Annotated in this window: 56 protein-coding genes, 4 tRNA genes and 1 riboswitch (2 of these 61 only partly in view); of the genes, 30 read left to right on the top strand and 30 right to left on the bottom strand. The window is 69.7% G+C overall.

From position 1 onward, the window contains the following. A protein-coding gene (locus L2Z93_RS00820) for a nucleoside deaminase (RefSeq protein ID WP_090587084.1) crosses the window boundary here: on the bottom strand, positions 1-328 show its 5' portion. The gene continues 128 nt to the left of window position 1, outside the view; 328 of the gene's 456 nt are visible here — the first part of the coding sequence; it begins with the start codon at positions 326-328; its stop codon lies off the left edge, out of view. A 10-nt stretch (positions 329-338) separates the two neighbouring features. Continuing rightward, positions 339-818, bottom strand: a complete 480-nt coding sequence (locus L2Z93_RS00815) for a tRNA adenosine deaminase-associated protein (protein ID WP_090587089.1) — start codon at positions 816-818, stop codon at positions 339-341. A gap of 112 nt (positions 819-930) precedes the next feature. Between L2Z93_RS00815 and L2Z93_RS00810 the strand changes: the two genes are divergently transcribed. Continuing rightward, positions 931-1,875 carry a prephenate dehydrogenase gene (locus L2Z93_RS00810; protein ID WP_234786048.1) on the top strand — a complete coding sequence of 315 codons (945 nt, stop codon included), beginning with the start codon at positions 931-933 and terminating at the stop codon, positions 1,873-1,875. On the opposite strand, the gene L2Z93_RS00805 is transcribed toward L2Z93_RS00810, so the two are convergent. Then, complete coding sequence (locus tag L2Z93_RS00805; protein WP_090587094.1) at positions 1,838-2,437, bottom strand: putative glycolipid-binding domain-containing protein; 600 nt, start codon at positions 2,435-2,437, stop codon at positions 1,838-1,840. The two genes, L2Z93_RS00810 and L2Z93_RS00805, sit on opposite strands and share 38 nt — an antisense overlap. A gap of 96 nt (positions 2,438-2,533) precedes the next feature. On the opposite strand from L2Z93_RS00805, the gene L2Z93_RS00800 reads away from it, so the two are divergent. Further along, positions 2,534-2,857 (top strand): LapA family protein, encoded by a 324-nt coding sequence (locus L2Z93_RS00800; RefSeq protein ID WP_306439065.1) that lies wholly within the window; start codon positions 2,534-2,536, stop codon positions 2,855-2,857. A 9-nt stretch (positions 2,858-2,866) separates the two neighbouring features. On the opposite strand, the gene L2Z93_RS00795 is transcribed toward L2Z93_RS00800, so the two are convergent. Continuing rightward, on the bottom strand, positions 2,867-3,484 hold the full coding sequence (locus L2Z93_RS00795; RefSeq protein ID WP_162561878.1) for a TetR/AcrR family transcriptional regulator: 618 nt from the start codon (positions 3,482-3,484) through the stop codon (positions 2,867-2,869). A gap of 60 nt (positions 3,485-3,544) precedes the next feature. Here L2Z93_RS00795 and L2Z93_RS00790 point away from each other — a divergent pair, with 60 nt between their 5' ends. Genes L2Z93_RS00790 through L2Z93_RS00780 form a run of 3 tightly spaced genes read left to right on the top strand, consistent with a single transcriptional unit; the run spans position 3,545 to position 7,275 of the window. After that, positions 3,545-3,973 (top strand): DUF4873 domain-containing protein, encoded by a 429-nt coding sequence (locus tag L2Z93_RS00790; RefSeq protein ID WP_109395651.1) that lies wholly within the window; start codon positions 3,545-3,547, stop codon positions 3,971-3,973. A gap of 9 nt (positions 3,974-3,982) precedes the next feature. After that, positions 3,983-5,617, top strand: coding sequence for an FAD-dependent oxidoreductase (locus L2Z93_RS00785; RefSeq protein WP_090587104.1), 1,635 nt, complete (start codon positions 3,983-3,985; stop codon positions 5,615-5,617). Beyond that, positions 5,614-7,275 carry a GMC oxidoreductase gene (locus tag L2Z93_RS00780; protein WP_090587107.1) on the top strand — a complete coding sequence of 554 codons (1,662 nt, stop codon included), beginning with the start codon at positions 5,614-5,616 and terminating at the stop codon, positions 7,273-7,275. The genes L2Z93_RS00785 and L2Z93_RS00780 overlap by 4 nt, the downstream gene beginning before the upstream one ends. A 115-nt stretch (positions 7,276-7,390) precedes the next feature. Here L2Z93_RS00780 and L2Z93_RS00775 read toward each other — a convergent pair whose 3' ends face one another. From L2Z93_RS00775 to L2Z93_RS00750, 6 genes are read right to left on the bottom strand one after another with little or no spacing between them, the layout of a single operon-like run. Beyond that, positions 7,391-7,999, bottom strand: coding sequence for a histidine phosphatase family protein (locus L2Z93_RS00775; protein ID WP_090587109.1), 609 nt, complete (start codon positions 7,997-7,999; stop codon positions 7,391-7,393). 22 nt (positions 8,000-8,021) lie between these two features. Then, a complete protein-coding gene (locus L2Z93_RS00770) occupies positions 8,022-10,010 on the bottom strand; it encodes an ArnT family glycosyltransferase (RefSeq protein WP_090587112.1) in 1,989 nt (662 codons plus the stop codon). After that, positions 10,007-11,314, bottom strand: a complete 1,308-nt coding sequence (locus tag L2Z93_RS00765; RefSeq protein ID WP_090587115.1) for a bifunctional glycosyltransferase family 2/GtrA family protein — start codon at positions 11,312-11,314, stop codon at positions 10,007-10,009. Before L2Z93_RS00765 ends, L2Z93_RS00770 begins: the two co-directional genes overlap by 4 nt. Before the next feature lie 55 nt (positions 11,315-11,369). Further along, positions 11,370-13,265: an ArnT family glycosyltransferase gene (locus tag L2Z93_RS00760; protein WP_370745915.1), complete on the bottom strand. Its 1,896-nt coding sequence runs from the start codon at positions 13,263-13,265 to the stop codon at positions 11,370-11,372. 53 nt (positions 13,266-13,318) lie between these two features. After that, positions 13,319-14,881, bottom strand: a complete 1,563-nt coding sequence (locus L2Z93_RS00755) for a sensor histidine kinase (protein ID WP_090587121.1) — start codon at positions 14,879-14,881, stop codon at positions 13,319-13,321. Further along, positions 14,859-15,563: a response regulator transcription factor gene (locus tag L2Z93_RS00750; protein ID WP_090587124.1), complete on the bottom strand. Its 705-nt coding sequence runs from the start codon at positions 15,561-15,563 to the stop codon at positions 14,859-14,861. Before L2Z93_RS00750 ends, L2Z93_RS00755 begins: the two co-directional genes overlap by 23 nt. Positions 15,564-15,707: 144 nt before the next feature. On the opposite strand from L2Z93_RS00750, the gene L2Z93_RS00745 reads away from it, so the two are divergent. From L2Z93_RS00745 to L2Z93_RS00690, 12 genes are all read left to right on the top strand, one after another. Continuing rightward, complete coding sequence (locus L2Z93_RS00745; RefSeq protein WP_090587127.1) at positions 15,708-16,103, top strand: DUF1622 domain-containing protein; 396 nt, start codon at positions 15,708-15,710, stop codon at positions 16,101-16,103. Between the two features lie 40 nt (positions 16,104-16,143). Further along, positions 16,144-17,139 (top strand): phosphotransferase family protein, encoded by a 996-nt coding sequence (locus tag L2Z93_RS00740; protein ID WP_090587315.1) that lies wholly within the window; start codon positions 16,144-16,146, stop codon positions 17,137-17,139. Positions 17,140-17,150: 11 nt separating this feature from the next. Continuing rightward, positions 17,151-17,912: an SDR family NAD(P)-dependent oxidoreductase gene (locus L2Z93_RS00735; RefSeq protein ID WP_090587129.1), complete on the top strand. Its 762-nt coding sequence runs from the start codon at positions 17,151-17,153 to the stop codon at positions 17,910-17,912. 606 nt (positions 17,913-18,518) lie between these two features. Next, complete coding sequence (locus L2Z93_RS00730; protein ID WP_090587131.1) at positions 18,519-19,151, top strand: class I SAM-dependent methyltransferase; 633 nt, start codon at positions 18,519-18,521, stop codon at positions 19,149-19,151. Between the two features lie 59 nt (positions 19,152-19,210). Beyond that, a complete protein-coding gene (locus L2Z93_RS00725) occupies positions 19,211-19,639 on the top strand; it encodes a hypothetical protein (protein WP_090587134.1) in 429 nt (142 codons plus the stop codon). Between the two features lie 101 nt (positions 19,640-19,740). After that, on the top strand, positions 19,741-21,114 hold the full coding sequence (gene gabT / locus L2Z93_RS00720; RefSeq protein ID WP_090587136.1) for a 4-aminobutyrate--2-oxoglutarate transaminase: 1,374 nt from the start codon (positions 19,741-19,743) through the stop codon (positions 21,112-21,114). Between the two features lie 21 nt (positions 21,115-21,135). Then, positions 21,136-22,329, top strand: coding sequence for an acyl-CoA dehydrogenase family protein (locus L2Z93_RS00715; protein ID WP_090587137.1), 1,194 nt, complete (start codon positions 21,136-21,138; stop codon positions 22,327-22,329). After that, on the top strand, positions 22,329-23,432 hold the full coding sequence (locus tag L2Z93_RS00710; RefSeq protein ID WP_090587140.1) for a CaiB/BaiF CoA transferase family protein: 1,104 nt from the start codon (positions 22,329-22,331) through the stop codon (positions 23,430-23,432). Before L2Z93_RS00715 ends, L2Z93_RS00710 begins: the two co-directional genes overlap by 1 nt. Further along, positions 23,429-24,940 carry a PucR family transcriptional regulator gene (locus L2Z93_RS00705; RefSeq protein ID WP_090587142.1) on the top strand — a complete coding sequence of 504 codons (1,512 nt, stop codon included), beginning with the start codon at positions 23,429-23,431 and terminating at the stop codon, positions 24,938-24,940. The genes L2Z93_RS00710 and L2Z93_RS00705 overlap by 4 nt, the downstream gene beginning before the upstream one ends. A gap of 518 nt (positions 24,941-25,458) precedes the next feature. Further along, positions 25,459-25,554, top strand: a riboswitch (TPP riboswitch). Beyond that, positions 25,547-26,611: an ABC transporter substrate-binding protein gene (locus tag L2Z93_RS00700; protein ID WP_090587144.1), complete on the top strand. Its 1,065-nt coding sequence runs from the start codon at positions 25,547-25,549 to the stop codon at positions 26,609-26,611. It overlaps the preceding riboswitch by 8 nt. A gap of 2 nt (positions 26,612-26,613) precedes the next feature. Continuing rightward, entirely contained in the window at positions 26,614-27,390 is a 777-nt protein-coding gene (locus tag L2Z93_RS00695; RefSeq protein ID WP_193438887.1) for an ABC transporter permease, read from the top strand. After that, positions 27,380-28,144, top strand: a complete 765-nt coding sequence (locus L2Z93_RS00690; RefSeq protein ID WP_090587146.1) for an ABC transporter ATP-binding protein — start codon at positions 27,380-27,382, stop codon at positions 28,142-28,144. The genes L2Z93_RS00695 and L2Z93_RS00690 overlap by 11 nt, the downstream gene beginning before the upstream one ends. Positions 28,145-28,187: 43 nt before the next feature. Here the strand turns inward: L2Z93_RS00690 and L2Z93_RS00685 are convergent. Then, positions 28,188-28,307, bottom strand: a tRNA-Arg gene (locus L2Z93_RS00685). Here L2Z93_RS00685 and L2Z93_RS00680 point away from each other — a divergent pair. Both L2Z93_RS00680 and L2Z93_RS00675 read left to right on the top strand, forming a co-directional pair. Continuing rightward, on the top strand, positions 28,287-28,589 hold the full coding sequence (locus tag L2Z93_RS00680) for a hypothetical protein (RefSeq protein WP_090587149.1): 303 nt from the start codon (positions 28,287-28,289) through the stop codon (positions 28,587-28,589). The genes L2Z93_RS00685 and L2Z93_RS00680 overlap by 21 nt on opposite strands. 17 nt (positions 28,590-28,606) lie before the next feature. Beyond that, positions 28,607-28,885, top strand: coding sequence for a ribbon-helix-helix protein, CopG family (locus L2Z93_RS00675; protein ID WP_090587151.1), 279 nt, complete (start codon positions 28,607-28,609; stop codon positions 28,883-28,885). Here L2Z93_RS00675 and L2Z93_RS00670 read toward each other — a convergent pair. From L2Z93_RS00670 to L2Z93_RS00660, 3 genes are all read right to left on the bottom strand, one after another. Further along, positions 28,882-29,400, bottom strand: a complete 519-nt coding sequence (locus L2Z93_RS00670; RefSeq protein ID WP_090587154.1) for a hypothetical protein — start codon at positions 29,398-29,400, stop codon at positions 28,882-28,884. The two genes, L2Z93_RS00675 and L2Z93_RS00670, sit on opposite strands and share 4 nt — an antisense overlap. Before the next feature lie 94 nt (positions 29,401-29,494). After that, positions 29,495-29,567 (bottom strand) — tRNA-Arg (locus L2Z93_RS00665). Between the two features lie 16 nt (positions 29,568-29,583). Next, positions 29,584-29,675, bottom strand: a tRNA-Ser gene (locus tag L2Z93_RS00660). Between the two features lie 98 nt (positions 29,676-29,773). Between L2Z93_RS00660 and L2Z93_RS00655 the strand changes: the two genes are divergently transcribed. Continuing rightward, entirely contained in the window at positions 29,774-30,835 is a 1,062-nt protein-coding gene (locus tag L2Z93_RS00655; protein ID WP_090587156.1) for a pyridoxal phosphate-dependent aminotransferase, read from the top strand. Positions 30,836-31,163: 328 nt separating this feature from the next. Continuing rightward, positions 31,164-31,985, top strand: coding sequence for a crotonase/enoyl-CoA hydratase family protein (locus L2Z93_RS00650; RefSeq protein WP_090587158.1), 822 nt, complete (start codon positions 31,164-31,166; stop codon positions 31,983-31,985). A gap of 57 nt (positions 31,986-32,042) precedes the next feature. On the opposite strand, the gene L2Z93_RS00645 is transcribed toward L2Z93_RS00650, so the two are convergent. The 10 genes from L2Z93_RS00645 to L2Z93_RS00600 form a co-directional block, all read right to left on the bottom strand. After that, positions 32,043-32,789, bottom strand: coding sequence for a mannan-binding protein (locus L2Z93_RS00645; RefSeq protein ID WP_090587160.1), 747 nt, complete (start codon positions 32,787-32,789; stop codon positions 32,043-32,045). A 67-nt stretch (positions 32,790-32,856) separates the two neighbouring features. Continuing rightward, on the bottom strand, positions 32,857-33,594 hold the full coding sequence (locus L2Z93_RS00640; protein WP_090587163.1) for an Rv1363c family protein: 738 nt from the start codon (positions 33,592-33,594) through the stop codon (positions 32,857-32,859). A 38-nt stretch (positions 33,595-33,632) separates the two neighbouring features. Continuing rightward, positions 33,633-34,892, bottom strand: a complete 1,260-nt coding sequence (locus tag L2Z93_RS00635; RefSeq protein ID WP_090587165.1) for an MlaD family protein — start codon at positions 34,890-34,892, stop codon at positions 33,633-33,635. Next, positions 34,889-36,235 (bottom strand): MlaD family protein, encoded by a 1,347-nt coding sequence (locus tag L2Z93_RS00630; protein WP_275984364.1) that lies wholly within the window; start codon positions 36,233-36,235, stop codon positions 34,889-34,891. The genes L2Z93_RS00635 and L2Z93_RS00630 overlap by 4 nt, the downstream gene beginning before the upstream one ends. A gap of 59 nt (positions 36,236-36,294) precedes the next feature. Then, complete coding sequence (locus tag L2Z93_RS00625) at positions 36,295-37,407, bottom strand: MCE family protein (protein WP_090587170.1); 1,113 nt, start codon at positions 37,405-37,407, stop codon at positions 36,295-36,297. Then, complete coding sequence (locus L2Z93_RS00620) at positions 37,404-38,426, bottom strand: MCE family protein (protein ID WP_090587173.1); 1,023 nt, start codon at positions 38,424-38,426, stop codon at positions 37,404-37,406. The genes L2Z93_RS00625 and L2Z93_RS00620 overlap by 4 nt, the downstream gene beginning before the upstream one ends. Further along, positions 38,419-39,435, bottom strand: a complete 1,017-nt coding sequence (locus tag L2Z93_RS00615; RefSeq protein WP_090587320.1) for an MCE family protein — start codon at positions 39,433-39,435, stop codon at positions 38,419-38,421. Before L2Z93_RS00615 ends, L2Z93_RS00620 begins: the two co-directional genes overlap by 8 nt. 59 nt (positions 39,436-39,494) lie before the next feature. Further along, positions 39,495-41,162 (bottom strand): MlaD family protein, encoded by a 1,668-nt coding sequence (locus L2Z93_RS00610; protein WP_090587176.1) that lies wholly within the window; start codon positions 41,160-41,162, stop codon positions 39,495-39,497. Beyond that, complete coding sequence (locus L2Z93_RS00605) at positions 41,162-42,016, bottom strand: ABC transporter permease (protein ID WP_370745910.1); 855 nt, start codon at positions 42,014-42,016, stop codon at positions 41,162-41,164. Before L2Z93_RS00605 ends, L2Z93_RS00610 begins: the two co-directional genes overlap by 1 nt. A 1-nt stretch (position 42,017) precedes the next feature. Next, positions 42,018-42,875 (bottom strand): MlaE family ABC transporter permease, encoded by an 858-nt coding sequence (locus L2Z93_RS00600; protein WP_090587178.1) that lies wholly within the window; start codon positions 42,873-42,875, stop codon positions 42,018-42,020. Between the two features lie 746 nt (positions 42,876-43,621). Between L2Z93_RS00600 and L2Z93_RS00595 the strand changes: the two genes are divergently transcribed. Both L2Z93_RS00595 and L2Z93_RS00590 read left to right on the top strand, forming a co-directional pair. Continuing rightward, entirely contained in the window at positions 43,622-44,281 is a 660-nt protein-coding gene (locus L2Z93_RS00595; protein ID WP_162561879.1) for a hypothetical protein, read from the top strand. Continuing rightward, positions 44,278-45,105 carry an esterase/lipase family protein gene (locus L2Z93_RS00590; protein WP_090587184.1) on the top strand — a complete coding sequence of 276 codons (828 nt, stop codon included), beginning with the start codon at positions 44,278-44,280 and terminating at the stop codon, positions 45,103-45,105. Before L2Z93_RS00595 ends, L2Z93_RS00590 begins: the two co-directional genes overlap by 4 nt. A gap of 108 nt (positions 45,106-45,213) precedes the next feature. On the opposite strand, the gene L2Z93_RS00585 is transcribed toward L2Z93_RS00590, so the two are convergent. Together L2Z93_RS00585 and L2Z93_RS00580 are read right to left on the bottom strand one after the other, a co-directional pair. Continuing rightward, positions 45,214-45,303 (bottom strand) — tRNA-Ser (locus L2Z93_RS00585). 37 nt (positions 45,304-45,340) lie between these two features. Next, the gene (locus L2Z93_RS00580) at positions 45,341-45,853 is read right to left on the bottom strand and encodes a MarR family winged helix-turn-helix transcriptional regulator (RefSeq protein WP_090587186.1); all 513 of its coding nucleotides are present in this window, start codon (positions 45,851-45,853) and stop codon (positions 45,341-45,343) included. 99 nt (positions 45,854-45,952) lie between these two features. On the opposite strand from L2Z93_RS00580, the gene L2Z93_RS00575 reads away from it, so the two are divergent. Next, entirely contained in the window at positions 45,953-46,921 is a 969-nt protein-coding gene (locus L2Z93_RS00575) for an NAD(P)H-quinone oxidoreductase (protein WP_090587188.1), read from the top strand. A 128-nt stretch (positions 46,922-47,049) separates the two neighbouring features. Here the strand turns inward: L2Z93_RS00575 and L2Z93_RS00570 are convergent, their stop codons facing one another. Continuing rightward, entirely contained in the window at positions 47,050-48,246 is a 1,197-nt protein-coding gene (locus L2Z93_RS00570) for a cysteine desulfurase-like protein (protein ID WP_090587191.1), read from the bottom strand. Positions 48,247-48,389: 143 nt separating this feature from the next. Here L2Z93_RS00570 and L2Z93_RS00565 point away from each other — a divergent pair, with 143 nt between their 5' ends. From L2Z93_RS00565 to L2Z93_RS00545, 5 genes are all read left to right on the top strand, one after another. Next, positions 48,390-48,890, top strand: a complete 501-nt coding sequence (locus tag L2Z93_RS00565; protein WP_090587193.1) for a bacterial proteasome activator family protein — start codon at positions 48,390-48,392, stop codon at positions 48,888-48,890. A 7-nt stretch (positions 48,891-48,897) separates the two neighbouring features. After that, complete coding sequence (wzt, locus tag L2Z93_RS00560; RefSeq protein ID WP_090587196.1) at positions 48,898-49,695, top strand: galactan export ABC transporter ATP-binding subunit Wzt/RfbE; 798 nt, start codon at positions 48,898-48,900, stop codon at positions 49,693-49,695. Then, a complete protein-coding gene (gene glfT1, locus L2Z93_RS00555) occupies positions 49,692-50,597 on the top strand; it encodes a galactofuranosyltransferase GlfT1 (RefSeq protein ID WP_090587198.1) in 906 nt (301 codons plus the stop codon). Before wzt ends, glfT1 begins: the two co-directional genes overlap by 4 nt. Then, positions 50,594-51,424: a galactan export ABC transporter permease subunit Wzm/RfbD gene (gene wzm, locus L2Z93_RS00550; protein WP_090587201.1), complete on the top strand. Its 831-nt coding sequence runs from the start codon at positions 50,594-50,596 to the stop codon at positions 51,422-51,424. The genes glfT1 and wzm overlap by 4 nt, the downstream gene beginning before the upstream one ends. 93 nt (positions 51,425-51,517) lie before the next feature. Continuing rightward, positions 51,518-52,714: a PucR family transcriptional regulator gene (locus L2Z93_RS00545; RefSeq protein ID WP_090587204.1), complete on the top strand. Its 1,197-nt coding sequence runs from the start codon at positions 51,518-51,520 to the stop codon at positions 52,712-52,714. A 133-nt stretch (positions 52,715-52,847) separates the two neighbouring features. Here the strand turns inward: L2Z93_RS00545 and L2Z93_RS00540 are convergent, their stop codons facing one another. After that, a complete protein-coding gene (locus L2Z93_RS00540; protein WP_090587206.1) occupies positions 52,848-53,282 on the bottom strand; it encodes a hypothetical protein in 435 nt (144 codons plus the stop codon). A 199-nt stretch (positions 53,283-53,481) separates the two neighbouring features. Here L2Z93_RS00540 and L2Z93_RS00535 point away from each other — a divergent pair, with 199 nt between their 5' ends. Then, positions 53,482-54,678, top strand: coding sequence for a PucR family transcriptional regulator (locus L2Z93_RS00535; RefSeq protein WP_090587209.1), 1,197 nt, complete (start codon positions 53,482-53,484; stop codon positions 54,676-54,678). Positions 54,679-54,716: 38 nt separating this feature from the next. On the opposite strand, the gene L2Z93_RS00530 is transcribed toward L2Z93_RS00535, so the two are convergent. Both L2Z93_RS00530 and L2Z93_RS00525 read right to left on the bottom strand, forming a co-directional pair. Beyond that, on the bottom strand, positions 54,717-55,163 hold the full coding sequence (locus tag L2Z93_RS00530; protein ID WP_090587212.1) for a pyridoxamine 5'-phosphate oxidase family protein: 447 nt from the start codon (positions 55,161-55,163) through the stop codon (positions 54,717-54,719). A gap of 81 nt (positions 55,164-55,244) precedes the next feature. Beyond that, a protein-coding gene (locus L2Z93_RS00525) for an HD domain-containing protein (RefSeq protein ID WP_202971890.1) crosses the window boundary here: on the bottom strand, positions 55,245-55,431 show its 3' end. 494 nt of this gene lie beyond the right edge of the window; the window shows 187 of its 681 coding nt (coding positions 495-681); the start codon falls outside the window, past its right edge; its stop codon occupies positions 55,245-55,247.

Genomic DNA, 55,431 nt, shown 5'->3' with positions numbered 1-55,431 from the left:
CGGCGCCGGTCTTGGGTTCCCAGGCGCCGAACACCAGCCGCGACACCCGCGCGGCGACCAGCGCCCCGGCGCACATGACGCACGGTTCCACGGTGACCGCCAGCGTCGCGCCCTCCAGCCGCCAGCCGTCGCCCACCACCGCCGCGCCCGCCCGCAACGCCAGGATCTCGGCGTGCGCGGTGGGGTCGCCGAGGCGTTCCCGGGCATTGGCCGCCCGGGCCAGTTCCACCCCGTCGGCGCCGATCAGCACCGCCCCGATCGGCACGTCGTCGGCGCCGGCGGCCGCCGCGGCCGCAAGCGCCGCCCGGATCAGGGCCTCGTCGTCCACGTCGGGCGGGTCAGGAGTCCAGGATGGCGGCGAACTCGTCGTCGAAGCCCATCTCCTGCGCGATCCGCATCAACTGCTCGTCGGCGTACAGATCGGTGTCGGCGAGGATGACACCCAGCACCCCGGCGGGCAGCCCGAGGTCGGCCAGCACCCCCAGGTCGCCCTCGGCGAACGGCTCGGCGTCCTCCAACTCGTCGTCGTCGATATCGGCGTCGAGGCGTTCCAGCACCTCGGCGGCCAGGTCGTAGTCCAGCGCGGCGGTGGCGTCGGAGAGCAGCAGCCGGGCGCCGCCCGGGCCGGGCCGCACGATGACGAAGAACTCGTGATCGATGTCGACCAGCCCGAACACCGCGCCCGCGGCCCGGAGTTCGCGCAGCGCGGTCTCGAAGTCGGCCAGGCCGCCCAGCGCCCGATCGGCCACGGTGGTGCAGCGCCATTTGCCGTCGACCTGCACCACGGAGACCCCATGGCTGTCCGGCTGTGTACCCATGGGCGCCAACGGTAGTCCGCGGCCCGCCCCTTCACCAGACGGATCGGAATCTGCGGCCATTCCCCGGATGTGCCAACCTTGGGTCGTGTCGAACACCGCGAAACGGCCCCCGATCTGTGTCCTCGGCCTCGGCCTGATCGGCGGCTCGCTGTTGCGGGCCGCCGCGGCCGCCGGCTACCCGGTGTACGGCTACAACCGCAGCGTGGAGGGGGCCCGCGCGGCGACCGCCGACGGCTACGACGCCGGCACCGACCTGGCCGTGGCGCTGACCCGCGCCGCCGAGCAGGACGCGCTGATCGTGGTCGCGGTGCCGATGCCTGCGCTGGCTCACATCCTGGACCGGGTCGCCGAAATCGCGCCGGACTGCGCGCTGACCGATGTCACCAGTGTCAAGGGCGCCGTGCTCGACGCGGTGACCGACGCCGGCCTGCGGGCCCGGTTCGTCGGTGGGCATCCGATGACCGGCACCGCGCACTCGGGCTGGCAGGCCGGCAGTGTGTCGCTGTTCCAGGGCGCGCCGTGGGTGCTGGCCGTCGACGACGGAGTGGACCCGCAGGTGTGGATGACGGTGATGCGGCTGGCGCTGGACTGCGGCGCGGTGGTGGTGCCGGCCCGCTCCGACGAGCACGACGCGGCCGCCGCGGCGATCTCCCACCTGCCGCACCTGCTGGCCGAGGCGCTGTCGCAGACCGCGGCGGAGGTCCCGCTGGCGTTCGCGTTGGCCGCCGGATCGTTCCGGGACGGCACCCGGGTGGCGGGCACCGCGCCGGAACTGGTCCGCGCCATGTGCGAGGCGAACGCCACCGATCTGCTGACGGCGCTGGACCGCGCCCTGGATCTGCTGATCCGCGCCCGCCAGGGGCTGGCCACGCATCGCTCGGTGGCCGAGCTGGTCGAGGCGGGCCATGCCGCCCGGGTGCGCTACGACAGTTTCCCGCGGCCGGATCTGGTCAACGTGACCGTCGGCGAGCCGGGGTGGCGTGACGGCCTGGCCGCGGCCGGGCGGGCCGGGGCGGTGATCAGATCCGCTCTGCCAGGCCCGGATAGTCTTGGATGAAGCCGTCGCCGTCGACGGTGATCCGGGTGTCGCCCAGCGGCGACGACAGGTCGATGTTCCCGTCGCCGAGCGAGGTGTAGCTCAGCGTCGCCGGCTTGACCTCCATATCGGGCAGCCAGACGTACACGATCGGCAGGATCAGGGTGTCCTTGCGCTGGTGCAGCGCGGTCCGGCGGATCGGCAGCGCGTTGAAGAACGGGCTGAACACCACGTCGACGTCCAGCGCTCCGTCGTAGGCGAGCCGCGAGATCTGCCCGGCCGGGGTCTGCACCAGCCACATGTTCTCTTCGTCGCGGGCAATGGACAGCTGGCGTTCGCGTTCGGCCAGCGTCACCGTCATCGACAACCGTTTGGTCGCCCCGGATTCATCGGTGACCAGGTCATAGGACGCGGAGAACGCCGGCGCGGTGTCGGTCGCGGCGGACACGATCCGGCCGTAGGCCTTGAGCCGGCTGCCTGACAGCTGCACCCGCACCGACTCCATCCGCCGGTCGTTGTGGCCACGCCAGGTGAGGATCGCCGGCCAGTTGTCGTGGTGCTCGTCATTCGGGGCTGCGCTCACCGTTCTACCGTAAGGGAAGGACCACCTTCTTTGTGTGGGGTGCCCGATATTGCGTCGGCGACTTTTCCCTCCGCCGATCCGTGCACAATGGCTGCCATGAGCAGTGAGCAGCCCGACCCGGTCGCCGACGTGCACACTCCGGGGACGCCCCCGCCACCGCAGGAGACGAAGTTCACCCGGGCGGCCGCCCTGTGGGGCGCGCTGATCATGGGCTTCCTGATCCTGATCGTGTTGCTGATCTTCATCGCGCAGAACACCGAGCCGACGCCGTTCCACTTCCTCGGCTGGCGCTGGCAGCTGCCGCTGGGGGTGGCGACGCTGTTCGCGGCCATCGCCGGCGGGCTGATCACCGTCGCGGTCGGCGCGGTGCGGATCTTCCAGCTGCGCCGGGTCGCCAAGCGCAACCTCAAGCTGCACTAAACCGCCCGGTCAGCTCGGCACGTCGACCGCACCGTCGGCGATCATGGCGCGCAGCACCGGCACCAGGAAGTTGCGCGCGTAGTTCTCCGGGCCGTCGGGGGCGTCGATGCCGAGCACCCCGCCCGGCGTCAGCACCAGGGAGTGGATGGCACGGGCGATGTGCTCGGCAAACGCGGGCTGCATCGATTCCGGAAGGTTTTCGCCCCGCAGCAACGACTCGATGAAGTCGCGGGACCGGTCCATCGCGGGGCTGTGCGGTCCCATGAAGTAGGGCCGGATGACGTCCGGATTGGTGCGCAGGACGGTCTGCAGCGCGCGATGATCGCGGAGTTCGCGGTATCCGGCCGCGAATCCGCGCACCAACCGCACCTCGGGGTCGTCGAACGGTTCGACGGCCGCGGTCACCCGTTCGAAGTAGCGGGCCAACTCGCGTTCCACCGCGGCTTTGACGACCGCGTCGCGCCCCGGGAAATGCAGATACAACGTCGCGCGCCCGATCCGGCCGGCGCGGGCGATCTCGTCCATGGAGAGCTTGTGCAGGCCGGTGGCCTCGGCGACCCGGAGCACCGCGTCCAGGATCCGGGACGACGTGTTGCCGCCGCCCGGAACCGCTGCCTGCGCACTCATATCGGACATCCTAGCGAGGTAGACAATTAGGCGATTTCCGTCTAGCGTTCCACGCACTGTATCGCCCGTCACACCTGGAGGCCACGCGATGACCAGCCTGTCCACGCCCCCGAGCTACGAGGTCAAGCGCCAGCAGACTACCGGTTCACCGACGCCCACGACCGCGAGGAACAGGAGGACGACGAGGACTACCACGGTCCCGCCGTGCTCACCACCGCCGACGGCTCCGCGTTCCAGGTCGACATCCACGTCATCGGCGTCTACCAACCGACCGAGAACACCGTGCGCTGGTACGGCCGGGTGGCCCCGTCAAAGGCGCAGAAGCAGGCGCACCAGACGCTGAACCAGCCGGTGACCATCCAGGTCGACGGCAATGCCCCGGTGCCCGCGCTGCTCACCGACCACGACCCGTGGTGCGGTTCGCAGATCACCGGCGCCGGCGACGCCCCGTACGTCATTCCGCTGGTCGACGAGCTCGCCGACATCTAGGAGTTCCGAATGGCCTACGTCATCACCCAGAATTGCTGCAACGACGCCTCCTGCGTGGTGGTGTGCCCGGTCGGCTGCATCCACCCGCGCCCGGACGAGCCGGACTTCGGAACGGCAGAGATGCTCTACATCGACGCCAAGACCTGCATCGACTGCGGAGCCTGCGCGGACGCCTGCCCGGTGGACGCGATCTTGCCGGGCAATATCCGCACCGAGGAGACGGAGTTCTACCGGGCCGCCAGCGACGACTTCTTCGGCCACCACCCGCAGCAGCCGGACTGGGACCGCCGTTTACCGCTGCCGGTGCGCGGCGACGCCGGCGGCCTGCGGGTGGCGATCGTCGGGTCCGGGGCGGCCGGCTGGTACGCAGCCAAGGACCTGCTGCGCCACCCGGGCGTCGAGGTGCACATGTTCGACCGTGTTCCCGTCCCCGGCGGTCTGATCCGCCACGGTGTGGCGCCCGACCACCCGGACACCAAAAGCGTGATGCGCCAGTTCCGTTGGGGCCGCGAGCAGGAACAGCGTTTTTCGATGCACCTGGGCGTGGAGATCGGTGCGGACCTTACGCACGACGACCTGACACGCCACCACCACGCGGTCGTCTACGCGCACGGCGCGACCACCGAGCGACTGCTGGGAGTCCCCGGCGAACAGTTGCCGGGCGTGGTGGGCGCGCTGGGCTTCGTCGGCTGGTACAACGGCCACCCCGACAACGCCGACCTGGCGCCGGAGCTATCGGGTGAGCGGGTCGTCGTCATCGGCAACGGCAACGTCGCGCTGGACGTCGCCCGGGTGATCACCGGCGACCCGAACATGCTGGCGCACACCGACATCGCTGATCACGCACTCACCGCCCTGCGCTCCGGCGCGGTGCGTGAGGTGGTCGTGCTGGGCCGCGGCGGACCCGCTGCCGCCTCCTTCACCACCCCGGAATTGCACGGCTTGTCGCAGGTTCCCGGGCTGGATGTCATCGTCGACCCGGCGGATCTCGATGGCGCGCCCGAGACACCCAAGACCGAGCTGTTGCGTCTCATCGCCGAACGTGAGCCGACGCCCGGCAACAAGCGGATCGTGTTGCGGTTCAACGTGACCGCCGATGAGATCCTCGGCGAGGACCGGGTGACCGGCGTGCGGGTGCGCTGCGGCGACCGCGTCGAGGAGATCGACGCCTGCCTAGTGGTCCGCGCGGTCGGTTTCCTGGGCGCGCCGATGCCCGGGGTGCCGTTCGACGCCGAGCGGGCCATCATCCCCACCGTCGACGCCCGTGTCGTCGACGCCGACACGCCGCTGGCCGGGGTGTACGCCACCGGCTGGGCCCGGCGTGGCCCGCGCGGCGGCATCGGCAGCAACCGGACCTGCGCCGAGGAGACCGTGTTGGCGGTGCTCGACGACTACGCCGCCGGCCGGCTGCCCACCCCGACCGGGGGCGACATCGGCTATCTGCTGCGCGGCAAACGGGATCGTGTCGTCGACAAGGCGGGGTGGGCCGCGATCGATGAATCCGAGCGCGCCGCGGGCGCGCGGAGCGGACGCCCACGACGCAAACTCACCGACGCCCAGGAGATGCTCGGGGCGGCTAGCTCCGGCCGCCGACGGCTGCCGCTGTGGCCGCTGCGTCATCAGATGGTTCCGGCGAAACATTGACCGCGTTCGACTACGACGTCCTGGTCATCGGGTCCGGGTTCGGCGGCAGCGTCAGCGCGCTGCGGCTGACCGAGAAGGGCTACCGCGTCGGCGTCATCGAGGCCGGCAGGCGCTGGGACCCGCAAGACCTGCCGAAGTCCAACTGGAACGTCCGCAAGGCGATCTGGGCGCCGCGACTGGGCTGCGTCGGCCCGCAGCGCCTGACGGTGTTGGGCAAATGCCTGGTGGCCAGTGGCGCGGCGGTCGGCGGCGGGTCGATCATCTACGGCAACACCCTCTACGAGCCGCTGCCGGACTTCTACACCGACCGCGCCTGGGCGCATATCACCGACTGGCGCGCCGAGCTGGCCCCGTACTACGACCAGGCCAAGCGGATGCTGGGGGTGAACCCGAACCCGCGGATGACCCCCGCCGACGACGCGCTGCTCCAGGTGGCGACCGACCTCGGGGTGGCCGACACCTTCCACGCCACCAACGTCGGGGTGTTCTTCAACGAGGGCCGCGAGGGCCAGACCGTGCCGGACCCCTATTTCGGCGGGGCGGGACCGGCACGCGCCGGTTGCACGCACTGTGCCCTTTGCTTCACCGGTTGTCCCGGCAACGCCAAGAACACCACCACGCTGAACTACCTGTGGCTGGCCGAGCAGGCCGGCGCGCAGATCATTCCGATGACGACGGTGACCGCGGTGCGACCGCTGCCCGGCGGCGGCTACGGGGTGGACACCCGCCGCTCGACCGGCCCGCTGGCCCGCCGCCGGCGCACCCTGACCGCCGAGCAGGTGGTGTTCGCCGCGGCGGCGCTGGGCACCCAGAAACTGCTGCACACCATGCGCCGCGACGGGGTGCTGCCGCACCTGTCGCCGCGGCTGGGCGAACTGAGCCGCAGCAACTCCGAGGCCATCCTGGGCGCCCGCAGCCGGGACCGCACCGACATCTCCACCGGGGTGGCGATAACTTCCTCGATCCACCCGGAGCCCAACACCCACGTCGAGGTGTGCCGGTACGGCCCGGGGCAGAACGCGATCACCGTGCTGACGGTGCCGCTGGTCGACGGCGGACCGTACCGGCTGGCCCGGTTCGCGCTGGCCGCCATCCGGCACCCGCTGGTGTTCCTGCGCTCGCAGAACAACCACCGGGCGTCGGAGAAGACGGTCATCCTGCTGGTGATGCAGTCCCTGGACAACTCCCTGACCTCGTATCTGCGAGGCCGCCGGATGACCACGAAACAGGGTGTCGGGGAACCGAATCCGACCTGGATTCCGGTCGCGCATGATATCGCCCGCCGCTACGCCGACGCCATCGACGGCGATCCGGCCGGTGGGGTCAACGATGTGATGAACATTCCGGCGACCGCGCACTACATCGGCGGCGCGGTGATCGGAGCATCCGCAGCCGAGGGCGTCATCGACCCGTATCAGCGGGTGTACGGCCATCCCGGCCTGCACATCGCCGACGGGTCGGCGATCACGGCGAACCTGGGCGTCAACCCGTCGCTCACCATCACCGCGCAGGCCGAGCGGGCGATGTCGTTCTGGCCCAACAAGGGTGAGCCGGATCCCCGCCCCCCGCTCGGCGAATCCTACCGGCGCATCGATCCGGTGCCGCCGACGTCGCCCGCGGTGCCGGCCGGGGCGCCGGCCGCCCTGCGGCTGGTGTGACGGCGCCGAGCGGCCCGTGGTGTCCGCTCTGCGAGGAGGAGTCCTGGGCTTTTGCGCACATCGTCGGCCGCTCGTGCAGAAAGTGGCCGCTCGTGGCCACGGCCACGCAGAATCGCTAGCGGTTTTGGTTGCGGGGCAACAGATCCCAGACGTGCGCGGTTCCATTCACCTCGGCGACGCTGAACGCGCCGGAGCGTGAGCACAGCAGCCGGGTCACCGAGGCGTAGTCGATCTGGAAGGCGAGGATCCGCTCGGTGCCCAGCACGCGGTGCAGCAGCGCGTTGATGACGCCACCGTGGCTGACCACGGCGACGGTGTCGGTGTGGTCAGCCAAGCTGGTGAGGTCGGTGATCGCGTCGGCGATCCGGGACAGGAACACTGTCTCATCGACGCCAACGGGCAGCCGGCCGGCCGCGATCCGGGCCCACTGGTCCGGACGTTCGGTCCGAAGTTGTTCCAGCGGAAGGTATTCCGAATGCCCACGGTCGTACTCGGCGAGCCGCTCATCGACCTCAACGGACAGTCCGCGGCTTTCCGCCAGCGGCGCCGCGGTGGCCACCGCGCGGCGCTGCGGGCTGCTGAGCACCCGGGCGATCGGGAAGCGCTCCAGCGCCGTCGGCAGCCGATTCGCCTGCGCCACCCCGGTTTCGGACAGCTCCGGGTCGGCGCCCTGCCCGAGCTCACTGCGCTGCGGCAGGGCATGTCGGATCAGCAGCAGTTGCACCCCCCAACCCTAGCCGAGCGCGCTAGCGGGTCGGGCCCTGCAGGTCGTAGACGGACATCCCGTCGATCTGTTGCTCGGCGAAGGTGGCCTTCACCCACTCGGTGATCTTGCTCGCCGCATTGTCGCCGTCGGCCCCGAAGCCCGGGGGCGGGCCACCCGGGGCGCCGCCGAGCGAACCGGTGGAGCCGTCGCCCTGCTGCTGATCCTTGCGCCCGTCGTCGGGGCCCTTGCCGATCAGGAAGTAGCGCACTTCGCCGTCGGCGACGTAGCGCTGGAACTGCTCCAGCGTCGGGGCGTCATCGGCGCCCATGAAGCCGCCGATGGCCATCACCGCCGTGCCGGTGTTGAGCTCCATATCGCCGGCGGTCATCGAGCCGACGGTGGCCGCGGCCCACCGGTTGTCGGTGGCGCGCAGCATCGCCTCCACGGTGTCGGCCGTGCGGAACTGCCCCTCACCGGGGAACGGCCCGCCGCCGGGTCCGCCAGGACGCTCGTCGGCCCGCGCGGGACCCGACGCCGGCACCGGTCCGCCGTGCGTGACATGCGTGACGGTGGCCAGGGTGTAGGCGGCCGGCGCGGCCAGGCAGGTCAGCACGGCGGCGACGGCCAGCCCGCGGCCCCAACTGTTCGGGCGGACCAGGATGGCCAGCGCCACCGCGATGGCGGCGACCAGCACCGTCGGGCGCAGCCAGGGCTGCCAGTCCGGGGTGCGGGCCAGCAGCGCGAACGCCCACGCGCCGGTGCCGGCCACCATCACCGACAGCACCGCGCGGACCGCGGGTTCGGCTCGGCGGGACCACAGTTGGGTGGCCGACACCGCGAGCAGCCCGGCGATGCCGGGGGCCAGGGCGATGGCGTAGTACGGATGGAAGATGCCCTTCATCGCGCTGAACACCGCCGCGGTGAGCACCGTCCAGCCGCCCCACAGCAGCAGCGCGGCACGGGTCGGGTCGGTGCGCGGCGCTCGCCGGGTCAGCCACAGCCCGGCGACCAGCCCGATCAGCGCGGCCGGCAGCAACCAGGCGATCTCGCCGCCCATCGCGTCACTGAAGATGCGGCCCAGGCCGGGGCTGCCGCCGAACATATTGCGGCCCGCTCCCCCGCTGCCGTCCCCGGGGCCGGGCATCCCGGCGCCGGTGTGCGACGGGTTTCCCAGGCCGCCGAACACGCGGCCGAGTCCGTTGTAGCCGAGGGTCAGTTGCAGCAGGCTGTTGTCGGTCGACCCGCCGATGTAGGGCCGGGAGTCCGCGGGCCACAGGTCGACCAGCGCGACGTACCAGCCGGCGGAGACCACCATGGCCGCCAGCCCGGCGGCCAGCGCCCGCACCCTGCCCCAGAACGGGATCGGCGCGGCGACGAGCACCACCAGCGCCAGCGCGGGCGCGACCAGCACCGCCTGCAACAGTTTGGCCAGGAACGCGAAACCCAGTGCCACCCCGGAAAGCGCCACCCACAGGGTGGTCGCGCCATCCAGCGCGCGGATCACGCAGTAGGCCGCGGCGACCAGCAGCAGCACCAGCAGCGCGTCGGGGTTGTTGTAGCGGAACATCAGCGCCGCCACCGGGGTCAGGGCCAGGATCGCGCCGGCGAGCAGTCCGGCGACCGGGCCGCTGGTGCGCCGGACCGCGGCGTACATCAGCCACACCGAGCCGACGCCCATCAGGGCCTGCGGGGCCAGCATGCTCCACGAGTTGAAGCCGAAGATCCGCGCCGAGGCCACCATCACCCACAGCGCGGCCGGGGGTTTGTCGACGGTGATGGCGTTGCCGGAGTCCAGCGACCCGAACAGCCAGGCCTTGAGGTCCTGGGTCCCGGCCTGCACGGCGGCGGCGTAGAACTGGTTGGACCAGCCCAGGGAGTTCAACGACCACAGGTAGAGCACCGCGGTCCCGAGCAGCAGCGACGCCAGCGCCGGGGTCTGCCAACGCGGCCGCGCGTTGTGCTCGGTGGTTTCCGGATCCTGTTTCGGCGCAGGGCTATCCGAGTCTGCCCGTTCGTCGACGACGGTCACGCGTTCTCCTCCTCCGAGTGGTTGGCGTGGTTGCGGGCCGGGTGGAACACCCAGCCGCGCAGCAGCGCGAACCGGACCAGGGTGGCGATCAGGTTGGCGACGATCAGCACGCCGACTTCCACCGCTCGCGACGGATCGCTCAGCGCGTGCAGCACGGCCAGTGACCCGCTGGTCAGCCCCAGCCCGATCCCGAACACCACGAGCCCCTGCAGGTGGTGGCGGGCGATCCTGGTCCGCCCGCGCACCCCGAAGGTGAACCGGCGGTTGGCCGCGGTGTTGCCAATGGCGGTGATCAACAGGGCGACCAGGTTCGCGCCCTGCGGCCCGAGTCCGGATCGCAGCGCCAGGAACAGCAGCAGGTAGGCGACGGTGCTGGCCACCCCGACGGTGGCGAAGAAGACACCCTGACGCAGCAACGTCCCATGCCGGCCGCGTAGTCCGGCGTCGTCGGCGGGACCGAATTGGGCGGCGATCTCGGTGATCGGGATGTCCCCGACGGCGAATCCCTTGACCAGCCGGGCGACGCCCAACAGGTCGGCGATCGCGGTGCCCAGCAGGTCGACCCGGCTGTCCGGATCGTCGACCCAGTCCACCGGGACCTCGTGGATCCGCATGCCGCAGCGCTGCGCAAGCACCAGCAGTTCGGTGTCGAAGAACCACTCGTTGTCGCGCACCAGCGGCAGCAGCGCGTGCGCGGCCTCGGCCCGGATGGCCTTGAAGCCGCACTGGGCGTCGCTGAACTTCGCCGACAGCGTCGAGCGCAGGATCAGGTTGTAGCAGCGCGAGATGATTTCGCGTTTGGGCCCGCGCACCACCCGCGCGGACCGGGCGAGCCGGGTGCCGATGGCGATATCGGAGTGCCCGGAGATCAGCGGGGCCACCAGCGGCAGCAGTCCGGCCAGGTCGGTGGACAGGTCCACGTCCATGTAGGCCAGCACCGGGGCGTCGGAGTTCTCCCAGACCTGGTGCAGCGCACGGCCGCGGCCCTTCTGCTCCAGCCGCACCACCTGCACCTCGTCGATCTCGGCGGCCAGCGCGCGGGCGATCGCCGGGGTGTCGTCCGCGCTGGCGTTGTCGGCGATGGTGATCCGATAGCTGAAGCCGAACTGATCGCGCAGGTAGCTGTGCAGCCGCCGGATCGATCCGGCGAGCGCGACCTGCTCGTTGTACACCGGCACGACGACGTCGAGCACCGGGACGCCGCGCTGCGCGGCGATCCGGGCGGCGTTGGGCCGGGATGCGTTACGGCCGGCTGGTTTTTCGGCTGCGCCGCTGGTGCGCGCGCTGTCCAAGGTGGCGGTCATGAGTTCATCCTGTTTGTCAGACGTGGGCTGGCCGTGGGTGGTTGCTATGCGTGGGCTATGAGTCATGGGCCCGCAGGTCGTAGACGTCGACGCCGTCGACGGTGCGGGCCGGATAGTGCTCGGCGACCCATTCCGCGATGCGGGCGGCGGCGTCGCTGCCGCCGTGATCGCTCGGCCTGGACGTGAACCCGGAGCCGATGAAGTAGCCGATCCGGCCGTCGGCGACATAGCGCTGGAACTGCTCCAGCGTCGGGGCCGGGTCGGTGCCGTTGAAACCGCCGACGGCCAGCACCGGGGCGCCGGCGACCAGTTGGTAGCCGGCGGCGTTGTTGGATCCGATGGCCGCGGCCGCCCAGTCCCGGCCGGGCGCCGCGGCCGCCACCAGCGCGGTGAGCTCAGGGCCGGGTTCGCTGAGCGCCAGCAGTCCGCGGGCGAAGCCGCCACCACCGGCATGATCCGGCCGGTTCGACGAGCGAGGGCCGCTGGGGAAGGAGCCCGGCGGCGGGCCCCAGCCACGGTGCGCCCCGCCCGGCCCCGCCGACGGCAGCGCGCCCTGATGCGCGGTGGCGGCCGTGGCCACCGAGTAGCCGGCCGGCCCGGCCAGCGCCGCGACCAGCGCCAGCGCGACGACCAGGTTCCACCGCCGGCCGGTCCGCAACAGCAGCAGCAGCGCGGCGAGGGCCCCCGCGGCGGCTGCCGTCGGGCGCAGCCAGGACAGCCAGCCGTCGTATCCGGCGAGCAATCGCACGCTCATCCCCGCGGCGGCCAGGACGATCGCGGCCAGTGCGGCCGCGACGGGCAGTTCGCCGCGGCGGGGCCACAACACCGCGACGCCGGTGGCCAGACCGCCGCCGATCGCCGGGGCCAGCGCCACCGTGTAGTACGGGTGCACGATGCCCTGGGCGAAGCTGAACGTCAGCCCCACCACGGCCAGCCAGCCGCCCCACAGCAGCAGTGCGGCGCGGGTCCGGTCGGTGCGGGGCGCCCGCCGGGTCAGCCACAACCCGGCGACCAGCCCGATCAGCGCGGACGGCAGCAGCCAGCCGATCTGGTCGCCCATCTCGCCGGTGAGCAGCCGGGCCCATCCGGCGTCGTGATTGGGGTTGCCCAGCCCGCCGGTCTCCGCGCCGGTGATCCGGCCGACGCCGTTGTAGCCGAACGTCAGCTCCAGGATCGAATTGTGCTGGGAGCCACCGATGTACGGACGGTCCTCGACCGGCCAGCAAGTGACCAGCAGCAGGTACCAGCCGGCGGAGAGCGTCGCCGCGGCCCCGGCTGCCGCGGCGCGGCGCAACCGCGTCCGCCAAGGCAGGTCGGCGCAGCACCAGAACACCGCGGCCAGCACCGGGACCAGCAACAGTCCCTGGGCCATCTTGGCGAGGAACCCGACCCCGATCAGCGCGCCGGCCAGCGGGAACCACCAGGCGCGGGCGGCCGGGTCGAGCGCGCGCAGGGTGGCGTAGGCGGCGCCGACCATGGTGAGCACCAGCAGCGCGTCGGGGTTGTTGAACCGGAACATCAGCGCCGCGGCGGGGGTAAGCGCCAGCGCCGCGCCGGCAAGCAGCGCGGGCGCCGGTCCGCTGATCCGTCGCACCGCCGCCCACAGCAGCGCGACCGCGGCCACGCCCATCAGCGCCTGCGGGACCAGCATGCTCCACGAGTTGAAGCCGAACAGCCGCGCCGAGGCGGTCATCACCCACAGCGCGGCGGGCGTCTTGTCCACCGTGATGCCGTTGGCCGCGTCGGTGGATCCGAACAGCCAGGCGGTCAGGTTCTGCGTGCCGGCCTGCACGGCCGCCGCGTAATAGCCGTTCGCCCACCCAGAGGCGCCGAGATTCCACAGGTACAGCGCCGCCGTGCCGGCCAGCAGCACGATCAGCGCCGGGCGCTCCCAGCGCGGACGGCGCGGCGCCGGAGCGCACGGCGCGTCCGGTGGCAGCACCTCGGGGATGGCGGTCACCGATTCAGCGTGGCCCGCCAATGTGGGTGGTCGATGGACCCCGGCTATGCGTCCGCTGTGAACGGCAGGCGCACGGTGATCGCGGTGCGCCCGGGGCGGCTGTCCAGCGCGATGGTCCCGTGGTGCGCGCGCACCACGGCGGCGACGATCGCCAGGCCCAGCCCGGTGCCGCCGTCCTTGCGGGACCGCGACGAGTCGCCGCGGGCGAACCGCTCGAATACTTCGGGTTGCAGGTCGGCGGGGATGCCAGGCCCGTCGTCGACCACCGACAGCACCCCCTCGGACTCCAGCGACACCGTCACCGTCGTGCCGGGCGGGGTGTGCGTGCCGGCGTTGGCCAGCAGGTTGGCCAGCACCTGGTGCAGACGCAGCGCGTCGCCGGTGACGAGCACCGGTTCCTCGGGCAGGTCGAGGTTCCAGACGTGATCGGGGGCGGCGATGTGCGCGTCGGACACCGCGTCGACGGCCAGCGCCGACAGGTCCACCTGCTCGCGTTCCAGCGGCCGACCGGAATCCAGCCGGGCCAGCAACAGCAGGTCCTCCACCAGGTGCGTCATGCGTTCGGACTCGGAGTCCACCCGGGCGATCGCGTGCGCGACCTCCGGGGGCAGCTCATCGTGCTGGCGCCGCGCTAGTTCGGTGTAGCCGCGGATGGCGGTCAGCGGTGTGCGCAGTTCGTGGCTGGCGTCGGCGACGAACTGCCGGACCCTGGTCTCGCTGGCCTGTCGCGTGGACAGCGCGGTCGAGATGTGTTCGAGCATTCGGTTGACGGCCGAACCGACCTGTCCCACTTCGGTTTTCGGGTCCGCGTCCTGGTCGGCGACGCGGACCGGCAGGGTCACCTCGCCGCGGTCCAGCGGCAGCCCGGCGACCTGGCGGGCGGTGGCGGCCACCCGGGTCAGCGGAGCCATCGCCCGGCGGGCGATCAGCGCGCCCAGGAAGCTGGCGGTCAGCAGCGCGATGCCGGAGACCACCACGAAGATCCACAGCACCCGGAGCATGGTGGCGTCGAGGTCGGCGGTGGGCAGGCCGCTGACGGTGAGCCGGCCGAGCCGGTCGTTCTCGGCCATCACCCGGTACCCGCCGAGTCCGTCGAGGTCGACGGTGACCGGGTTGGCCCCGGGTTTCACCGCCAGCAGCTGCGCGACCGCGCCGTCGCTGATCGCCGCCCGGGTCCCGTCGGCGGTGAGCAGCCCGGCCGCCACCTGCTGCGAGCCGTTCTCCTGCTGCGACCCGTTCTCCTGCGCCGGGGCGTCCGGCGGCGCGTCCGGGGCCCGGACTTCGGAGCCGACGGCGACGGCGACCACCCCGATCGGCTGGCCGGGGGCGTCCAAGAACGCCGGCCCGGGTCCGGGCTGCTGGCCCATCTGGTGACGGATGTCCGGCCGCGGGGGCGGCAGCGCCGACAGCAGCGCCGAGCGCGCCGCGACGTCGCGGACCTGCCCGTCGAGCTGGTGGGTCAGGTAGCCGCGCAGCGCCAGTTCGGTGCCGACGCCGATGACCACGCAGACCAGCGCCAGCAGCAGCACCTGGGTGGCGAGCAGCCGGGTGCGCAGCGACCACGTGCCGGGCCGCCAGCGTCGATCATGAGGGAGGCTTGAGCACATATCCGGCCCCGCGCAGGGTGTGGATCATCGGTTCGCGGCCGTTGTCGATCTTCTTACGCAGATACGAGATGTACAGCTCGACGATGTTGGACCGCCCGCCGAAGTCGTAGCTCCACACCCGGTCCAGGATCTGCGCCTTGGACAGCACCCGGCGCGAATTGCGCATCATGAACCGCAGCAACTCGAATTCGGTTGAGGTCAAGGTGATCTGGTCGCCGGCTCGTGTCACCTCGTGGCTGTCCTCGTCGAGCACCAGGTCGCCGACGACGATCTGCGCCCCGCTGTCCTCGGCGCTGACGCCTGCGCGGCGCAGCAGCGCGCGCAGCCGCAGCACCACCTCTTCCAGGGAGAACGGTTTGGTGACGTAGTCGTCGCCGCCCGCGGTCAAGCCCGCGATCCGGTCCTCCAGCGCGTCCTTGGCGGTCAGCAGCAACACCGGCAGGCCGGGGTGCTGGGCCCGAAGCCGGCTGAGCACTTCCAGCCCACCCATATCGGGCAGCATCAGGTCGAGCACCACGGCGTCGGGCCGGACGGCGCGGGCCGCGCTGATCGCCGACTGCCCGTCGGCGGCGGTGGTGACATCCCAGCCTTCGTAGCGCAGCGCCATCGCGACCATCTCGGCCAGCACGGACTCGTCGTCGACGACGAGCACGCCGATCGGGGTCCCGTCGGCGCGGCGCATATCCACCCGTTCAGTTCTGGCCGGCATGGTCCTCCAGTATTCGCGCCGCGATGGGACAACCCTGTGTCGATGCTATGCGCTGGCTGTGAGACGCCCGCCGGCCTTTCGCCGTCCCGCGCGCACGGAGTTGATTACCGTGAGGCGATGCAGATCCAGCAGTGGGCCGAAATCTCCGCGCAGGCCATCGAACTCGCCGGCGTGGGGGTCATCGCCCTCGGCGCCGCGCTGGCCGCCGGATTGGCGATCGGCCGGATGGTCCGTCGCACCGGGGACGCCTACGTGATGTTTCGCCGGCAACTCGGCCGGGCGATCCTGCTCGGGCTGGAGTTCCTGGTCGCCGCCGACATCATTCGCACCGTGGCGGTGGAGCCGACCATGCAGAACGTCGGCGTGCTGGCCTGCATCGTGCTGATCCGGACGTTCCTGAGTTGGTCGTTGGAGCTGGAGATCTCCGGTCGTTGGCCGTGGCAGAAACCGGCCGAGGAGGACGGCGCGGCCGCGGGCGCCAACCCCGCCCCACCGCGACCAACCAACGGGTAGGTTGAGCGGCGTGGAGGAACTCGACAAGGTCGCCGACTGGATGACGCGCCAGGGCCTGGGCGACGGTTCGGTCACCGATGTCACCGAGATCACCGGCGGCACGCAGAACATCCTGATCCGCTTCCGCCGCGACGGCCGGGACTACGTCTTCCGCCGCGGGCCGCGACATCTGCGCCCGGTCAGCAACAAGGTCATCCTCCGGGAGACCCGGGTGCTGGCCGCCCTCGCCGGCAGCGACGTGCCGCACCCGCGGCTGATCGCCGCGTGCGACGACACCTCGGTGCTCGGCGACGCGGTTTTCTATCTGATGGAGCCGATCGACGGCTTCAACGCCGGCCAGGGGCTGCCGCCGCTGCACGCCGGGTCCCAGGAGATCCAGCACGGCATGGGGTTGTCGATGGCGTCGTCGCTGGCGAAGCTGCACGCCGTCGACTACCGGGCAGTGGGCCTCGATGGGTTCGGCAAGCCCGACGGCTTCCTGGAGCGGCAGGTGCCGCGCTGGAGCGCGGAGCTGGAATCCTATGCGGCACTGGACAATTACGATGGGCACAACATTCCCGGCGTCGACGAGTTGGCCGCCTGGCTGCGGGAACGGGTGCCCGCGCACTGGTCGCCGGGGATCATGCACGGCGACTATCACGCCGGCAACGTGATGTTCTCCCCCACCGGCCCCGAACTGGTCGCGATCGTGGACTGGGAGATGTGCACCATCGGCGATCCGCTGCTAGATCTGGGCTGGCTGCTCGCGACCTGGCCGATCCCGGGATCGGACACCGTGCTGGGCAATCCGCTGATGGCCGCGCCCGGGCTACCCAGCGCCGACGAACTCGTCGCCGAATACGCCGGCAACACCAGCCGGGATCTGTCGGAGTTGCAGTGGTACACCGCGATGGCCTGCTTCAAATCCGGGGTGATCCTGGAGGGCTCCAACGCCCGCGCCGCCGGCGGCCAGGCGTCCCGCGAGGTCGGCGACTACCTGCACCGCGCCGCGCTGCTGCTGTTCGAACGTGGCGTCCACGTCATCAACACCAACTGAAGGAGCCCGGTATGAGCGTGAAAGACCTGTTCGACCTCGACGACAAGGTCGTCCTGGTGACAGGCGCCTCGGCCGGGCTCGGCGTGGCGTTCGCCCGGGCGTTCGCCGAGGCCGGCGCCGACCTGGTGCTCGGCGCGCGCCGCGTCGACAAGCTCGCCGACACCGTCGAGCTGGTCGAGGCGTCCGGCCGTCGGGCCCTGGCCGTGCTCACCGACGTCGCCGATCCGGCGCAGTGCCAGGGGATGGTGGACGCGGCGATGGAGGTGTTCGGCCACGTCGACGTGTTGATCAACAACGCCGGCATCGGCACCGCGGTCCCCGCGACCCGCGAGACGGTGCAGGAGTTCGAGACCGTCATCGACATCAACCTCAACGGCTCGTACTGGATGGCGCAAGCCTGCGGACGGGTGATGCAGCCCGGTAGCTCGATCATCAACATCTCCTCGATCCTGGGCATCACCACCGCCGGGTTGCCGCAGGCCGCCTACGCGGCGTCCAAAGCCGGGATCATCGGGCTGACCCGGGACCTGGCCCAGCAGTGGGGTTCGCGCAAGGGCATTCGGGTGAACGCGCTGGCGCCGGGCTTCTTCAAGTCCGAGATGACCGACAACTACCTGCCGGGCTACCTGGATTCGCAGCTGCCGCGGGTGCTGCTCGGTCGCACCGGCGAACCGGCCGAGTTGGCGGCGACCGCGGTCTGGCTGGCGTCGGCGGCCGGCGGGTATGTCACCGGGCAGACCATTGCCGTCGACGGAGGTATCACCGTCACGTAGCCGGGTTCGACGAGCGAGGAACGAGGCCCGGCTCATAAGGGCAGTCGAGGCCGGGCGGGGCGCGGGCTGGCGAGCGGTGGCTGTCCGGCAGGGCGTCGGGGTCGATGAGCGCGCGGGCGGGTGGCTGTCCGAGCGGGAACCATCGAGTGAGAATCCAGGGATGTCTCTGAGACATGACGGCGGGGTGGCCCATCGACTGAGATCTCTGGGATGCATTTGAGACATGAGGTAGGTCAGTGAGACGCCGCGGCGGCGGTTCTCCGTCGTGTGGAACACCAGGGCGGTTTTGCGTCTTGTGGCCGCCACCACGTTCCATTCGACGCAGAGCGGCCGCCCTCAGCTCTCACTCGCATCCGTGGTTTCTCACAAGCGTGCCTGGTTTCTCAGTGAACCGCCCCGGGTTTGATGCATGCCTTCTTGAACCGCCACCAGTTCTCACTAGCGTGCCTGACTTCTCACTCGATGCGGCCCTCGACGCCATCGGCACGCGGCAACGGACTCGCGGCCACCGACGCCCGACGCTCCGTCGTCATCGGCCTCCGTAGCCGGCGCCCGTGATCATCAGCCGGTACCCCGCACCCGGTACCCGGGGGTACCGTCGTCGTCATGACGTCAGTGCAACGCCGCGCGTTCAACGACGCGGTCACCGGGTTCTGGAGTGTGGCCGCTCCGCTGTACAACATCCCGTTCCTGCAGCGCTGGATGTACCAGCCGGCCCAGGACGAGGTGATCGCGGTGCTGCGCGAGCACGGCGCCCGGCGGATCGCCGACATCGCCTGCGGCACCGGCATCCTGGCCGACCGGATCCAGCGCGAGCTGGACACCGAGGCCGTCTACGGCGTCGATATGGCCGAGGGCATGCTCAAGCAGGCCCGGTCCCGGTCGTCGGCGGTGAAGTGGCTGACCGGTCCGGCCGAGGCGCTGCCGTTCGAGGACGGCGCGCTGGACGCGGTGGTCACCACCTCGGCGTTCCACTTCTTCGACCAGCCCGCCGCGCTCGCCGACTTCCACCGGGTGCTGGCCCCGGGCGGGGTCGCGGCGGTGACGACATTCGCGCCGCAAGGCGCCTGGGCGAAGCTGATCAACAGCGCCGAGTCCGCCGCGCACATGCCGCCGCCGGAGGAGATGCGCGAGCTGTTCAGCGGGGCCGGGTTCACCGTCGCCGACCAGCATCGGGTCAAGCGCCCGGACTGGATCCAGCCGTTCGCCGACATGATCACCGTCGGCGTCAAGGGTTGAGCGACTCTCGAGTTTCGCCCCTTCGCGCCGCACGGGTCGCCGGGCACACTGGATGGTGGGTGTTCGTCGTCGCCCTGCTGATGGCGCGGATTCCGTTCGTGACCATGCCGCGCCGCTACGCCGACTATGTGGACGCCGACGCGAACACGTGGAGCGAAAACCTGCTCATCGCGGATTCCGACCCCGGCCTGGGCGCCGACGGGTGGTTCGCCGTGATGGCCCTCGCCGGTTTGGCGGTGACGCTGGTCGCGGCCGTGGCCGAGTCGGTATTGGCGCGCCGGTGGGCATTCGGGGTCGCCAATGTGGTGGTTCCCGTCGTCGCCGCGGCCGTGTTCCTACTCGCGGGCCGGCGGATGGACTGGGCGCCGGAGCCCTGGTCACCGCTTCAGGTTTTCGCGCTGTTCATGACGGGTGTGGCGATCCGCGAGGTGTGGAGCCGGGGGTTCGCCCCTAAGCACGCCCGGCCGACGGACCGGGCCGCGACGTAATTTCCGTTTCGGACACTTATGAGCCAATGATTGTCCAGAATGGATATGGGCCGGGATCCCTGCCGCCCATAGGCTGGCCACAATCCCACCGAAAGGCCACCATGACAGCGCTCAACACCGCGGCGCTCAACACCGCGATCGGCGGCCCGACGCTGCGCCAGGAGCGCCGGCTGGTCACCGAGGTGCCCGGCCCCGGCAGCGTCGAGCTGGCCGCCCGGCGCGCCGCGGCGCTGCCCGCCGGCCTGGTCAGCGGCAACCCGATCTACGCCGCCGCGGCCGGCGGCGGGGTGCTGCTCGACGTGGACGGCAATTCGTTCATCGACCTCGGCAGCGGGATCGCGGTCACCACCGTCGGAAACGCCGCCGACGCGGTGGTGGCCCGCGCCGCCGAGCAACTCGCCCGGTTCACCCACACCTGCTTCCTGGCCACCCCGTACGAGCCGTATCTCGCGGTCGCCGAGACGCTGAACCGGATCACCCCCGGCGATCACGAGAAGCGCACCGCGCTGTTCAACACCGGCGCCGAGGCGGTGGAGAACGCCGTCAAGTACGCCCGCGCCGCCACCGGCCGGCCCGCGGTGGTGGTCTTCGACCACAGCTTCCACGGCCGCACCATGCTGGCCATGACGATGACGTCGAAGACCCAGCCGTATAAGCACGGCTTCGGCCCGTTCGCCCCCGAGGTGTACCGGGCGCCGATGGCGTACCCGTACCGCTGGCCGTCGGGCCCGCAGCACTGCGCCGCAGAGGCCATGCAGCAGTTCGCCCAGTTGATCGACTCCCAGATCGGGGCCGATCAGGTGGCCTGCGTGGTCGTCGAACCAATCCAGGGCGAAGGCGGGTTCATCGTGCCGGCCCCGGGATTTCTGACCTCGGTCGCCGAGTTCTGCCGCGAGCGCGGCATCCTGCTGGTCGCCGACGAGGTGCAGTCCGGCATCGCCCGCACCGGAACGTGGTTCGCCAGCGAGCACGACGGGCTGGTCCCCGACCTGATCGTCAGCGCCAAGGGACTGGCCGGCGGGCTGCCGCTGGCCGCCGTCACCGGCCGCGCCGAGGTGATGGACGCCGCCCCGACCGGCGGGATCGGCGGCACCTACAGCGGCAATCCGGTGGCCTGCGCCGCCGCGCTGGGGGTGTTCGAGGAGATCGAGACCCACAATCTGCTGGAGCGGGCCCGCGCCATCGGCGACCTGATGGTCCGCGAACTGCGCGACATCGCCTCGGCCACCGGTGTGATCGGCGAGATCCGCGGCCGCGGCGCGATGGTCGCCGCCGAACTCGTCGTGCCCGGTGGGCGCGCGCCGAACCGGGACGCCGCCGTCGCCGTCGGCCACCACTGCCGCAACAACGGCGTGCTGACGCTGTCCGCCGGAACGCACGGCAATGTGCTGCGTTTCCTGCCCCCGCTGTCCATCTCCGACTACCTGCTCATCGACGGCTTCGGCGTGCTGCGCGACGCCTTCGCAACCCTCTAAGCCAACCCAAGGAGCCCACCCATGACCGCCACCGACTCCCGGCCCGCCGCCAAGACCTACACCCCGCTCGGGTTGTTCGACACCAACCGGCTACTCGACGACGACGAACGCGATATCGCCGCCACCGTGCGCGCGTTCGTCGACGCAAAACTCAAACCGAACGTCGAGGGCTGGTTCGAATCCGCCACGCTGCCACGCGAACTCGCCAAGGAGTTCGGCAACCTCGGGGTGCTGGGCATGCACCTGGACGGCTACGGCTGTGCCGGCGTCAACGCCGTCAGCTACGGGCTGGCCTGCATGGAGCTCGAGGCCGGCGACAGCGGGTTCCGCAGCTTCGTCTCGGTGCAGGGCTCACTGTCGATGTTCTCCATCTACCGCTACGGCTCCGAAGAGCAGAAGCAGGAGTGGCTGCCGCGGCTGGCCGCCGGCGACGCGATCGGCTGCTTCGGGCTGACCGAACCGGACTTCGGCTCCAACCCGGCCGGGATGCGCACCCGGGCCCGCCGAGATGGCGGCGACTGGGTCCTCAACGGAACCAAGATGTGGATCACCAACGGCAACCTCGCCGATGTGGCGACGGTGTGGGCGCAGACCGACGACGGCATCCGCGGTTTCCTGGTGCCCACCGACACCCCGGGCTTCACCGCCAACGAGATCCACCGCAAGCTGTCGCTGCGCGCGTCGGTCACCTCGGAGCTGGTGCTCGACAATGTGCGGCTGCCGGCGTCGGCGCAGCTGCCGGAGGCGGTCGGTCTGGGCGCGCCGCTGTCCTGCCTGAACGAGGCCCGGTTCGGAATCGTGTTCGGATCGCTTGGCGCGGCGCGTGATTCGCTGGAGACCGCGATCGCGTATGCCGGCGCCCGGGAAGTGTTCGACAAGCCACTGACCGCCTACCAGCTGACCCAGGAGAAGCTGGCCAATATGACGTTGGAGCTCGGCAAGGGTCTGCTGCTGGCCATTCACCTGGGCCGGATCAAGGACGCCGAGGGGGTGCGCCCCGAGCAGGTCAGCCTGGGCAAGCTCAACAACGTCCGCGAGTCGCTGGCGATCGCCCGGGAGTGCCGAACCCTGTTGGGCGGCAGCGGGATCACGCTGGAGTACTCCCCGCTGCGGCACGCCAACAACCTGGAGTCGGTGCTGACCTACGAGGGCACCTCGGAGATGCACCTGCTGGCCATCGGGAAGGCGCTGACCGGCCAGGCGGCGTTCCGGTAATGACACCCGGAGCGTTGGACGGGATCACCGTCGTCGACTTCTCCCGGGTGCTCGCCGGTCCGTACGCCACCATGATGCTCGGCGATTTCGGGGCCGAGGTGATCAAGATCGAACGGCCCGGCGCCGGCGACGACACCCGCGCGTGGGGACCGCCGTACGACTCCGCCGGGGTGGCGACGTATTTCAACGCGGTGAACCGGAACAAGCGCTCGGTCGCCCTGGATCTGACCGATCCCGAGGATGTGGCCCGGGCCCGGGACCTGGTCGCCCGGGCCGACATCGTGGTGGAGAACTTCCGGCCCGGCGCCATGGAGCGCCTCGGGCTGGGCTACGACGACCTGAAGGCGATCCGGCCCGACGTCATCTACTGCTCGATCACCGGTTTCGGCCGCGACGGCGGAGCGGCGCTGCCCGGCTACGACCTGCTGGTGCAGGCCGTCGGCGGGCTGATGAGCGTGACCGGCCCGGAACCGGGCCAGCCCACCAAGGCCGGCGTCGCGCTGGTCGATGTGCTGGCCGGATTGCACGCGCTGGCAGGCATCCTGGCGGCGCTGGCCCACCGCGACCGCACCGGGGAGGGACAGCGGGTGGACACCAACCTGTTCTCGGTGTTGCTGTCGTCCCTGGTCAATCAGGCCTCGGGCTATCTGGGCGCCGGGGTGATCCCGACCATCATGGGCAACCGGCACCCCAGCATCGCGCCGTACCAGACGTTCGACACCGCCGACCGGCCGATCGCGGTGGCGGTCGGCAACGACAAACAGTTCGCCGCGTTCGCCGCGGTGATCGGCGCGCCCGAACTGGCCGAGGATCCGCGGTTTCTCAGCAACCCGGCGCGGGTGGCGAATCGGGATGCGTTGTGCGTCGTGATCGAGTCGGCGCTGACCGCGCACGGCGCCGACCACTGGCACCGCGAGCTGGGCGCCGCCGGGGTGCCGGCCGGCCCGATCAATGATCTGGCCGAGGCGTTCGCGTTCGCCGAGCAGCTCGGCATCGCGGCGACGGTCCCGGTTCCCGGCAGCTCCACCCCGCAGGTGGCGAACCCGATCGACCTTTCGGCGACCCCGGTCAGCTACCGCAGCGCGCCGCCACCCCTGTCGTGAGCATCACCGTCCGGCGGCTCGCCCTACACGCCGACCTGGGCCTGACCCTGGTCGCCGGTCGGGAGAACGCCGGCCGGGCAATCAGCTGGGCGCACCCGATCGAGTTGGCCGATCCGACCCCCTACCTGTTCGGCGGCGAACTGGTGATGACCACCGGCCTGAAGGTCGCCGACTCCGACGACGAGCAGTTCGAATACGTCCGCCGGCTGTCCGGGGCGAACGTCGCCGCGCTGGCGTTCAGCACCGGCCAGTCCTACCGCCGGGTGCCGGACGGAATCATCCGCGCCGCAGACGCTTTCGGCCTGCCGGTGCTGTCGGTGCCCGCGCCCACCCCGTTCATCGCGATCACCCGCGCGGTGATCGACGAGATCAACGCCGAGCAGGTGCGGGAGGTGCGGCGGGTGGTCACCCAGCAAGAGATCCTGGCGCGGGAGACGCTGCGCGGCGGCGTCCCCGCGGTGGTCGCCGCGCTGAGCCGGCTGCTGTCGGCGACCGCGGTGGTGCTCGACCCGGAGGGACGCGCCCTGGCCGCCGCCGGGGCCGACCCGGACCGGGTGGCCGCCCTGGGCGCGGATCAGATCGCGGCCGTCGCGAACCGGTCCCGCGGCCCGACGGCCCGGGTGGTCGCCGACGGCGACGGCTACTGCCTGCTGCAGCCGCTTCGGGTGACCGAAGCGGTCCGCGGCTGGCTGACGGTGCGCACCGCCGGGTCACCGGCCAGCACGGATCGGCTGCTGGTGGCGCACGCCGTCGCGCTGATCTGCATCGAGCTGGAGAAACCGGACCGGGTCCTCGACACCGAGACCCGGCTGCGGGACGCGGTCACCCGCACGCTGCTGCGCACACCGGAGGCGGTCGAGCCGGCGGTGCTGCGCTACTTCGGTTTCGACCCCGACGGCGAGGTGACGGTGCTGGCCCTCACCGACGCCGGCCCCGCGCTACCCGCCGCCGAACAGGCGCGTAAAGCGCTGTCCGACACCGCGATCCCGTTCCTGATGTGCGGCGACGGAGATGATCTGGTGGTCGTGCTGCCGGCCGCCGAGGCCGCGTGCGCGGACCGGCTGCGCCGCGATATGACCGCCCAGTTGCAGCGGCCGGTGGGTGCCGGGGTCAGTGCGGCGCAGCCCGTCGGCCGGCTCGGCGCCGCGCTGACCCAGGCCCGCACCGCGGCCCTGGCCGGCGGGCCGGGGACACTGTCGCGGTTCGGCCGGCTCGGCACGTTCGGGGTGCTGCTGGGTTCGCGCAGCGACGCCGAACTGCGGCTGATCGCCGCCGCGCTGGACCCGCTCGACGAGGCTCTGGCCGCGACTCTGGCCGGCTACCTGGAGCACAACGGGCACGTCGAGAACGCCGCCGCGGAGCTCGGGGTGCACCGGCACACCATGCGCAACCGGCTGGCCCGGATCACCGAGACGCTCGGCACGGATCTGGCGTCGGCCGACACCCGCGCGCAGCTGTGGCTGGCGCTGCGGGCCCGCGAGGTGCTGGCGCTGCGCGCGGACTGCTAACCCGGCTGAGGCGGGCTAGGTGACGTCCGGATGTGCGCCGGTGAGTTCGAGATCTCCCCGAGCGTGCATTGACGGTCATGCCTGAGCGCGAGCGGCCAACTACGGCACGTTTTCCTTCGCGAGGGGCCAGGTAGCGCACGTTTTCCTGCTCCAGCGTCCACCTACAGCACGAGCGTCCACCTATGTGCACAACACCCCAGGACCGCCCGGTCTTAAGCGGACACCATGGAGCCCTCGAGCACTACCGGGCCGCTCGCCGCGATTATCGTGCCAAAACTGGCCACTCGCCGCAGTTTCCGTGCACTACCTGGCCAGTCGCTGTCGACGTCAGGCTGTTCGCGACACGACGTCGCACCGGCGTCGCCACCGCGCACCACGGGCCGGCATCAAACCCCACCTGCCACTTTCGCAACAGAACCTAGCCCGAACCGATCCAACGAGCGGTGGATCTGACCAGCGCGGAGGACCTGCCCGCCGACCGAATCCGGCCGTTCTCTGGACGTGAGTTATGGTGGTCGACAAATGACACGGGGTGCCGCGACCAGCGGCTGAGATCAAACCCGTCGAACCTGCTCCAGTTCACACTGGCGAAGGGAATGTCTGACGATGAATCACTCACCCTCCATCCGTCGCCCGTTCGCGGTGCGCCGACTCACCCTGCTCGCGGCTACCGCGCTGACGCTCACCATGGCCCTCACCGGCGCGCTCACCGGCTGTGCGGGCAGCGACCCGGAGGGCGCGGAGGGCCAGCGGACCACCGTGCGTTTCGCGCTGGACTGGACTCCGAACACCAATCACACCGGCCTGTACGTCGCCATGAACCGCGGCTATTTCGCCGACGCCGGCATCGACGTCGAGGTGCTGCCGTACAACAACACCAACCCCGAGGTGCTGGTCGACGCCGGTCAGGCCGAGTTCGGCATCAGCTTCCAGGACACCGCCACCATGTCGATGGCGACCGGGGCCGACCTGCGCTCGGTGCTCGCCGTCGAGCAGACCTGGGCCACCGAGGTCGCGGTGCTGGCCGACCGGGATGACATCACCAGCCCCGCCGACCTCGACGGCCTGACCTTCGGCGGTTTCGACAACCCCGCGGAGACGGTCACCATGCGCGGCGTGGTGCAGGCCGCCGGCGGCAAGGGCGACTTCGAGACCGTCGTGCTCGGCACCACCGCCTACGAGGCGCTGTACTCCGGCGATGTCGACTTCACCGTGCCGTACGTGGCCTGGGAGGGCCTGGAGGCCAAGCGCCGCGGCGTCGAATTGAAGACCTTCGCCTACACCGACTACGGCTTCCCGGACGCCTACGCGGTGGTCGTCGTCGGCAACAGGACCTGGCTTTCCGACAACCCGGACGCCGCCCGCGCGTTCGTGGGCGCGCTGCGCCGCGGCTACCAGGACGCCATCGACGACCCCGCCGCCGCCGCGGCGATCCTGCAGCAGGAGAACTCCGGCCTGCTCACCGACCTGGACCTGCTCGTCGAAAGCCAGCAACTGCTGGCCGAGAAGTACATGCTCGACGAGAACGGCGAGTTCGGCCGGCAGACCCTCGAGCATTGGAGCGAGCTCGGCGCGTTCCTCTACGACAGCGGGCTGCTGACCGACCGGGACGGGGCGCCGCTGCGCGAAGCGCCGGACTGGTCGACGTTCTTCAGCAACGAATACCTGTAGCGGTGCGCTCCCGGGCGAACCTGTGGGCGCCGCTGGTCTTCCTCGCCGTTCTGATCGCGGTGTGGGAGGCCGCCGTGCGCGTCACCGGCGTGCGCCCGCAGGTGCTGCCCGCGCCGTCGCGGGTGGCCACCGCCGGTTGGGTGCAGCACGACGCCATCGCCGGCCACGCGCTAGCCACCCTGGGGGTGACGGCGGTGGGTTTCGGGGTGTCCCTGGTGTTCGCCTGGGCCGTCGCCATCGCGATCGACTTCTCGCCGCTGGCCCGCCGCGGCCTGATCCCGCTGCTGGTGGCCTCGCAGACCATCCCGATCATCGCGATCGCGCCGTTGATGATCATCTGGTTCGGCTTCGGCCTGCTGCCGAAGGTGCTGGTCGTCGCCCTGGTCACGTTCTTCCCGGTGGCGATCGGCCTGGTCGAGGGATTCGCCAGCACGTCGCGGGAGGCCTCCGCGCTGCTGCGCAGCATGGGCGCCGGGCGGGGACGCGAGTTCGTCCTGGTCCGGCTGCCGTCGGCGCTGCCGATGTTCTTCACGTCGCTGCGGATCGGCATCACCTACGCGGTGATCGGCGCGATCTTCGCCGAGTACGTCGGCGCGAAGTCGGGGCTGGGCATCTACATGAGCGTGCAGAAGAACGCGTTCCGGACCGACCTGGTGCTCGCCGCGGTGGCCGTCACCGCCGCCGTCAGCATCGGCCTGTACCTGTCCACCTTCCTCATCGAGCGGCTCGTCATTGGATGGCACGTCAAGGAGCGAAGGGCCGCCGCCGATGACCGGTGAGCCTCGGCTGGAGCTGACCGGGATCAGCCGCGAATTCCGGGTGCGCCGCGGCGAGAGCCGACGGGTGCTCGACTCGGTGTCGTTCTCCGTCGCCCCCGGCGAATTCGTGTCGGTGATCGGCCCGTCCGGGTGCGGCAAGAGCACCCTGTTCAACATCATCGCGGGCCTGGACTCCCCCGACGCCGGCCGGGTGCTGGTCGACGGGCGGGCGGTGGCCGGCAGCTGCGATCACGCCGCGTATATGCCGCAGCAGGACCTGTTGTTTCCGTGGCGCACCATCGCCGAGAACGCCGCGCTCGGTTTGGAGGTGCAGGGCGTTGCGCGCCGCGCGGCGCGGTCGCAGGTGCGGGAGTGGTTCCCCCGCTTCGGGCTCGACGGGTTCGAGGACGCGCTGCCGTTCGAACTCTCCGGTGGTATGCGGCAGCGCGCCGCGCTGCTGCGCACCGTCGTGCAGAAACGCAAGACGCTGCTGCTCGACGAGCCGTTCGGCGCGCTGGACGCGCTGACCCGCCAGGATCTGCAGGACTGGCTGCAGCGGGTGTGGGTGGAGCACGACTGGACCGCGCTGCTGATCACCCACGATGTGCGGGAGGCGATCCTGCTGTCGGACCGGGTGGTGGTGCTGTCCCCGCGGCCGGCCTCGGTGCGGCTGGTGCTCGACGTCGACCTGCCCAAACCTCGCGGCATCGACGTGCTGGCCGCCCCGGAGTTCGGCCGGCTGGAGCGGGCGCTGTTCGAGGCGCTGCGCGGCTGAGGGCCCCGGGATACGCGAACACTGGTTGGAGAGACGCGCTCGCTGGTGCGCCGGAAGGGATTCGAACCCCTAACCTTCTGATCCGTAGTCAGCGGACAGGAAGTCGGTTCGACTTCCATTGATAAATCGGTTACATTTATTTATGCGGATAGAGATCAACCGCAGTGCCCGCCAGCAGGGCATCACCGATGACGAGATCCGCAGCGCCATCGAGTATCCCGCCCTCGTTGTTCCAGTCCCTTCCCGCGTATTCGCCGACGCTCAGTTGCTGCCGCACATCGGCCGATACGCCGACAACGAACCGCTGCTCGAGGTCGTCGGCGAAGTCGCCGCCGACACCATCGAGGTCTTCCACGCGATGCTGCTGCGTTGGGCGACCGTCACCGCCGCAGGCATCGTCGACCACATCACCCCCGACGACATTGCCGATACCCAGCGGCGATAAAGACAAAGGAGGAGCACATGGCAAAGCGAACCGACGACGCCTACGCCGCAATGGCCGCTGACTTCGAGGCGAATCCCCCAGCGCCGAACGGTCCCATCACCGTCTACCCGGACCGTCTCCGCACCGGGCGTCCGTCCGGCCGGCGCGTGGCCACCGGCAACACCCCTGCCATTTCGGTGCGTTTCCCGGCTGACCTCCGTCGGGCCCTCGACGATCGAGCGGGAGCCGAAGATGCTCCGGTCGCTGAGATCATCCGTCGCGCCGTCGCCGACTACCTCCGGCGGCACAGCGCCTAGGTGAGGAACGCCGCAATCGTCGCGGCGACCAGCGCGACCACCACAACCAGCGCCACCGCGGCCGCGCCGACCAGCACTCGCGCCGAGCTCCACGTCAACTGCTGGTGCCAGCCATAGGGCGCCAGCCTGTCGTAGAGGAAGTGATCCAACTCAGAGGCCGGTTGCGGCTCCCATCTGCCGGTCGAGTCCTCGCGCACGACCATGCCGGTCAGCTGCACCGATTTGCCTTTCAGCAGAGTCATTCTCTGCGCCATGCCCACATCCGACACGCCGTGGTAGTTGAACCCTCCGACGCGGTCACCGGCGCCGAACTCTCGTTTGGCGAGAACGTCAGGCCCCTCAAGCCGGTATCGAGCACGTGACTCGTCGAAAGACACCACCGCCGTCTCATCGCCAAGCTGAGCCGCCATCACGTCCGGGCCAAGCCGGGCGATGGTGACTCCAGCCCCCCGGGCATCCCTGTCCAGACGCGCGATCGCCGACGAAACCGATTCAGAATGCCTGTGTTCGGTCACAGATCTTCTTGACTCGTCGCGGAATCGCTCCCGAGGTGGAGCGCACGGAAGAGCAGAATCCCCTCCGACGCAGGCCGGAGGGGATTCTCTCTTGTGCGCCCGAAGGGATTCGAACCCCTAACCTTCTGATCCGTAGTCAGATGCTCTATCCGTTGAGCTACGGGCGCGTGCTATTCAGTTGTGTGGCGGAGGCGAGAGGATTTGAACCTCCGGTCCCCCGTAAAGGGGACAACTCATTAGCAGTGAGTCCCATTCGGCCGCTCTGGCACGCCTCCTCGACCTTGCAGAGGTTACCGGACCCGCTGCGCGAGACGAAAACGAGCACCAGAACCGCCGGATACAGAGGGTACATGGCCTCACTATGCTGACCCAAATGACCGCCCGTTTACGCCCGCTGATGGCCGAGCTGCCCGCCTACACACCCGGCAAGACGGTGCCCGGCGCGATCAAGCTGGCCAGCAACGAGACCGTGCACGGGCCGCTGCCCAGCGTCGCCGCCGCGATCGCCGACGCCGCCGAGACGCTCAACCGCTATCCCGACAACGGCTACCTGGCGCTGCGGCAGCGACTGGCCCGTCACCTGGGCGATTTCGCCCCGGAGGAGATCGCCGCCGGCGCCGGGTCGGTCAGCCTGTGCCAGCAGCTCATCCAGGCCACCGCGGGCCCGGGCGACGAGGTGATGTTCGGCTGGCGCGCCTTCGAGATCTATCCGCTGCAGATCCGCGTGGCCGGGGCCACCCCGGTCCCGGTCCCGCTGCGCGAGGCCACCCACGATCTGGACGCGATGGCCGCCGCGGTCACCGAGAACACCCGGCTGATCTTCGTCTGCAACCCGAATAACCCGACCTCGACCGTCGTCGACCCCGCCGAACTGGAGCGCTTCGTCGCCGCGGCGCCCGACGACGTCGTCATCGCCATCGACGAGGCCTACATCGAGTACGTCCGCGACGGTCTGGTCCCGAACAGTCTCGCGCTGGTCCGCCGGCACCCCAACGTGGTGGTGCTGCGGACGTTCTCCAAAGCCTGGGGGCTGGCCGGGGCCCGCGTCGGTTACGCCGTCGGCCATTCGGAGCTGATTACCGCGCTGGGCAAGGTGTACGTCCCGTTCACGGTCAGCACGCTGGCCCAGGCGGCCGCGATCGCCTCCCTGGACGCCCAGGCGGAGCTGCTGGCCCGCTCCGACGCCGTGGTGGCAGAACGCCGCCGAGTCAGCGCCGCGCTGATCGAGGCCGGATACGAGATCCCGCCGTCGCAGTCGAACTTCGTCTGGCTCCCGCTGCCGGGGCGCACCGCGGAGTTCACCGCGGCGGCCGCCGACCAGGCGCGGGTGCTGGTCCGGCCCTACGGCGACGACGGGGTGCGGGTCACCATCGGCGCCCCCGAGGAGAACGACGTGTTCCTCGGCTTCGCGCAGGACTGGATCGCGCGCCAGTAACCTGGCGCCGGTTTCGCGCCCCTGTGCCGCGGCGCTGGTAACGCAGGGCCGGTGCGCTTCCTCGCGAGTGACCTCAGGGCGATTCCAGGGCCCTTTTTCGCTCTCAGGTCACTGGCGTTGGGAGATCTCGGCCTCAGGTCACTGGCGGACCGGATATTTCGGCCTGAGGTCATTGGCGCCGGGCAGCGTCCGGCCCGAGGTCACTGGCAGACGCTGCCTCCGGCCTGAGGTCACTGGCGCGCACCCCGCTCCCCACTCTCCGCACCCGAACTCGCCACACCCAGTAGCCCGCTCCCCCCGTCGTTCCGCGGACGGCTACTGTCAGCTCATGGATTCCTACAACTCGGTGACCATCGACGTGAACGACCACGTCGCCGTGGTGACGCTGATCGGCCCCGGCAAGGGCAACGCGATGGGCCCGGACTTCTGGCGCGAGCTGCCGGAGGTCTTCGAGGCCCTCGACGCCGACCCGCAGGTCCGCGCGATCGTGCTGACCGGCTCCGGCAAGAACTTCAGCTACGGCCTGGACTTGCCGGCGATGGCCGGGACGTTGGCCCCGGTGCTGGCCGAGGGCGCGCAGGCCAAACCGCGGATGGAGTTCCTCGCCACGATCAAGCAGATGCAGAAGGCCACCAACGCCGTCGCCGACTCCCGCACCCCGGTCATCGCGGCGGTGTCGGGCTGGTGCATCGGTGGCGCGCTGGACCTCATCGCGTCCGCCGACATCCGCTACGCCAGCGCCGACGCCAAATTCTCCATCCGTGAGGTCAAGCTGGCCATCGTCGCCGACATGGGCAGCCTGGCCCGGCTGCCGTACATCATCGGCGACGGGCATCTGCGCGAGCTGGCGCTGACCGGCAAGGACATCGACGCGGCCCGGGCGGAGAAGATCGGACTGGTCAACGATGTCTACGACGACCAGCAGGCCTGTCTGGACGCCGCGCTGGCCACCGCCGCCGAGATCGCCGCGAATCCGCCACTGACGGTGCGTGGGGTGATGGACGTGCTCGACGAACAGCGCGCCGCCGACGTCGCCGCGAACCTGCGTTACGTGGCGGCCTGGAACGCCGCCTTCCTGCCGGCCAAGGACCTCGGGGAGGGCATCGCCGCGATCTTCGCCAAACGCCCGCCGAACTTCACCGGGGACTAGCCACGCGCATGCGAAAGGGCCGGGCACGCCGCCCGGCCCTTTGACGCGTCACGCGTTTTACACCCCGCCGTACTCCGGGCGCAGCACGCTGGCGATGGCGCCCAGCGGCACGTGCACCTGCACCGTGCCGCCGTCCATCGACCACTGGTAGGTGTTCCCGTTGTAGTTGACCGGGAAGTCGCGGGCCACGGGGTAGTCCGGCATCCAGATGATCAGCTCGTCGGGGGTCAGCGCCCAGGCCTTGTACGCGCCGGAGTACACCTTGTCCGGGGTCCAGCGCTCCGGGATGAACGGGTACGCGGTGGGAGACGGGCCCTTCGGCGCGGCGGCCAGGGCCGGGATCAGGAACGGCTCGATCATGGGCGGCAGCACCACCAGCGGGTCCAGGCCCGGCTTCATGATGTCGGCGAGCATCAGCCGTCGGCCCTGCGCCATGTCGAAGGTGTAGGTGCGGTAGGCGTTCGCGGGGAACGGGCCGTCGGAGTGGTACGTCTCGTGGAAGACCGCCGACAGCGCGCTGCCGTGCTGGAAGATCTGGAAGTTCTCCTCCGCGAAGCTGTCCACGGCCATCTTGTCGGCCGCGTTGCGCCAGTTGCCCATCAGCGTGGTCAGGTACTCCCGCAGCACCGGCCCAGAGGTCGGGTCGTCGATCAGGCCGCCCGGCAGGGCCAGCTTGATGTCGCGGACCGCCTTGCGCGGGGACACTGCGGTGGTGCGGCAGTACGCGCCGTCCCACCCGCCGCCGATGTCGCCGCAGAAGGACTCCACCGACGCCGACGCCGAGGGGGTGAGGGTCACCGTCATACCCACCGTAATGGCCGCGGTGGCCAGTGCTTTACCGATACGCACGCTGTTCAACCCCTTTCGGGCGTTACGGGAGCTCGACGTTGCTGGCCCGCCAACGGCCGTCGACGTACTTCATGGTCATCTTCATCCGGCTGCGGTCCAGCCGCGGGTCCGGAACGTTGGTGTTGGACACCGCCTGGTCGATGAAGAGCAGCACGACGGCTTCGTCCTTGGTGTTGGACTGCACCGCAGACTCCACCACCTGGCCGTGCGCGGTCGCCTTGTTGTCGATCAGCAGCTGCCGCAGCTTCCCGCTGGACTCGGAGTACATGTCCTTGAAGTCGCCGGTGGCGCCGTCGAGCACCTGCGCGAAGTTCTCGTCGACCTTGTTCGAGTCGATGCTGGTCAACACCAGGGCGTAGGCCACCGCGGCGCGCTGGGCGGCCGACGCGGCGTTCTTGAGCTGTGTGTTGTTCCAGTACTGGTAGCCCAGGAACCCGGTGGACGCCAGCAGGCCGACGAACAGCACACCGGCGGCGATCAAGGCGATCAGCCGCTTCGACGAGGACGCCTTGGCCTCGCTGTCCTGCTCACCCAGCCAGGCCAGCTCGGTGTCGGCTTCTTCGACGGGCGCGTCTGCCTCGTCGTCGAAATCGACCACCTCGTCGCCGGCGTCGGCCGTCTTGGCCTCCACGGTCGCGGCCTCGACCACCTCGGTGACGTCGCCGTCGTCGTCGGTGGCGGCCACGTCGACCACCTCCGTGACCTCAGCCGTCTCATCGGTGTCTTTCGCGTTGCCGTTCTTTTTGGTCGTCACGACCATCAATCATGCTCCTGCTGGGTGAAGTGCCTGGTGCGGGGTCACCGCGGCGGCTCGATGGGCAGCGTGGGGCCGCCGTACTCGGTCGGGACGGTGTACCGGCCCTTGGGGGTGGGATCGGTCTGGCGGCCCAGATCGGCGCCCATCGGCGGGCCCGCGGTGTCGTCACCGGCCGGCCGCGGCGCGTTCTTGGCGCCACGGATCAGCACCGCCGGATCGGTGTCCCGGCAGTAGGTGTACATGAACGGCTCCGGGTAGTCCGCCGACGACACCGGCAGGCGCGGCGTGCCGTAGTCGCAGGTGTAGCGCGGATAGATGGACAGGTTCACCCACACACCGCTGCCGTACATGGTGCTGCCCAGCGAGTCGAGCATCGATCCGCGGTAGTCCGGCCACAGGCTGCTCAGCGCGGGTGTGCGCAGGTAGAGCACCTGGGTGGTGGTGGTCAGGTTGCCCAGCAACTGCACCATGGTGTCGGAGTTGTCGTTGATGACGTTGTCGACCTGGCCCAACGTGGCCGGGGTTTGGGCCAGCAGCTTCTTGTAGCCCTCACGCATCTTGTCGGCGGCGGTCAGCACCTCGTCGATATTGGCGGAGGCGGCCGAGATGCCGGCGTTCTTGTCCGAGATCAGGTCCAGCACCACGCGGCTGGTGCGCAGCGTCCGGGTGGTCTCCGGAAGCACGCCGTCGATGGTCGACAGCAGGTACGTACCGCCGTCGATGATGCTCTCCAGCTTCTCCGGGCCCTCGGTGCTGAGACTCAGCTCCTTCTTGATCGTCGCCATCTTGTCGGTGTCGATCTGCTTGGACAAGCCGTCGGTGTTGGCCAGGAAGGTGGCCAGGTCGATCGGGATGTTCGCGCGGTCACGGGCGATGACGCTGCCGTCCTCCAGGAACGGACCGCTGTCGCCGGCGTTCTTGTCGCCGAGGAAGTTGACGAACTGCTCACCGGCGGGTGACAGACCCGAGACCCGGACATCGGAACTCGCCGGGATGTCGATGTGCTTGTTCATCCGCAGCACGGCGTTGACGCCGTCGGGAACGATGTCGAGCTGCTCGACCCGGCCGACCTGGACGCCCTGGTAGGTGACGTCCTGCCCCTCCAGCAGACCACCGGAGCGCGGCAGCTCCAGGGTCATGTTGTAGGTCCGGATGAACGGGTTGAACCGCAGCGCGTTGATCATGATCCAGACCAGCGACAGCACCAGCACCAGGATCAGCGCGATGGTCGACAACCAGGTCTTATTGCGATGTCCCCACTTGACGGCGCCGACGACGCCGTCCGCAGCTGCCCCGATCACGGCGCCGGCTCCGTGGCCGGGCCCACCTGAGCGGGCGCCACGCCGTGCGCCGGGGCGATCACGGTCTCACCGGATTCGACACCGGGGGCCGACTCGGCGCCCGGGTCCTGCTGGGTCACGCCGTGCGCGTTGCCGGTGACCGTCTGGTCGGCCGGCGCGGGCGCCACCGGCTCATCCAGCGTCGGTCCGGGCGCGGGGCCCTGCGGCGCGGGGACGATCAGCCCCGGCACCGTCGGGTCGGGAATCACCGGCACCTGCGGCACGTCCGGCCCCTTTCCGACAATGCGTTCCTGCAACCGGTAGAGGGTGTACTTGAACGCGCCGACCAGCTTCTGGAAGTCGTCCCACTTGGGCCCGTGGAAACCGAGGTCGCCGCGGAAGCCGATGTCCGGGATGTGCCCCAGAATCAACCGGTCGACGCTGGTGCGGATGGACAGGCCACTGCCCGGGGTCGCCTTGATGACCGGGGGCAGCAGGCGGTTCAGGCCGTACAGGTCGGTTCCGGGGGCGGTGGCGACGTCGTTCCAGGCCGCCGCGATGGTGTTCAGGTCGCCGATGACGCTGCGCCCGCTGGTGTCGGTGCCGGCGATGGACGGGAACTTCTCCAACTCCCGCGTCGTCGCGCCGGCCAGCACCACCAGGTCCGCGATCTGATTGGTGTTGTCGTGCAGCACCTTGGTGGCCGGGGCCGCGTCACGCAGCACCTCGTTGATCTTGTCGTTGCGGGTGTCGATCGCCTCGGCGAGGTCCGCAGTGGAGGTCATCGCGGTCTTGATCTGCTCGCTGCGGGAGTTCAACTTGCCCAGCGTCCGGTTGGTCTGATCGATCAGGTCGCCGAAGGCCTTGCCGTGGTCGCCGGTCGCGCGGCCGAAACCGTTGACGATGTTCGTCAGGTTCTGCACGGTGCCGCCGTTGACCATCAGCGCCGCGGCGGACAACACCGACTCCATGGTCGCGCCCGCCTTGGTCTGCTCCAGGCCGAGGGTGTCGCCCTCTTTGATCAATGGCGTGTTGGCCGGCGCGTCCTCGGGCGGGTTGAGCGCGACGAACACGTCGCCCAGCGGGGTGGCCGAACGCAATTCGGCGACGGTGCCCACCGGCAGCTCCACGCCTTCCTGGATCCGCAGCACCGCGACGGCGGTGTAGTTCTCGGCCTTCAGGCTCTCCAGCGAGCCGATCTGCGCGCCGTTGACCCGCACCAGCGCGTAGTTCGGCAGGTTCAGCGCGTTCTCGAACACGGCGTTGATGCGGTACCCGCCGGTGTCCATCATTCCGGGCCGCGGCAGCGGCAGGCTCGAGATGCCACCGCAGCCCGCGGTGGTGATGGTGACGCCTGCCACCATCGCGGCGATCGCCAGCGGCCTGCGCTTGCGGCGTTGCGCTGCGGTCACGGTCACCCCCATCACTTCTGCCCCATCGTCGCCATGCCGTCCAGAATGTAGGTCAGCCCGAGGTCGGGCCCGTAGTCCTGGATCGTGCCGGTGCTGCAGCCCAGCTGCCGCAACCGCAGGATGTTGCACACTTCCTTCATGTGCTGGGTTTCGAACAGCACCCGGTCGGTCATCAGCCGGATCCGCAGCGCGCCGTTCTCCCGGTCCACCACGTTGTAGACGTTCTCCAACACCAGCGGCGTGAGGTTGAGGAACTCCTCCAGATCACGCTTCTGATCGACGGCGGTCTGCACCACGGTGTCGGCGTTGCTCACGATGGTCTTGATGTGCTCCCGGTTGGCGGCGAGGATGTCGCCGGCCTGCTCCAGCACCGAGTTGATCATCCTGCCGGTGGTGCCGGTGCCCAGGTCTTCGTCGGCGAGCACGTCGGTCAGGCCGCGAACCGTCGAACCGAACTGGCGCAACAGCGCGTCGTTGTCGGCCGCCGCGGTGAACAGCGAGTCCACGTTGCGGACGATGGTCTGGGTCTGCTCCTTGGTCACGTCACCGCGGTCCGAGGACAGCTTCAGCGCCTTGGCCAACTCCCCGAGCGAGGATTTGATCAGCTCGCCGTTGCCCTCCACGGAGTCGGTGGCGCTGTTGATGACGTCGGCCATCGGACCGTTGCCGTTGTTGTCGCCGGCCATCGCCGAGGCCAGCTTGTTGATGGTCTGCAGCACCTCGTCGAACTCCACCGGAACGTGGGTGTTGCTCTGGTCGATGGTGTCGCCGTTCTCCAGCACCGGACCCGTTCCGCTGTACACCGGGGTCAGCGCGATCTGCCGGTCGGTCAGGATGGCTGTCTGCAGGGTGACCGCCTGGACGTCCTTGGGCACCTTGACGTTGCCCTCGATGGAGAACTCGACCTCGACATAGCCGTTCTTCGGGGTCACCTTGGTGACCCGGCCGACCGGCATGCCCAGCACGGTCACCAGGTTGTCGACGTACACGCCGTTGGCGCTGGCGAAGTTGCCGGTGACGTGGATGGTGTCCACCCGCGCCTTCACCTCTTTGATGATGAAGCCCGCGATGACCAGGCCGACCACGGCCAGGGTCGCGACGATGACGAGGACTCGTTTGCTCATTTGCAGTCCTTGAAGTACTGGATCATCCCGAACTGCTTGGCCCGGCCGCTGATCGCGCACATCCACGAGTCATTCAGCAACCCGTTGCCGATATTGAAGTCGATGGCGTTGCCGGTTCCGGTGGAGTTGGCCAGGTTGCGCAGGGCCACCGGGCCGATCTGCAGGATGTTCTCCACCAGGTCGTCGTGGTCGGCCAGCATGCCCGACAGCGTGTCCAGGTCGGTCAGCAACTTGTCCAGGTCCGCGCGGTTGTCGACGATGGTGCCGTCCAGCGTGGTGAACAGGCTGGTGAGCGCCTGCATCATGGAGTGGAATGCGGCTCGGCGGTTGACGAACTCGCCGACCAACTGCTGGCCCTGGTTGACCAGCAGCCCGATGTTGGACTGCTGGGCGCGCAGCGTGTCGGTCACCTGCTGGGTGCCCGCCAGCAGGGTGCCGATCTGATCGCGGCGGTCCCCGATGATCGAGGACAGTGTGTGAATGTTCTTCATCGCCTGCGGGACCAGCGGCGGCAGCGTCTTCATCTGCTCGCCCAGCACGCCGATGGACTCCGCCATCTGCTCGGCGTTGAACTCCTTGTAGCTGTGCGTGATGTCGGTCAGGGCGGCCTGCAGGTCATACGGCGCCTGGGTGTGGTCCAGATCGAAGTGGTCGTTGGGCAGTTCACCGTCGCCGGCCGGGTACAGCGCCAGGTACCGGGAGCCCAGGATCGTGGTCACTTTGATGACCGCGCGCGAGTCCTTGCCCAGGCGCACGTCGTTCTTCACCCGGATCTTGCCCTCGACGTGCTGGCCGGCCAGCTTCATCGAGGACACGCTGCCGACCTCGATGCCGGCGACCGTCACCGTCTGGCCGGGCATCAATGCGCCCGACTCGGAGAACTCCAGCGTGTAGGACTTGTATCCGAGGTTCAGGGCGCTGACGAACAGCATCAGCGCGATCAGCGCGCCCGTCACGCCGAGCGCGATCAAGCCCAGAACGGTCCGGTTGCGGTCCTCGAGCGTCTTTTCCCTAGCCATTTGCCAAGTTCCTGCACCTCGGGGTGTGCATCGCCTTGTTGCCGGGGGTGGCCGCGTTGACGATGATCGGGATGATGTCGTTGAAGCCGGGCATGAAGCCGTTGAGGTTCAGATCGCAGGCGTAGGCCTGCGTGAACGCGCCCTCACCGGAGAACCGCGCCAGGCCCTTCAGCATGATCGGCAGGTTGGCGCCGAGGAAAGCCAGCTGTGGCTCGATCTCGGTCATGTGGCTGACGAATCCGGGCTGCCGCTGAACCAACTCGTCCAGGGACGGCCGAACCTCATTGCTGATCGATCCCAGTTGGGACACCACCCGGGAGATCGACCCCATCGAGTCGATGAGTTCGGGCCGGCGGTTGTTGAACGCCGCGACGACGTCCTGAACCTGGTCGATATTGGTGTTCAGCGCCTCGTTCTGGTCGGCCAGGTTGCCGACCACGGTGTCCAGCTTGGTGATGGTGGTGCCCAGCGCGTTGTCGCGTCCGGCGAAGGTCTCGGTGATGTCCGAGGTCTGGCTGACCAGCGTGGCCAGCGATCCCTCATCGCCCTTGAGCGAATCGATGATGCCCTGGGTGAGATCTTCCGCGGCGTCGACGTCGAGCGTCGCGAACAGCGGCTGGTAGCCGTTGAGGAAGGCGCCGACGTCGAACGACGGATCGGTCTGCTCGATCGGGATCTCGAATCCGGGTTCGACCGGGGCCGGGTCGCCGATGCTGCCGCGGCTCAGGCCGAGGAAACGCTGGCCGACGATGTTCTCGTAGATGACCCCGGCGACGGTGTTGCCGTAGATCGTCTGGCCTTCCTGCAGGACGAACTTCACCCGCGCCACCGCGCCGTCGAGTTCGATGCTGTCCACCCGGCCGACGCGGACACCCGCCATCCGGACGTCATCGCCGTCGCGCAGTCCGTAGGCGTCGGAGAACACCGCGCCGTAGGTCTGCGTCGGGCCCTCCACGTCGCGGCGCAGGGTCACGTAGACGATGTAGCTCAGCCCCAACGAGATGACCATGAACAGCGCCAACAGGGTGGCCGAGATGCGGAACTGCTTCTTGATCGAGGACCCTGCGCTCACTTCGGACCCTCCTGCGCGCTCGCGTTGACGGTGACGGTGGTGCCGCGGACCACCGGGCCCAGCAACAGCTGCGTGGCTTCGGACGCCTTCTCCCCGGTCATCACGCTGAGCTGGAATCGCTCCTTGGCGCTGTTGACCGGGCCGACGTTGCCGCCGAAGGACGCCGGGGCGACGGCCGACTGGAACTGCTGTTCCGCGGTCGGCTCAGCGCCGTCGGTCGGCGCGGTGTTGCTCGCCGGCGCGGTCACCGGCGGTCCGCCCGGACCGGGTGGCGGGAAGGCGTTCGGCGCGACCGGAGCCGGCTCGGCCGAGGGGCCGATCGGGTTCGGCGGCAACCCGTCCGGGTTGGCCGTCAGCGGCGCCGGCGGCGCCGGGACGAAGCCCGGGGGCAGCGGCGGGTTGGGGTCGGCCAGGTTCGGGTTCGGGTCGATCAGCGGGGCGCCGACGGCGACCAGGTTTCCGTTGGGCCCGATGACGGTGCCCGCGGGGGGCGCCATATCCGGCGGCACCTGGTAGTTCTGCGGCAGCAGCTGATCCGGCAGCTGCGGGCGTACCGGGATGAGCGGAGCGGTGAAGCAGCTATTGCCCTTGAGCTCGCCGTAGCGCGGGCAATCCGCCCGGGAGTAGGCGTAGGTCGGGGTCAGCGCCAGGTTGATCCGCATGTTCGGGGTGTCGAGCTCATTGATCCAGACCTGCTCGAAGAACTTGTTCGACAGGGTGTTGAGCTTCTGGAAGGCCGGCACGAAGTTGTGCGCCTGCTGCGCCAGGGTGCCGAGCACCGGGGTCATATTGCCGGTGATCTGCACCAATTTGTCGCTGTTGTTGGCCAGCGCGGTCTGCGCGGTGCCCGTGGTGTTCAGGCCGGCGGAAAGCATCTGGGACAGCTGGCCCTTCTGCTCGACGAACACCTGCATCGGGCGGATCGCCTTGTGCAGCGCGTCGACCAGCTCCGGAGCGGTCTGCTGGAGTCCTTCGGTGGCGTTGACCAGCGCCTTGACCGTGGTGTCGCTCTGCTCCGGATCGTCGGCCATCACGCCGTCGAGGTCGGCCAGCAGCTTCTGCAGCTGCGCGCCCGAGGTCAGCAACTTCGGCCGCTTGTTCTGGGTGGCGACCTGCATCGCCTCGAGGATGCCGATGGTGCGGTCCTCGCGGTCGCGGCCGAGCGCCTCCAGCGCGTCCCGCAACTTGGTGATGGTGGTCTGGAACAGCACGGTCGGAAGCTCGGTGTCCTCCACGATCTGATCGCCGGACTTCAGCGACGGGCCGTTGGCGTCACCGCCGACCAGTTCGACGGCGGAGACCGCGAAGATGTTCGCGGGGATCACGCGCGCAGTCACATCGGCGGGGATGGCCGGGGCGTGCCGGGCGTCGATGTTCACGTGCACCTGGTTGTAGCGCTCGCCGCCGAGGGCCGGGACCACGTCCTCGACCCAGCCGACGATCATGCCGTGGTACTTGACATCGGATTTCGGCGGCAGGCCGTCGCCGACATTGACCAATTTCAGGACCGGCTTGGTGTAGTTCTCGAACTTGCCCGCCGAACGCAGTGACAGCAGCATCAGCGTCAGGCCCATCACGGTGAGGAAGACGACGCCACACAGGAAGATCTGGTGGCCGGTGAGCCCGCGGCCGTCCTGCTCGTAATCGCTACGACGTTGTCCCATTACCCACCGAACCTCACGCCCGAGTCGACGCCCCAGAGCGTCATGGTCAGCAGCATGTTGATGATCACGACCACCACGATGGCGGCTCGCATGGCGTGGCCTGCGGCCACACCCACGCCCTCCGGGCCGCCACTGGCGTAGAAGCCGTAGTAGCACTGGATGGTCGAGGAGATCAGCACGAAGATCACGCACTTGATCACCGAGTACAACACGTCGTTGCCGTTGAGCATCAGCGTGAAGTAGTGCAGGAATGAGCCGGTGGAGCCGCCGCTGGTCAGGGCGACCACGGTCTGGGTGGTCAGGTAACTGGCCGCCAGGCAGAGCACGTAGAGCGGGACGATGGCGACGGTGGAGGCCATCAGCCGGGTGGTGACCAGGTACGGGATGGGCCGGATCGCCAGCGAGTCCAGCGCGTCGATCTCTTCGGCGATGCGCTGCGAACCGAGCTGCGCGGTGAACCGGCAGCCGGACTGGGTGGCGAACGCCAGCGCAGCGGCGATCGGGGCGAGCTCGCGGGTGTTGACCAGCGAGGAGATGACGCCGGTGGCCGGGCCCAGGCCCAGCAGGTTCAGGAAGTTGTAGCCCTCGATGCCGACCAGCGCGCCGACGGTGACGCCCAGCACGACGGCAACACCGATGGTGCCGCCGCCCACGACCAGCGAGCCGTTGCCCCAGGAGACGTCCGACAGCAGCCGGATGAATTCCTTGGAGTAATGCCGGATGGCCAGCGGGACGGCCAGCACGGCGCGGAAGAAGAACACCACCATGTGGCCGATCTTGGTGATCGGCTTGACGACGGAGTCAACCGTCTTCGACCAGATCCTCTTGACCGGGAAATAAGTTGAGGCGGTCACGTCACAGCCCCGTTCTCGGGAAGATCATAATGTACAGCTGGGATATCGCCACGTTGACGACCATCAGCACCAGGATCGACTCGACCACCGCGGCGTTCACCGAGTTCGCCACACCGGTGGGGCCGCCCTTGGTGGCCAGCCCCTTCTGGCAGCAGACGATCGCCACGATCGCGCCGTAGATGATCGCCTTGAACATGGCGACCACCATGTCGTCGGTCTTGGTGAAGGCCGCGAAGGTCTGCACGAAGCTGCCCGGCGCGCCGCTCTGGAAGAACACGTTGAACAGGTAGCTGGCGATGAAGCCGGTGAAGCAGACGATGCCGGTCAGCGCCAACGCGACCAGGATCGAGGCGGCGAAGCGGGGCACCACCAGGCGGCGCAGCACCGAAACGCCCATGACCTCCATGGCGTCGATCTCCTCGCGCATGGTGCGCGAGCCGAGATCGGCGGTGATCGCGGAGCCGACCGCGGCGGCCATCAGGATCGCGGCGACCAGCGAGGCGGCTTGGCGGATGACCACCAGGCCGGATGCCGCGCCGGCCAGTGAAGTCGCGCCGACCTGGCCGGCGAGCAGGGCGAACTGGATGGACAGCGTCACACCGATCGGCAGCGCCACCAGAATCGTCGGCAGCACCGAGGTGCCGGCCATGAACGCGCCCTGGCGGACGAACTCGGCCCACTGGAACTTGCCGGTGAACAGGTCGACGAAGAAGTACTGAATGGTGCGGACGCCGAGCACGAACTGGTCGCCGACGGTGTCGATGGACGCCGTGGGGTGACGTTTGACCCAGCCGGTGGACCAGTCCTCGATGGCCTTGACGCCCTCATTGCGGGGCTTCGCGTTGTCCTGGACGGTCATCGCAACCTACGCCTCTGCGCGCAGTGATCGCTCGGGTGTTTCACCGTCACCCTTCCCTCCCATACAACTGGGCCGTCTCCGCCTGCCAGCAAGCTATCAGCTATCACACCGCCGACGTGGGAAAACCGTAGGGCCGTCCGCGCGCCTGCGTCTGAGTTTCGCCGATATTCTCAGTAAGCTACCGCGCAGTACAGTAGCGGTAGTGACCCGGGTAACGGTAATCCACCCCTACGGAACCCGCGCCGCGAGCCTGCCGAACTGCGAATAAAAGTGCTCAGCCAAGCCATATCCGCACCATAAGTCGACTTTTGACGCGGTTGGACGGGGCATCGACGGGCCGGTGCCGCGGATTGACCGCCGAATCGGCCGCGCGGCCCGCCGGCAGGGCCGGCGGGGCTGTTGTGCGCCCCTCAGCGTGTCCGCGACCCCCTTGTCGCCGCCGATTCAGCACCCAGCAGGGCACTGTTCAGCAAACATCACAAGGCAATAGCAGCAGTGGCGGATGAGAGTCCTGTTACCCGCGTGGCGCTCACCCACCATGGGTTTTCGGCCGCACACCGGCTCCGGGGATAATTGTGACGGCAAACAATTGCGGTAGCCGTCCGGCCGTACCGCCGGTATCGGTATTGTCTGCGCCATGGTCACCGGCCCCGCCTCGCCGACCGCTGTCCGCAGGCCTAATTCCCTGGGGCCGCGTGCGGCCCGGCTCTCCCAGGCCGTGTCGTCGGCGCTGACCCGCCGACGTCGTGAGCCCGCGCCCGAGGTCCCCGCCCCCCCGGCTGCGACTGGAACTCAGCGACCCGCGGCCCGCAGCGGCGACCGGCATCTCGGCGCACGTGGAGTTCGGCCGGGCGCCGTGCGGACGACCGTACTCGGTTCGTGAGATCACTGTTGGCTTCCCGCCCGGCTTCGTCGTCGACGCCGACGCCGTCCCGCGCTGCGCGGCCACCAATCCACAGTTGTGTCTGCGCGGTCCGCGGCCATGGGCCGCCAGCCTGATCGGGACCGCTACCGCGACCGTCGACTTCGGCTGGCCGCGCTCGGAAGGCTTCGGCGGTCCGTACCACCAGTTCCTGCTCGGCGACGGCGAGCTGATCGGCTACGAGATCAATCAGCTCGGCGCGCCCGGCCCCGCCGGATTCACCGTGTTCCCGCTGATCTTCCGCGCCCCGCTGGACAGCTCCGGCTTCACCGTGCACGTCCCGGAGGCGCCGAGTTTCCGGCGGCCCGACGGGATGCAGGCGCTGACCTCGATCGACCTGTTTTTCACGGCCAGCGGAGTGTTCCGGACACCGCAGAACCCGCCGGATTCGGGCGGCTGGCGGTTCACGCTGACCTTCGACTATTACATCGGCGCCCGCCGCGCCGTCGTCGTCGACGTGCCGATCGCGGGGGCGGAGCAGTGAGCGCCCGGTTGGCGGTGCCGACCAGCATCTTCGCCGGCGTCGGGGCGCAGCTGCGCAAACCGGGCTCCGCCCCGGAGGGCGCCGACGACTGGTCGCAGCCGCCCAGCGCCGAGCTCCCCCGCCCGGTGGTGCTCGCGCACGGCGGATTCGTCAACCGGACCGTCAGCTTTGCGACGCTGTCACCGATGCTCGCCAACGCCGGTTTCCGCGTCTTCACGCTGGACTACGGCCGTCCCGCGTTGCCGCTGCCGCGCAACTGGGCTCCTGGGGCGTGCCACACCGTCGAGGACAACGCCCGCGAGATCGGCGCGTTCATCGACCGGGTGCTCGAGGCGACGGGCGCCGAGCAGGTCGACGTGGTCGCCCAGTCGTTCGGCACCCTGTCGACCAACCACTTCGCCAAATACCAGGGTGGCGCGCCCTTGATCAACCACCTGGTGGCGATCTCACCGCTATGGGACGGCACGACGGTGCTCGGCGCACACCGGATGATGGCGGCGCTGGCCCGGCGCGGCTGGGACCGACCGCTGTGGTCACTGGCCGGCCGGCTGGACGTGCCGATCCTCGAACAAGTGCTGCACGGTTCGGACTATCTGCGCGCGCTGCGCGCCGACGGGGTGTACGCCGCGGGGGTGCGCTACACGAACATCACCACCCGCCGGGAGCGGTTCCTGACGCCGTACACCACCGCCCTGTATCCGGCGCCGAATGCGACGAACATCGTCATCCAGGACGAGTGGCCTCGGGACCGCACCGGGCACCTGAATATCGCCGCCGCCGTCGTGACCGGCCGGTACCTGCTGGCGGCGCTGACCGACGCGTAGCCGCTAGACCTCGGCGGCCAGAAGGAACCCCTCACGCTGTTCTCCAGGGTGGCGATCCTGCACGCGAAGCTCAAGAAGAACCGGCAGCCGACGAATCCCTCCGCCATCTGGCGGTGGCGGAGGGATTTGAACCCCCGGACGGGATTAACCGTCTCTCGCTTTCAAGGCGAGTGCATTAGGCCGCTCTGCCACGCCACCGCGCACCAGCCTAGCGGCGACGGTTTCTGGCAGGCGCTCAGGCGTGGCTGAACTTGTCCGGGGCGCCCGAGGCGCGCAGCGCCGCGACGATCCGCCGGCAGCTCTCCCCCATCGCCGCCATCTGCGGCCGCGACAGCTGGGACAGGAAATGCGTCCGCACGTCCTGGCTGTAGGTCATCAGCGCCTTGGCGATCTTCTCCCGGCCCTCCGCGGTGATCACCGCCAGCACGCCGCGCCCGTCCTCCAGGCTCGACGAGCGTTCCACCAGCCCCATCGACTCCAGCCGGCGGATCCGGCGGGTCACCCGGCTGGGCAGGGCCAGCAGTTCGTCGGCCAGATCCCCCATCCGCTGCGTTCCGGTCGGCGAGCGGTCCAGCAACTCCAGCAGCCGCACGTCGACCAACGTCAGATCGTGCGTGGCGGCCAGCCCGCGGTCCACCGCGGCGTACATCCGCAAGGCGGATTCCAGATAGTTCTCCCAGGCGCGCTGCTCGGCCATATCCAGGCCCGGCAAATCTCCCGCGGTGCGCCCCGCGATCATCCCCTCCATATTTTCCCTCCCCGAAAAACATGGTAATCCCCGCGGACAACGACGGCGCGTCGTTTGCCCCGGGAGTTCCCCCCGCGCGAGGCGATAACGTCGTCTCACATGTACGCAATCATCGCCGACGGCCCCGACAAACTCGCCTGGCGTGCGGCGCCCGACGCCGTCGCCGGTCCCGGCGAGGTGCTGGTGCGGGTCGCCGCCGCCGGGGTGAACCGCGCGGACCTGCTGCAGGCCGCCGGACACTACCCCCCGCCACCGGGCGCCAGCGACATCATCGGCCTGGAGGTGTCCGGGACCGTCGCCGCGCTGGGCCCCGGGGTGTCGGGGTTCGCCGCCGGCGACGAGGTGTGCGCGCTGCTGGCCGGCGGCGGTTACGCCGAGCTGGTGGCCGTGCCCGTCGGGCAGGTGGTCGCCCCGCCCGCGGGGGTGTCGCTCACCGACGCGGCGGCCTTGCCCGAGGTGGCGGCCACCGTGTGGTCCAACCTCGTGATGACGGCCGGTTTGACGGCCGGCCAGTTGGTGTTGCTGCACGGTGGCGGCAGCGGCATCGGCAGCCACGCCATTCAGGTCGCCACCGCGCTCGGCGCCCGGGTCGCGGTGACCGCCGGGTCCGACCAGAAGCTCACCGCCTGCCGGGAACTGGGCGCGGACGTGCTGGTCAACTATCGGGACGAGGACTTCGTCGCCGTCGTGCAGGCCGCCGGCGGGGCCGACATCATCCTCGACATCATGGGGGCGTCCTACCTGGACCGCAATGTCGACGCGCTGGGCCTCGACGGCCGACTGGTGGTGATCGGCATGCAGGGCGGCGTGGTCGGCGAGCTCAATCTGGGCAAACTGCTGGGCAAGCGGGCCGGGGTGATCGCCACCAACGTGCGTTCCCGGCCGGTCGACGGGCCCTCGGGCAAGACCGCGATCATGGCCGCGGTCGTCGCCAACGTCTGGCCGATGGTCGCCGACGGCCGCGTTCGCCCGATCATCGGCGCCCGGCTGCCGATCGGGCAGGCCGCCGAAGCGCACCGGCTGCTGCAGTCCGGCGCGGTCACCGGGAAGATCGTGCTGACGATCTAGACCGGCACGATGATCTGCAGACCGGCCACAGCAACGGTCACGGTCCGCGGTTCGGCCGGTTGGGGCGCTGGCGCGGCGCCCAGCACCGCCGAACCACCGTCAGCAGTCCCCGGTCCCCGTCACTACCGTCAGCCCAGCGAGGCCAGCGCGCGGACCAGGTGGTCCACTTCGGCGGCCGTCGAATAGTGCGCAAGACCGACGGTCACCGAACCGCCGAAGTCGTCGACGCCGTAGGAGTCCAGCGCCCGCGACCCGGCGTTGGCGATCGCCATGATCCCGTTGTCGGCGAGCCGGCTGACCACCCGCTCGGCGGGCACATTGGACACCGCGAAGCTCAGCACCGGCAGCCGGTCCTCCGGCTCGCCGAGCAGCACCACCAGCGGCAGCGACCGCAGCGAGGTGACCAGGTACTCCAGCAGCTGGCCCAGGTAGTCCGAGGCCGAGGCCATCGACTGCGCCAACCGGTCGCGCCGGGTCCCGCTCGCCGATTCGTCGAGATTGGCCAGGTATTCGACACTGGCCACCAGCCCGCCCAGCAGGCCGTACTGATGGGCGCCGAGCTCGAGGCGGGCCGGGCCGACCGCGGCCGGGTTCAGCGACACCGGCGCGAACGTGTCGATCACCGTGGGATCGCGGAACACCAACGCGCCCACCGGGGGTCCGCCCCAGCTCAGCGCGTTGACGGCCAGCACATCGGCGCCCAGCTCGTTGATGTCGACCAGTCGATACGGGGCGGCGGCGGTGTGGTCGACAATCACCAGCCCGCCGACCTCGTGGGCGAATTTCACCGCGGGCCGCAGGTCCACCGTCGACCCCAGCGTGGAGGACGCCGTCGGCAGTGCCACCAGCCGGGAGGCGCCGGTGATCAGGTTCTCCCACTGCCAGGCGGGCAGCTCCCCGGTCTCGATGTCGACCTCGGCCCAGCGGACCTTGGCGCCGTAGCGGTCAGCGGCGCGCAGCCACGGCGCGATGTTGGCCTCGTCGTCGAGCCGGGTGACGACCACCTCGTGGCCCAGCCCGAGCCGGGAGTAGGCGGCGTCGGAGAGCAGGCTCAGCAGCACCGCGCGGTCCGCGCCGAGCACCACCCCGGCCGGATCGGCGCCCACCAGGTCGGCGACCGCCTGCCGGGCCGCCGCCAACAGGGTCTGGCTGCGCCGGGCGCCCGGATGCGGGCCGTCGGCGACGGCCGCCGAGGTGCGGAAGGCGGTGGAGACGGTGGTGGACACCGAGTCGGGGATCAGCATGCCGTTGCGGGCGTCCAACCGCACCCAGCCGTCGCCCAGCGTCGGATGCAATCCACGCACCCGGGCGACGTCGAACGCCATGCCAACCACCTTTGCCATTCAGCCGCCGGGGCCTGAGGCCCGGCGATGCGGCCAGCCCGTCCCGATCGGGACGGATCTCTAGCCCGTCATAGTAATGGAGTCGTTGGACCGTCCTTCGGGTCGCAACCACTAGGGTCTGGGGCGTGAGCATCAACGACGACAACATCGAGGTCATCGCCGGCGGCGCGAACATCTCCGGCGACGTCGGCGGGGACGACGACTCCTCGGTGACCGACCTGGTGCCGCAGCCGGCGAAGGTGATGCGGATCGGCACCATGATCAAGCAGCTGCTCGAAGAGGTGAAATCCGCGCCACTGGACGACGCCAGCCGGTCCCGGCTCGCCGAGATCCACCGCACCAGCATCGCCGAGCTGGCCGACGGCCTGGCCCCGGAACTGCGCGAGGAACTCGACCGGTTGGTGCTGCCGTTCACCGAGGACGCCGCGCCCTCGGACGCCGAGCTGCGGATCGCCCAAGCCCAACTGGTCGGCTGGCTGGAGGGCCTGTTCCACGGCATCCAGACCGCGCTGTTCGCCCAGCAGATGGCCGCGCGCAATCAGCTGGAGCAGATGCGCCAGGGCGCGTTGCCGCCCGGCGCCACGCAGCGGGGGGCGACCCCGCCCGGCACCGGCCAGTACCTGTGAGTCGGCAGTGAGCCCCGAGCCCAGCATCCAGACCCGCGACGCCTGGGTCGAGTTCCCGATCTTCGACGCCAAGTCCCGCTCGCTGAAGAAGGCGTTCCTGGGCAAGGCCGGCGGCAGCATCGGCCGCAACAGCTCCAACGTGGTGGTCGTCGAGGCGCTGCGCGACATCACCATGGATCTGAAGATGGGCGACCGGGTCGGCCTGGTCGGGCACAACGGCGCCGGCAAGTCGACGCTGCTGCGGCTGCTGTCCGGGATCTACGAGCCGACCCGCGGGATGGCCCGGGTGACCGGCCGGGTGGCACCGGTGTTCGACCTCGGCGTCGGCATGGACCCGGAGATCTCCGGATTCGAGAACATCATCATCCGCGGGCTGTTCCTGGGCCAGACCCGTAAGCAGATGCTGGCCAAGGTCGACGAGATCGCGGAGTTCACCGAGCTCGGCGAGTACCTGTCCATGCCGCTGCGCACCTACTCCACCGGTATGCGGGTGCGGCTGGCGATGGGCGTGGTGACCAGCATCGACCCGGAGATCCTGCTGCTCGATGAGGGTATCGGCGCGGTGGACGCGGAGTTCCTGAAGAAGGCCCGCGGCCGGCTGCAGAGCCTGGTGGAGCGTTCCGGGATCCTGGTGTTCGCCAGCCACTCGAATGAGTTCCTGGCCCGGCTGTGCAACACCGCGATGTGGATCGACCACGGCACGGTGCGGATGTCCGGCGGCATCGAGGACGTCGTCGGCGCCTACGAGGGACCCGACGCCGCGCGGCACGTCCGCGAGGTGCTCGACGAGATCGGCCGGGAATGAGCACCGTCTACGCGGTGGTGGTGACCCACCGCCGCCCCGACCCGCTGGCCCGCTCGCTGGCAGTGCTGTGCGCCCAGAACCGGCCGGTGGACCACCTGATCGTCGTCGACAACGACGCGGACGCCGCGGTGCGCGCGCTGGTGGAGTCCCAGCCGATCCCGGCGACCTACCTCGGCTCGCAGCGCAATCTCGGCGGCGCGGGCGGGTTCGCCCTCGGCATGCTGCACGCGCTGGCCGCCGGCGCGGATTGGATCTGGCTGGCCGACGACGACGGCTGCCCGGACGGCCCGGAGGTGCTCGGCACGCTGCTGGACTGCGCGGACCGGCGCCGGCTGGCCGAGGTGTCGCCGATGGTCTGCAATATCGACGACCCGGATCGGTTGGCGTTCCCGCTGCGCCGCGGGCTGGTGTGGCGCCGCCGGGTCTCCGAGCTGCGCGCCGACAGTGGGGATGACCTGCTGCCCGGGATCGCGTCGCTGTTCAACGGGGCGCTGTTCGCGGCGGCCACCCTGGAGGCGGTCGGGGTGCCGGATCTGCGGCTGTTCGTCCGCGGCGACGAGGTGGAGCTGCACCGCCGGCTGGTCCGCTCCGGGCTGCCGTTCGGCACCTGCCTGAACGCGGTGTATCTGCACCCGTGCGGAACCGACGAGTTCAAGCCGATCCTCGGCGGCCGGATGCACACCCAGTACCCGGACAACGAGACCAAGCGGTACTTCACCTACCGCAACCGCGGCTACCTGCTGTCCCAGCCGGGCATGCGCAAGCTGCTGCCGCAGGAATGGCTGCGGTTCGGCTGGTACTTCCTGATCACCCGCCGCGACCCGGCCGGGTTCGCCGAGTGGATCCGGTTGCGGCGGCTGGGCAAACGCGAGCAGTTCAGTAGCGAGGGGACGAGCCGATGACGTTCACCGACGCGGCGTCGTCGTCGCGGACCTTCCGCCGGGCCGGCCAGGACCTCGCCGAGGGGTTCGGCCGCCGAGAGCTGTGGCTGCACCTGGGCTGGCAGGACATCAAGCAGCGCTACCGGCGCAGCGTGCTGGGCCCGTTCTGGATCACCATCGCCACCGGCACCACGGCCGTCGCTATGGGCGCGCTGTACTCGCAGCTGTTCCACCTCGAGCTCGCCGAGCATCTACCGTACGTGACGCTGGGCCTGATCGTGTGGAACCTGATCAACGCCGCGATCCTGGAGGGCGCCGACGTCTTCGTCGCCAACGAGGGCCTGATCAAGCAGCTGCCGACGCCGCTGAGCGTGCACGTCTACCGGCTGGTGTGGCGGCAGATGATCCTGTTCGCGCACAACATCATCATCTACGTGGTCATCGCGATGATCTATCCCAAGCCGTGGTCCTGGGCGGATCTGACGTTCATCCCGGCGCTGTTCCTGTTGATGCTCAACGCGGTGTGGGTGGCGCTGTGCTTCGGGATCCTGGCCACCCGGTACCGCGATATCGCGCCGCTGCTGGCCTCGGTGGTGCAGTTGCTGTTCTTCATGACGCCGATCATCTGGAACGCCGAGACGCTGCAACGCCAGGGCGCCGAGCGGTGGGGAACCATCATCGAGCTGAACCCGCTGCTGCACTACCTCGACATCGTCCGGGCGCCGTTACTGGGCGCGGAGCAGGAGCTGCGGCACTGGCTGGTGGTGCTGGCGCTGACCGTCATCGGCTGGGCGTTCGCGTTGCTGGCGATGCGCCAGTACCGCGCCCGGGTGGCCTACTGGGTGTAGCCCGCATAGGCGGCCAAACAGCGGAAATCCCGTGTCGCTGTGGCTGCCCACAACGCACCCGCGCGCGCCCGACCAGGACTTACACTCAGCGCCATGGTTGAACCAGCCGCCGCGTCGGGACGCGCACAGCTCGGCGAATTGCTGGCGTCTCGCCTCGACGCGCTGGCCCGTCAGACGGCTTCCCGCGTCCGGCTCGAGGTGCCGTTCTACCGGGACAACACCTCAGTGTCCGACGATGATTTGCTGGCATCGGCGGCCGACAATTACCGGGCGGTGTTCCAGGCGCTGGCCGACGACACCCCGTTCGACACCGCCGCCTCGGAGCACACCGGCCGGGCCTGCGCCCTGGCCGGGGTGCCGCGGTCGGCGGTGATGGACGCCTACCGGATCGGCGCGCACGAGGCCTGGCAGCAGATGATGAGCCTGGCCGGCGCCCGCGGCGGCGTCTCCAACGCGGATCTGCTGGCCGCCACCGCACTGTTCTGGACGGCCCAGGACCGCTACACCGACGCGATGACCACCGCCTATCACGAGACCGCCACCACCTTGGTGGTGGAGAGCGCGGCCGAGCAGGCGGCGCTGACCGAGGCGCTGCTGCAGGGACGCCCGCTGGGCCCCTACACCGTGTGGGAGATCGCAGCGCTGCTGCAGCTGCCGAGCAGCGGCCCCTACGCCATCGTCGCCGCCAGCGCGCCGAAGGTCGGCTCCCAGCCGCTGCCCGACGTCGCCGCCAAACTGCGCGGCGCGGAGATCTTCTCGGCCTGGCGGCTGCTGCCCGACACGCTCATCGGGATCGTCCACCTGCCGTCGACGATCACCCTGAGCGGGTTCGCCGGCCTGCTGGAGCGCTGGGCGAGCACCCGGGTCGGGATCAGCCCAACGTTCGACGACCTCTCCGACGCCGCGATCAACCTGCGCTACGCCCGGGTCGCGATGTCCGCCCGCACGCTCGGCGGCGGAAACGTCTGCCTGTTCAGCGATTCGGTGCTCGCCGTCGCCGCGGTCAGCGCCCCGGAGGTCACCCAGAAGATCGCCCAGATCACCCTCGGGAGCTTCGACTCGCTGCCGGCCGACGAACGCCAGAGCCTCGGTGAGACGTTCGCCGCCTGGGTGGACCACCAGGGCTCCATCCCGGACACCGCCGAGGTGCTGTTCTGCCACCCCAACACGGTGCGCAACCGGCTGCACCGGATCGAGGAGCACACCGGCCGGTCACTGACCGCGCCGCGTGACCTCGCCGAACTGTGCCTGGCGTTCGAGACCCGCCAGCTGACACCCGACATCGCCTGAGGCCCGGCGTCGCCTGAGCCCCGAACGCAGAAAATCCCCGCCGAAGCGGGGATTCCCTGTTGCTCGTCGACTCAGGCGGTCTTGACGCGCCCGAGCTCTTCCTCGCGCGCTCGTGCCTCGCGCGCTCGTCGACTCAGGCGAGCTCGGCGTTGATCTCGGCCTCACCGGCGCTGATCTGGGCGTCGGCGGCGGCCAGCACGTAGTACTCGGCCTGCTCCAGCGCGTAGATCGCGAAGGCGACCGCGTCCTCGGCGTCCTCGGCGGCGTGGTCGGCGTGCCGATCGGCGCGCTTGGCCTTGAGCTCCTCGTGCTTGCGGTGCGCGGACTCGTGCAGCGAATCGAAGTCCTCGGTGACCGAGCTCTTCAGCTTGTTCCAGCCACGCTTGCACTCGTCCTCGTCGGCCTGCGCCTCGGCGCCGGCCTCGGCCTTCGCCTTCTCCAGCTTGGACTTGACCTCAGCTTCACGGTTGGCGACCCATGCCTTGTCCTTCTGCTCGGCGGCCTGGGCCGATTCCTCCAGGGACTTGGCCTGGGCGCTGAGCTTCGCGAGCTGATCAGAAAGAGCCATGCGTATTTATCCTCACGTCGTTGTAAGAAGAATCCCCGAATTCCACGCGGCATTCGATCCGCGTGGCGACTCCCCTCGCACTCACCGTAACAATCCGGCGCCCAAAAGTTGGCGCTTTTCACGCACAATCAGATCGACTCTTGAATGTGCGCGCGCACAACGTCTTTGCGGCATTTGATCAGGCTTTACACTCGACGCCATGCCAGAGCCGGAAGCCGCATCGGGAATTGCCGAACTTGGACATTTGTTAGAATCCCGCCTCGACCAATTGGCCCGCACCGCGGTGTCCCGGGTGCGCACTCAAGTGGATTTCTACCGGGACAGCAAAGCGGTCTCCGACGACGAATTACTCGCCTCGGCGACCGACAATTTGCGGTTCGTTTGCCGCGCGTTGGCCGACGACACCTCCTTCGACACCTCCCCGTCCGCGGAAACCGGCCGCGCCCGCGCGCTGTCCGGGATTCCACGCTCGGCGGTGACGGCCGCCTACCGGGTCGCCGCGCACGCGGCCTGGGACCAGATGACCGACCTCGCCGCGGCCGGTGACGTCGTCGACCGCAAAACCGTGCTGGCCGCCACCGCCCGGTTCTGGGACGCCCAGGACCGCTACACCGACGCGATGACCACCGCGTACCACGAGACCGCCACCTACCTGGTGGTGCAGAACGCCGCCGAGCAGGCCGCACTCACCGAAGCGTTGCTACAGGGCCGCCCACTCGGGGAGTACACCGTCTGGGACGTCGCGTCGCTGCTGAAGCTGCCGTCGGCCGGCCCGTTCGTGGTGGTGGCCGCCGCCGCGCCGCGGGTGGGCGCGCAACCGCTGCCCGACATCGCCGCCAAGCTGCGCGCGCTCAACGTGTTCTCCGCCTGGCGGCTGCTCCCGGACACCCTGATCGGAATCGTGCACCTGCCGTCGGCGTCCGCGCTGGAATCCGTGGTGGCACTGCTGGAGCGGGCCGCCACCACCAACGTCGGGGTGAGCCCGACGTTCGACGACCTCTCCGACACCGCGGCGAACCTGCGTTACGCGCGGGTGGCGCTGGCCGCGCGCGGCGGCGCCGAGGCCAAGGTCTGCGTTTTCAGCGACTCGGTGCTGGCCGTCGCCGCGGTCAGCGCGCCGGAAGTGTCCCGGAAGCTCGCCCAGATCACCCTCGGCGGGTTCGACGCGCTGCCGGCCGAGGAACGCCAGAGCCTCGGTGAGACGTTCGCCGCCTGGGTCGAGCACCGGGGTTCGGTCACCGACACCGCGGCGGCGCTGTTCTGTCACCGCAACACGGTGCGCAACCGGCTGCACCGCATCGAGGAGCACACCGGGCGCTCGCTGGCCGAGCCCCGCGACATCGCCGAACTCTGCCTGGCGTTCGAGGCGCGGCTGCTGCTACCCGATCCGGCCTGAGAAGAGAACCGAATCAGCCGGGTCTGACGCGGCTGACCTCAGCCGGGGACGTCGCCGGAGTCGGGCTCCGGGCCGAACACGAAACGCCGGCCGCTGATCGAACTCGGCACGATCCGGACGTAGCGCAGCTTCACCGTCGCCACCCACGGGTACAGCCCGGCCTGGTCGGCCTCGGCGATCTCGTCGGCGCCGTAGAGCACCTCGCCGCGGCCGCGGACCACGACGCTCCAGCCCTCGGCGACGTTGTGGTCGTCGACCTCGAAGAGCACCTGGTCGTTGGTGACGGTGCCGAACAGCTTGGTGCCCTCGGCGGTGCGGAACAGCAACGACTTGTTCTGCACCACGAAGTTGACCGGGAAGATCTCCGCCTGGCCGCCGATGCTGGTGACCAGCCGACCCAGTGACGTGCTGCCCAGCAGTTTCCAGGCCTCATCTTCGGAGAGGACGGTGACGGGGGTGTTATCCGGTTCGCTCACACCGTTCATCTTCGCCCCCGAAGCCCAAACTCGCACCCGAAACTCCGCTTCCGAGCCGACCTCGGGGCTTTCCGATCCGTTCCCGGGGCCTTACGCCCCGGCGTCGGGGCCTTCCGGTTCTTCCCGGGGCCGCCGCGGTTGCTCTCCGGTGCGCAGCCGGGCCAGTTCGGCGGCCAGGTTCTGCCGGGCCCGCTCTTCCCAGCGCCGACGGCCGGAGACCGTGTAGAACAGCGAGCGGGCCGCGAGCATGGTCTCGACCATCACCGCGCGGGTGGCC

It is taken from the genome of Mycolicibacterium brumae (assembly GCF_025215495.1).
Taxonomy (GTDB): Bacteria; Actinomycetota; Actinomycetes; order Mycobacteriales; family Mycobacteriaceae; genus Mycobacterium; species Mycobacterium brumae.
This window is presented reverse-complemented; position numbering and strand designations above follow the sequence as displayed.

Bases quoted from the DNA above. Each gene is read 5' to 3' on its own strand.
- L2Z93_RS00530 (WP_090587212.1), bottom strand. From the start codon at position 55,163: ATGAACGGTGTGAGCGAACCGGATAACACCCCCGTCACCGTCCTCTCC.
- gabT (WP_090587136.1), top strand. From the start codon at position 19,741: ATGACAGCGCTCAACACCGCGGCGCTCAACACCGCGATCGGCGGCCCG.
- L2Z93_RS00630 (WP_275984364.1), bottom strand. From the start codon at position 36,235: ATGGTGGCAGGCGTCACCATCACCACCGCGGGCTGCGGTGGCATCTCG.
- L2Z93_RS00710 (WP_090587140.1), top strand. From the start codon at position 22,329: ATGACACCCGGAGCGTTGGACGGGATCACCGTCGTCGACTTCTCCCGG.
- L2Z93_RS00580 (WP_090587186.1), bottom strand. From the start codon at position 45,853: ATGGAGGGGATGATCGCGGGGCGCACCGCGGGAGATTTGCCGGGCCTG.
- L2Z93_RS00615 (WP_090587320.1), bottom strand. From the start codon at position 39,435: ATGGTCATCTCGTTGGGGCTGAGCTACATCGTCTACGTGACCCTGCGC.
- L2Z93_RS00755 (WP_090587121.1), bottom strand. From the start codon at position 14,881: ATGTGCTCAAGCCTCCCTCATGATCGACGCTGGCGGCCCGGCACGTGG.
- L2Z93_RS00715 (WP_090587137.1), top strand. From the start codon at position 21,136: ATGACCGCCACCGACTCCCGGCCCGCCGCCAAGACCTACACCCCGCTC.
- L2Z93_RS00640 (WP_090587163.1), bottom strand. From the start codon at position 33,594: ATGGTCGTGACGACCAAAAAGAACGGCAACGCGAAAGACACCGATGAG.
- glfT1 (WP_090587198.1), top strand. From the start codon at position 49,692: ATGAGCACCGTCTACGCGGTGGTGGTGACCCACCGCCGCCCCGACCCG.
- L2Z93_RS00815 (WP_090587089.1), bottom strand. From the start codon at position 818: ATGGGTACACAGCCGGACAGCCATGGGGTCTCCGTGGTGCAGGTCGAC.
- L2Z93_RS00570 (WP_090587191.1), bottom strand. From the start codon at position 48,246: ATGGCGTTCGACGTCGCCCGGGTGCGTGGATTGCATCCGACGCTGGGC.
- L2Z93_RS00750 (WP_090587124.1), bottom strand. From the start codon at position 15,563: ATGCGCCGCGCCGACGGGACCCCGATCGGCGTGCTCGTCGTCGACGAC.
- L2Z93_RS00545 (WP_090587204.1), top strand. From the start codon at position 51,518: ATGGTTGAACCAGCCGCCGCGTCGGGACGCGCACAGCTCGGCGAATTG.
- L2Z93_RS00600 (WP_090587178.1), bottom strand. From the start codon at position 42,875: ATGACCGTCCAGGACAACGCGAAGCCCCGCAATGAGGGCGTCAAGGCC.
- L2Z93_RS00740 (WP_090587315.1), top strand. From the start codon at position 16,144: ATGACGCGCCAGGGCCTGGGCGACGGTTCGGTCACCGATGTCACCGAG.
- L2Z93_RS00785 (WP_090587104.1), top strand. From the start codon at position 3,983: ATGGCCTACGTCATCACCCAGAATTGCTGCAACGACGCCTCCTGCGTG.
- L2Z93_RS00535 (WP_090587209.1), top strand. From the start codon at position 53,482: ATGCCAGAGCCGGAAGCCGCATCGGGAATTGCCGAACTTGGACATTTG.
- L2Z93_RS00730 (WP_090587131.1), top strand. From the start codon at position 18,519: ATGACGTCAGTGCAACGCCGCGCGTTCAACGACGCGGTCACCGGGTTC.
- L2Z93_RS00735 (WP_090587129.1), top strand. From the start codon at position 17,151: ATGAGCGTGAAAGACCTGTTCGACCTCGACGACAAGGTCGTCCTGGTG.
- L2Z93_RS00620 (WP_090587173.1), bottom strand. From the start codon at position 38,426: ATGGCTAGGGAAAAGACGCTCGAGGACCGCAACCGGACCGTTCTGGGC.
- L2Z93_RS00540 (WP_090587206.1), bottom strand. From the start codon at position 53,282: ATGGCTCTTTCTGATCAGCTCGCGAAGCTCAGCGCCCAGGCCAAGTCC.
- L2Z93_RS00650 (WP_090587158.1), top strand. From the start codon at position 31,164: ATGGATTCCTACAACTCGGTGACCATCGACGTGAACGACCACGTCGCC.
- L2Z93_RS00625 (WP_090587170.1), bottom strand. From the start codon at position 37,407: ATGAGCAAACGAGTCCTCGTCATCGTCGCGACCCTGGCCGTGGTCGGC.
- L2Z93_RS00610 (WP_090587176.1), bottom strand. From the start codon at position 41,162: ATGGGACAACGTCGTAGCGATTACGAGCAGGACGGCCGCGGGCTCACC.
- L2Z93_RS00655 (WP_090587156.1), top strand. From the start codon at position 29,774: ATGACCGCCCGTTTACGCCCGCTGATGGCCGAGCTGCCCGCCTACACA.
- L2Z93_RS00700 (WP_090587144.1), top strand. From the start codon at position 25,547: ATGAATCACTCACCCTCCATCCGTCGCCCGTTCGCGGTGCGCCGACTC.
- L2Z93_RS00575 (WP_090587188.1), top strand. From the start codon at position 45,953: ATGTACGCAATCATCGCCGACGGCCCCGACAAACTCGCCTGGCGTGCG.
- L2Z93_RS00745 (WP_090587127.1), top strand. From the start codon at position 15,708: ATGCAGATCCAGCAGTGGGCCGAAATCTCCGCGCAGGCCATCGAACTC.
- L2Z93_RS00645 (WP_090587160.1), bottom strand. From the start codon at position 32,789: ATGACGGTGACCCTCACCCCCTCGGCGTCGGCGTCGGTGGAGTCCTTC.
- wzm (WP_090587201.1), top strand. From the start codon at position 50,594: ATGACGTTCACCGACGCGGCGTCGTCGTCGCGGACCTTCCGCCGGGCC.
- L2Z93_RS00765 (WP_090587115.1), bottom strand. From the start codon at position 11,314: ATGACCGCCACCTTGGACAGCGCGCGCACCAGCGGCGCAGCCGAAAAA.
- L2Z93_RS00690 (WP_090587146.1), top strand. From the start codon at position 27,380: ATGACCGGTGAGCCTCGGCTGGAGCTGACCGGGATCAGCCGCGAATTC.
- L2Z93_RS00680 (WP_090587149.1), top strand. From the start codon at position 28,287: ATGCGGATAGAGATCAACCGCAGTGCCCGCCAGCAGGGCATCACCGAT.
- L2Z93_RS00795 (WP_162561878.1), bottom strand. From the start codon at position 3,484: ATGAGTGCGCAGGCAGCGGTTCCGGGCGGCGGCAACACGTCGTCCCGG.
- L2Z93_RS00800 (WP_306439065.1), top strand. From the start codon at position 2,534: ATGAGCAGTGAGCAGCCCGACCCGGTCGCCGACGTGCACACTCCGGGG.
- L2Z93_RS00675 (WP_090587151.1), top strand. From the start codon at position 28,607: ATGGCAAAGCGAACCGACGACGCCTACGCCGCAATGGCCGCTGACTTC.